Origin of the sequence: Paenibacillus glucanolyticus (assembly GCF_037333485.1) — a bacterium.
In the GTDB taxonomy this organism is placed as follows: Bacteria; Bacillota; Bacilli; order Paenibacillales; family Paenibacillaceae; genus Paenibacillus_AQ; species Paenibacillus_AQ glucanolyticus.
In genome coordinates, this window is record NZ_CP147845.1 from 687,501 (window position 1) to 745,171 (window position 57,671).

The following is a 57,671-nucleotide window of genomic DNA, read 5'->3' on the forward strand; positions in this document are numbered from 1 at the left end:
GACCCGAAACCGTGTGATCTACCCCTGTCCAGGGTGAAGGTGCGGTAACACGCACTGGAGGCCCGAACCCACGTATGTTGAAAAATGCGGGGATGAGGTGGGGGTAGCGGAGAAATTCCAATCGAACTCGGAGATAGCTGGTTCTCCCCGAAATAGCTTTAGGGCTAGCCTCGGAATTAAGAGTCGTGGAGGTAGAGCACTGATTGGGTGCGGGGCCCGCAAGGGTTACCAAGCTCAGTCAAACTCCGAATGCCATAGACTTATATCCGGGAGTCAGACAGTGAGTGCTAAGATCCATTGTCAAAAGGGAAACAGCCCAGACCATCAGCTAAGGTCCCCAAGTGTGTGTTAAGTGGGAAAGGATGTGGAGTTGCACAGACAACCAGGATGTTGGCTTAGAAGCAGCCACCATTTAAAGAGTGCGTAATAGCTCACTGGTCGAGTGACTCTGCGCCGAAAATGTAACGGGGCTAAACACACCACCGAAGCTATGGCTTGAATCGACTTCACTGCTTCTTTGAGGTAGTGAATACTGAGATGAACATTTTTGTCAGGCTTGAGATGAAATCAAGGATGACCAAATGCACTCAGGGGATAAACACACTTCGAAGGCGGAGTGAAGTCGATTCAGGGGTAGGGGAGCGTTGTATGTAGGTTGAAGGTGTACCGTAAGGAGCGCTGGACAGCATACAAGTGAGAATGCCGGTATGAGTAACGAAAAGATCAGTGAGAATCTGATCCGCCGAAAGCCCAAGGTTTCCTGAGGAAGGCTCGTCCGCTCAGGGTAAGTCGGGACCTAAGGTGAGGCCGAAAGGCGTAATCGAAGGACAACAGGTTGAAATTCCTGTACCACCGTAAACCGTTATGAACGATGGGGTGACGCAGGAGGGTAGTGACGCGGACTGATGGATGTCCGTCCAAGCAGTGAGGCTGATGTGTAGGCAAATCCGCACATCGATAAGGCTGGGCTGTGATGGGGAGTGAAAATTACAGTAGCGAAGGTCATGATCTCACACTGCCAAGAAAAGCCTCTAGTCAGGTGAAGGTGCCCGTACCGCAAACCGACACAGGTAGGCGAGAAGAGAATTCTAAGGCGCGCGGAAGAACTCTCGTTAAGGAACTCGGCAAAATGACCCCGTAACTTCGGGAGAAGGGGTGCCTCGGTAGGGTGAATAGCCCGAGGGGGCCGCAGTGAAAAGGCCCAAGCGACTGTTTAGCAAAAACACAGGTCTGTGCGAAGCCGTAAGGCGAAGTATACGGGCTGACGCCTGCCCGGTGCTGGAAGGTTAAGGGGAGCGGTTAGGAGCAATCCGAAGCTGTGAACCGAAGCCCCAGTAAACGGCGGCCGTAACTATAACGGTCCTAAGGTAGCGAAATTCCTTGTCAGGTAAATTCTGACCCGCACGAATGGCGTAACGACTTGGGCGCTGTCTCAACGAGAGATCCGGTGAAATTTTAATACCTGTGAAGATGCAGGTTACCCGCGACAAGACGGAAAGACCCCATGGAGCTTTACTGCAGCTTGATATTGGATTTGGGTACGATCTGTACAGGATAGGTGGGAGCCTTTGAAGCATGAGCGCCAGCTTGTGTGGAGGCGACGTTGGGATACCACCCTGATCGTATCTAGGTTCTAACTTGGCACCGTGATCCGGTGCGAGGACAGTGTCAGGCGGGCAGTTTGACTGGGGCGGTCGCCTCCTAAAGAGTAACGGAGGCGCCCCAAGGTTCCCTCAGAATGGTTGGAAATCATTCGAAGAGTGCAAAGGCATAAGGGAGCTTGACTGCGAGACCTACAAGTCGAGCAGGGACGAAAGTCGGGCTTAGTGATCCGGTGGTACCGCATGGAAGGGCCATCGCTCAACGGATAAAAGCTACCCTGGGGATAACAGGCTTATCTCCCCCAAGAGTCCACATCGACGGGGAGGTTTGGCACCTCGATGTCGGCTCATCGCATCCTGGGGCTGAAGTAGGTCCCAAGGGTTGGGCTGTTCGCCCATTAAAGCGGTACGCGAGCTGGGTTCAGAACGTCGTGAGACAGTTCGGTCCCTATCTGTCGTGGGCGTAGGAAATTTGAGAGGAGCTGTCCTTAGTACGAGAGGACCGGGATGGACGTACCGCTGGTGCACCAGTTGTTCCGCCAGGAGCATGGCTGGGTAGCTACGTACGGAAGGGATAAGCGCTGAAAGCATCTAAGCGTGAAGCCCCCCTCAAGATGAGATTTCCCAACTAGTAAGACCCCTTGAAGACGACGAGGTAGATAGGTTGGAGGTGGAAGTGCAGCAATGCATGGAGCTGACCAATACTAATCGGTCGAGGGCTTATCCAAAGATATTTCAATGTGTTGCAAATTCGTTTCGTATCTAGTTTTCAGGTGATTAAGCATCTGAAGCCGTTTGGTGGCGATGGCGGAAGGGTTCCACACGTACCCATACCGAACACGACCGTTAAGCCTTCCAGCGCCGATGGTACTTGGACCGCAGGGTCCCGGGAGAGTAGGACGTCGCCAAGCGAACAACCATAAAGACCGTTATCGAGTTATCGATAACGGTCTTTTCCTGTTTGTAGATATTCTTTAAAGCTAACCTGTATGCAGTCAAATTGGTAGACATCAGGATCCTTAACTACATGTAGAGTATCCTTAAGCTTCTTTACAAGTAGTCAGAATAATTTGCGTATGTCGTCATTAGGGTTCTATATGTCTAGTCATAAGGTAGGGTAGTCGGAAGCACTGAAACAGCACCAGAACAGGGAACTAATCCGCTCATCCACCAAAGACGCTCCTTCATAATTGAAGACGTCCTAGAAAAGACGCCTTCATTATCACCATTATATCTACGTAATGTCCCATCTCTGATCGTTCCCATCGGGGATCGTGTCTGAGGGATGACTACGTTTATGCTTGGGTAACATTCCTCTGCCCATATGGCAGAACCGTAAGAGTAACACTTAAGGGTTCACCACCTCTAACGAATCCGATCTCAACCTTCTCACCAGGCTCCATGGATGTGACTTTATCCTCCAGCTCATCATAGCTGCGGATGACCTGCCCGTCCGCGCCTGTGATGATATCGCCTGCCTCTAAGCTCCCGTCCGCAGACGTACCGGGTAACACCTCAACGACCTTGACGCCCTCTAAGCTGTCACCGCGGTAAGTATAATGATTCATGCCTATCCAGCTTGACCAGAAGGTGGATCGCATGTCCGCCTCATCTTCCAGGACACTCTTCATATTACGCATAAAACGATATGTACCAAATGCCATGTTATCCATCATCATATACTCTTGCTCATTAGACCATAGCCCAGTGTACTCAATGCCAACCAGTGTCCCATCGAGATGAGGTTCCATTGTCCAAATGGTAAGCTCGTTGTCTTCACCTCTGAGCGTAAGTCTACGGTTAGGGATAAGCTCTTCAATCGTGCCGATATAGGATACGCCCCAGCCGTAATCAAGAGCGACTTGACCGCCGACCTTCAGGTCGATCTCACAATGACGGGTTTCCCAGCGGTTTCGTTCCTGCGGTTCGGTCAATGCCTTCCATGCCCGTTCCGGTGTTGTGCGGATTACAATTTCTCTCTTCACGTTCTTAAAAATAGCTGTCATTCATAAGTCCTCCTCTAGGTATTGTTTGAGCTTAGTCAGTTTGTTCTCCAGAATATGGCCAAGCTCATGCTGAAGCTGCTCATACCCGTTCTGAAAGATTGGGACGTTCAGTCGGTAGAAGCAGTACTTGCCTTCTCTGCGCTCAAGCAGCAGTTCTTCTTCGAGCAAAATAGCCAGATGTTTTTTAATGGCTGGCTGCGAAATATGAAATGCTCTCACGATCTCTAGCTGAGGGAGCTCTTGATGGGCTACCATGTTTAATATTTTCCTTCGGATGGGATCTGAAATCGCACGGTACATATCGCTCATGATTGAAATCCCTCCACACCTCATTCAGATAACCTTTTGGTTATATGTATTCATTCAGTATAGGTTCCCATCAATTGGATGTCAATATAAATGGTTGAATTGAAAATTAGGCTTTACAGAACCAAAACACTAGTGTACTATTTAACTATAACACCAATACAAAAAAGGAGTGGAACACATACATGAACGGAAACGGTTCAAAAGAACTCACAGCAGACAACACAGCCATGGGGAGCAGTGCTTCCCAAGCTGTTAACGCTATAAGCAAATCCGGCACAACGAATGCACATCCCCATCTCCATTCATCCAATAAATCGAACGCATCAGATGATCTAGGGGATGGAATGCATTCATCAGTGATACCCTCGACAAATGCTCAGAATAGTCCAGTCGTTCTTACAGTCCAGCAGGTCACCAAAACCATTGGAAAGAAGAACATCGTGGACGGACTTTCTTTTGACATTTATCGTGGTGAAATTGTGGGATTGCTTGGACCGAACGGTGCAGGCAAAACGACAACCATCCGCATGATAGTCGGACTGATCGAGATGACTCAAGGGGATGTGCATGTTAAGGGGCACAGCATCAAGAGAGATTTCGTTCAAGCCATCCGCCATATCGGGGGCATTATTGAAAATCCTGAGTTCTACCCTTACATGAGCGGCTATGACAACTTGAGACAATACCAGCGGATGTCCGAGGGCGTGACCATCACCAGAATTATGGAGGTTGTGAAGCTTGTTGGGCTGCAGGATGCCATACACAAGAAGGTTCGTGCTTATTCACTGGGTATGCGCCAACGGTTAGGGATTGCCCAGGCTTTGCTGCATAATCCATCCATCCTCATCCTTGATGAGCCGACGAATGGACTCGATCCAGCCGGTATCCGAGAGATGCGGGACTACTTGAAACAAATCGCCAAGGATGAGGGGATTGCCATACTCGTATCCAGCCACCTGCTGTCGGAGATGGAATTGATGTGCAGCCGTGTGGTTGTTATCCAGGAAGGTAAACTCGTAACCGAGCGTTCTATCGGAGGCCCAGTCGTTGATGAAGAGTTGACCACGGTAACCTTCCGCGTAAACGATGCGGCCATGGCGGAACAGACCATTAGGCATATGAAAGACATCACGCTTCTTGCCACCCAGATCGAGGAGGGCATCGTTACGGTTCAACTGACGGAAGAAGACATACCTGCATTGATCCAGTCGCTGTGCGATGCGCGGGTACGAATCTATCGGGTGGAAGAGATTAAATCTTCACTGGAAGAAGAATTTTTGAAATGGACAGGAGGCAATCGCATTGCATAGCTTTGGAAATCTCGTCTGGAACGAGTGGCTCAAAATGTTTAAAAAACGGAGTTTTTTCCTGCCGTACGTGCTGTTGGCTGGAATGGTGCTATTCATGGCGTTTATGCTCTATAAATTCAGCGGTGGCAGCAGCACTGGTTATGAGTTCGCTCAATTGGCTGTAACCACCAAGGGGATGGGACAAATGCTGACCCTGCTTGCGATCGTAGTTACGGCGGGAGCGGTAGCAAAGGAACACAGTATGGGCACCGTCAAACTGCTGCTTATACGAGCGCAGAGCCGTACCAAGATTTTGGCTTCGAAATATGTTGCCATTCTGATTTACATCCTGACCCTTGTAGCTTTCATGTTTGTTGTCTCCGTGCTGACGGGTCAGATCACGTTCGGCATGGAATCCGGCACGGTTGCAATCGGTGATGTGTTGAGGGAAGCAATCAATAATCTGGTGTATACAATCGTCTATGTAACGTTAACCTTTATGGTAGGCATATTGACGAAATCCACCGGTCCTGCCATCGGCATCGGGATGTTCATGGTTATTATGGAAAGCATGGCTGTACAGCTGCTTGCACGTTATTCCTGGTCCAAATACCTGCTGTTCACGAACGTGGATCTTTCCATGTACAGCGGGGGAGGCAGTTCCCTGATACCGGGAATGAGCCTGACATTTTCAATTATTGTGCTCGCTGTATATCTTCTCTTGTTTCTTACGGCAGGCTTTGTTACGTTTAAAAAACGGGATGTCGCATAAGGAACCTCGAGAGAGGTAGAGCGGCGGAAAGGAGCAACCCGACAGTGAGTATAGAATTCGACAATAATCTGCCGATCTATTTACAGATCATGACGTATTTAAAGAAAGAAATTATAATCGGTAAACTTCAGCCCGGTGATAAAATCCCATCGGTCCGAGAATTAGCAAGTGAGCTTCAAATAAATCCAAACACGGTGCAGCGAACATTTCAAGAATTGGAGCGTGAGGGTATTGTGGAGACACGGCGGGGATTGGGCCGATATGTGACAAGCGAGGAATCGAAGATTATGGCGATAAAAAAAGAAATGGCCGGCGATCTGCTGGAGCGGTTTATTCGCGGAATGCAGGAGCTGGGCTTTAAAGATCAGGATATCATATCGATCGTGGAAGATGCAGTGAAGCAGTCATGATCAATAGCGGAGGTGAAACCATGGTGGAGAACTTGTTGCAGGTCCGCAGCGTAAACAAGACCTACGCCGGCGGCCGGAGAGCATTACATGACATAAACCTGAATATTCATGGTGGAAAAATCATTGGTTTGCTGGGTACCAACGGAAGCGGAAAGAGTACGCTTATGAAGATTGCGGCAGGCTTGATCCAGCCTTCGACCGGCGGTGTTGAAGTGAACGGCAAGCCGGTCGGACTGGAGACCAAAGCTATCGTATCCTTCATGCCCGACCGTCCTGTGACGGAGCCCTGGATGAAGGTATCGGATGCGGTGGCATACTTCAAGGATTTTTATGAGGACTTTAATGTTGAGAAAGCCCACAATATGCTGGAATTCATGAATTTGAAGGCGAATGATCGCATCAGTTCCTTGTCCAAAGGAATGAACGAGCGCCTGCAGTTAACACTGGCTTTGTCCCGTGAAGCCCAGCTGTATATGCTGGATGAACCCATTGGTGGAGTGGATCCGGTAGCAAGGGGCAAGATTTTGGATGCGATTGTTGAATTCTACAACGAGGACAGCAGCATTATCATTTCGACCCATCTGGTCCGGGATATTGAGCGGATATTTGATGAAGTGATTTTTATTCGCAACGGCGAAGTTGTCATGCATGACGAAGTAGAGAACATCCGCCTTAAGCACGGAAAAAGCGTGGATGAGATGTTTAAAGAGGTGTATGCGGAATGATGAAACTGTTGAAATACGACTGGAAGAGAAACTCGACAACGCTGCTTGGCGCATTCGCGATACTTCTGATCGTACAGATTGCGATCACGGTGGCGGGCTCCATCAGAGACTGGGAGCTTGGAATCATGCTTGGGTTAAGCATGCTGGCCTACGGCTCTGTAAGTGTCCTACTGGTGGTTGTCGCTAGCAAGACATTCGACTTTAATATCAAGGCGTACCACCGTCGCCTGCTTCCTGTTCGTTCGGTTTGGAGCGTAGCTTCCTCGCTTATAATGGCATGTGTGAGTCTGCTTGTGCTTGGCATACTGGCGGCTTTGCATATGTGGTATTATTGGAACTCGGCCGGCATACCGCTGCAAGACATCCATTTATCTGAATTTCCTATTACGTATGCAATTGGGCTGGCGCTGATGATGGCTTGGAAGTTGATCTACTTGATGATCACAATATTTTTCTCCATTACGGTTGCCAGAAGCATTACGAAAAAGGGGAGCGTTTGGATCGGCATTCTGGTATTCTTCGCACTGCAAAATATTCTTGGCTGGCTCAGCCATGTAATCTTTGGTGAAAAGGTGGCGTGGGTCGGGCCGATGGCTACCATCTCTTTTGGGAATGAGACAGACTTTGCCGTATCTGCCGGAGAGTATACGCTGGCATGGGGAGCCCTTGCGTTTGAAGTCGTGCTTGCAGCCTTGATCCTATACGCAACGGTCTATCTGATTGATCGGAAAGTGGAAGTTTAGTTTAACCATAGAGATAACACTGTCATGGAGATGAAGAAGGCAAGAATATATAGTAAGAGACGAAGAAGCTGCCCGGAACAGGGCAGTTTCTTTTTGGTATGGAAGGAGATTACCCTTGCCAAGCCGAACCTATCAGTATACTTCATGATCGAAATAACTCATCATATGAAGTTATAGCAAGGAGATAATATGTAGGAATATGCTAAACATTATAACGTTATATTCACGTATCGATTGTTCTATGCTATGCTATAAGCACGATACACAGATTACACACCATATAAATCGGCGAAATAACGAGGATAACGGCTGGATCGGCAAGGCTAAAGGGGTGGGATTATGAAGATTTTGGAACAGCGCTTTGTGTTGCGCAATGTACAGACGGTGTTTGATGATCAACCTTTTGACATGGTTATGGAGAACGGATTTATTACCGAAATAACGGCTGCGAATACGGCCACCGGTGCTGATCAGTTTGATTGCACGGGCCTCTATGTCTCCAGCGGCTGGATTGATATGCATGTCCATGCGGTTGCCAAGCTTGAGCCCTACGGGGATGTCATTGATGAGATTGGCGTTAAGCAAGGGGTTGCCACTATTATCGACGCAGGCAGCTGCGGTGCGGACGGGATTGGGGAGCTGGCAGACGAGGTAGCCCGGTCCAAGACCAATGTGTTTGCTTTTTTGAATATATCCCATATTGGTCTGCAACGAATCGATGAGCTTTCCAGTCTGGATTGGGTTGACGCCGACAAGGCAATAAAAGCGATACGCACCTATCCGGATCTGATCATTGGACTTAAGGCAAGAATCAGCAAAAGCGTCGTGAAGGATAATGGGGTAGAGCCGCTTCGTCTCGCAAGGAAACTGTCCGAGAAAACATCGCTTCCGCTGATGGTACATATCGGATCGGGACCCCCGCCTATTGAAGAGGTATTGGAGCTGCTTTCGAAGGACGACATTATTACCCATTATTTAAACGGAAAAGCCAACAATTTATTTGATTCGGACGGTAAGCCGATCCCGGCACTGGTAGAGGCGATAGCCCGCGGCGTCCATCTGGATGTGGGTCATGGAACAGCAAGCTTTTCGTTCCTGGTAGCGGAATATGCAAAGAACCAGGGGATTAAGCCCAATACAATCAGCACGGATATTTATCGCGGTAATCGTATGAACGGTCCGGTGTACAGTCTGGCCAGCGTGATGACCAAGTTCCTTTATTTGGGCTACAGCTTGCAGGAGGTGGTCTCAGCCGTAACGGACCATGCCGCTGCTTGGCTTCGACGGCCGGAGCTGGGGAGAATCCAAGTGGGTGATGCAGCACACCTGACGCTGTTTACGGTGCAGCAGGGGCCGCTGAGTTTAACGGATTCCGAAGGGGAGACAAGAATCGCCGACCGATATATCGAAGCCAAGGGAGTGGTAGTCAATGGATCATTCATTACATGCTAAGTATGGATTGAAACGAGTGGTTAATGCCAGTGGCCGCATGAGCATTCTCGGAGTATCTGCACCAACGGATACCGTGATGGAAGCGATGCGGATCGGTGGCCAGAGTTACGTGGAGATCGCAGATCTGGTAGACAAAGCCGGCGATTACATGGCGCGCATACTCGGTTCGGAGGCAGCGGTAGTTGTCAATTCCGCTTCCAGCGGCATCGCATTATCCGTAGCAGCCATTGTAACCGAGGGCAATCGCAGACGCAGTGATCGGCTGCATCAGGAGCCGATTGCCAAGAACGAAATCATTATGTTCAAGGGACACAATGTGCAGTATGGAGCTCCCGTTGAAACGATGGTTTACCTCGGAGGAGGTAAGGTTGTTGAGGTGGGTTATGCCAACGAAGGGCGCAAGGAACATATCGCCGAAGCGATTCATGAGCGCACCGCTGCTATCTTGTATGTGAAATCACATCACTGCGTGCAGAAAAATATGATTTCGGTGGAAGAGGCAGCTGAAGTCGCCAAGGCTCACGGGCTTCCGCTGATCGTGGATGCGGCGGCTGAAGAGGATATCCAGAAGTATGTGAAATACGGTGATCTGGCTATATACAGCGGCTCCAAAGCCATTGAGGGTCCAACCTCCGGCATCGTAGGCGGCAAGCGGCAATACGTGGAGTGGGTGAAGGCGCAGCTGCAAGGCATTGGGCGAAGCATGAAGGTAGGCAAGGAAACCACATTTGGATTGCTCCAGGCGCTGGATGAGTACATGGTGAAGGAAGACAAGAGTGAACAGGAGAAGGCTGCACTCGAGGAAATGAAGTCCTTATCGGATTTGCCGGGCATTGAGGTTACCATCGTGCAGGATGAGGCAGGCCGCTCCATCTTCCGGGGACGTGTGAAAGTAGGCGAAGAAGCTGCGGGAGTCAGCGCCAAATCGATGAACGATCAGCTTCGCGAGGGCGATATCGCCATATACACAAGGGATTACGGTGTGCGGCAGGGGTATTTTGACATCGATCCACGCTCGCTTTCCGGCGATGATTTGCAAGTCATTTTAACAAGAATACAGCAGATTGCAGGGGGAAACTAAAATGGCCAATATGGAGAAACGTCTTTACAGAAACCGCGCAGCACTGAATGTGCTTGCAGGCAGCATCCAGAATGCAAAGGAAATATTCGAAGCAGCGGAAGGACATGTGGTGGTCGGTGTGTTGTCGAAGAACTATCCGAACGTGCAAGAGGCCATTATCGCGATGAAGGAGTACGGTGCTGTTATTGAAGATGCCGTGTCTATCGGACTTGGAGCAGGGGATAACCGGCAAGCGGCAGTCGTAGCAGAGATCGTGAAGGGCTATCCAGGCACGCATATCAATCAGGTATTCCCTGCCGTTGGCGCTACCCGTGCTAACTTGGGGGGAGAGGAAAGCTGGATAAACAGCCTTGTGTCCCCTTCGGGTCAGGTGGGCTACGTGAACATATCTACCGGCCCGGTGAGCGCTGCCGGAACGGATGCGGCCATCATTCCTATTAAAGCCGCTATTGCGCTTGTGCGCGATATGGGAGGCAATGCACTGAAATATTTCCCGATGCAGGGGCTGAAGCTAGAGGATGAATACCGCGCGGTAGCGAAGGCATGTGCAGAGGAAGGTTTTGCGCTCGAGCCGACTGGTGGCATCGATAAAGAGAATTTTGAAGCGATTGTACGTATTGCATTGGAAGCGAGAGTACAGCAGGTTATTCCTCACGTATATTCCTCCATCATCGATTCAACCAGCGGCGATACCATCATCAGTGATGTTCGGGAACTGCATCAAAAGTTAAAAGCGCTGGTTGACCAATATGCCTAAGAGAATCGCTGCCTATGGCGAAGTGATGATGCGGCTGCAAGTACCAGGGTATGCATCTTTGGCTCAGGAGAGCCATTTGAATTACTCCTTCTCGGGCACCGGTGTCAATATCGCATCGGCCATCGCCAGATTCGGTCATACCGGATATCTGGTCAGCACGCTGCCGGATAACCCGCTTGGTGAAGCGGCGATCTCATACCTGCGCAAGCTTGGTATTGGCACATCGCTGATTAGCCGGGGAGGCAAATACGTGGGCATGTATTTCCTGGAGAACGGCTTCGGTGTGCGGCCCGGACGTGTCACGTACACGGATCGGCTGGGCAGCAGTTTTAATACGGCAGCGGATGAGATGTACGATTTCGGGGCGATTGCCGAAAGCGTGGATATGATACACTTTTGCGGCATTACCCTCTCGATGAACGACACGGTGCGGGGGCAGATGAAGACGTTGGCCAGGGAAGTTAAGGCAAGAGGCGGTACGGTTGTGTTCGATTGCAACTATCGTCCCTCTTTATGGGGTGCGGACCGCTACGACTTTGCCAAGCCGCACTATGAGGAAATGCTGTCATTGGCGGACATTGTTTTTATGAACGAGAAAGACGCTCTCTATATTCTCGGCATGGAGACGACGCGTGAAGACCGGAACGAGCAGCTGCAGGAGTTGATTCCGCAGGTAGCCGCGAAGTATAATATTACGGTTGCGTCGGGGACCCACCGCAAGATCAACGGGGATAATACCCATTCCCTGCGAGGATATCTATACACGGACGGAGTCTTTTATTTTTCCCAAACATTGACGTTCTCCGTTCATGACCGTATCGGAGCAGGCGACGCCTATGCCAGTGGTGTGCTTCACGGAATTTCAGAGGGATATGAACCGGGACGGACGGTTGATTTTGCCGCCGCTGCCGCGATGCTTGCCCATACCGTAACGGGAGATACGCCGACGGCGAATGAACGCGAAGTCCTTCAGGCGATGAGTCAGCATATGTCTGATGTGGAAAGGTAGGAGGAAGTATGTCGATCACGCGGAAGAACGGTCCATTATATCTGCAAATCAAGAAGATCATTAAAGATCGGATTCTGCATGGGGTTTACCCACTTGGTGCCCATATTCCTTCCGAGCCGCAGCTGGAGCAGGAATTCAATGTCAGCAAAATGACAGTTCGTAATGCCATCCAGGAGCTGTATCAGGAGGGATATGTAGAGAAACGGAGCGGAGTGGGAACGATTGTGACCCGGAACACCTCCTTTTCCAAACTTTCCAAGGGCAAGCTGTTTACGGAGATTTTGGTTGAAGAAGGACACCAGATTCGGAAGCGCCACCTGAAGACGGAATGGGTGCATAACGAGCCGGATAGTGAATTATACTTGAAATTCGGCGAACGGTGCCTGCTTATTGAACGGTTGTATTTGCTCGACGGGAACCCTTATATTTACTATACACATTATGTGTCAGCTCAAGTGGATATGGGGGAGGAGTTCGATTCCAACGAACTGCTATCCCTGTATGACCGTATCGAGGAGAGTCAAATTACGTTGGAGAATTTCCGGGATCGCTTTCTGGCGACCGTAGCCGATGATGAGATTGCACCACTGCTTGAAGTAAGTGCAGGCGCACCGCTGCTCAAGCGGTTGAGATCCTCGTACGACGGAGCGGGCAGCATGATTGAATACAGTATCGGTTATTATAATACGGAATTACAGCATTATTTGATCAGTTATGATGTTTGATGGCGTGAATTTATAGATGGTGATGAAGAAGTGGCCCTTAAACCGGTGTTTATCGGAAATGGAGGCTGCTTCTTTTTTTTTGCCGCCATATTGAATGGATCTTCAGAAAAAGGCTATAAGGGTTCGAATTAGTGGGTACAATAAGAATAAATGGACTGCAGGATGAATTCGCTAAGATCCTCTTGGCAAAATGAAAAAATGTGCTATAATGAGATTAAAGTCAAAGAAAGTCAAAGTCAACGAGAGGGTTCGCTGATTTTGATTATGGTTAAACCAAGTATAAGCAAGGCTCTGTGCGGACGTGTAAGATCACTATCCGTCTTAACGTTTCAAACAGTGGAGGATGAACAGACCATGCGTAATATCTCTGATATTATCGAACAATACCTGAAGAGCATACTGCAGGAAAGTCCGGAAGGCACCGTTGAAATTCAGCGTAACGATCTGGCAGAGCAATTTTCTTGCGTTCCTTCCCAGATTAATTACGTCATCAGTACACGGTTTACCTTGGAGAAGGGCTTTCTCGTGGAAAGCAAGCGCGGCGGGGGCGGTTACATACGCATCCAGCGTATTGAGCTTCCTCAGCATACTGCACTCCAGCAGCATCTTCATCATACAATCGGCAGCATGATTGATCAGACGGTAGCGGAAGGGCTGATCTATCAGCTGGAGGAATCCCGGTTTTTGACGAGGCGGGAGGCCAGTCTGATGCGGGCCGCCATTTCAAGGGAATGCCTGAATGTGAAGCTTCCTTATCGGGATGAGCTGCGTGCAAGGATTATGAAGGCGATGCTTATTTCTTTATTAGGTAAGTGAGTCTGTGTAAGGAGGCATTGGATATGGTATGCCAAGAATGCGGTAAACGGCCAGCGACACTTCATTTCACCAAAATTGTGAACGGGGAAAAAACAGAGTTTCATTTTTGCGAAACTTGTGCCCGCGAAAAAGGGGAATTGATCCCCGGTACGTCGAATGGTTTTTCTATACACAGTTTGCTGTCGGGTCTCCTGGATCTGGATCCTTCAGGCAAGGGCCAGACTCCCGGTGCCAAAATGGCTCAGACGCTGCAATGTGAAGAATGCGGTATGACGTATTCGCAGTTCAGCAAGCTTGGCCGATTCGGCTGCAGCTCGTGTTATAAATATTTCTCGGATCGATTGGATCCGTTGTTCAAGCGAGTCCATGGCGGTACATCCCATGTTGGCAAGGTGCCGAAGCGCACAGGGGGTCGTATTCAGATCAAACGCCAAATCGACGAGCTTAAGAAAGAACTTCAATTCCGGATTGTGCAGGAGGAATTCGAAACCGCCGCCGAGATCCGGGACCAGATCCGTGAGCTGGAGAAGAATATCGCTCAGGGATAAGATCTAATGAGTATGCACTTTAGTAGGAGGAATGCGTGATGTCTAATCTCCGGTTTACCGATACGGCGCTCAGCGAGTGGATGCGCGGAACCGGTCAGGATTCCGACATTGTCATCAGCACCCGTGTCAGGGTGGCGCGCAATCTGCAGCATCTTCCTTTCCCGCTGCTGGCAACGGATCAGCAGTCAGGAGAAGTGCTAGAGCGCCTGACCCGTGTGTTAAATGATAAGGAAGATTTGCAGGATTTTGGGGATTTGCATGTAATTAAATTAAGTGAGATTGATGAGCTGGATAAGAAGGTTCTCGTTGAGAAGCATCTGATCAGTCCCAATCTGGCGAATGAATCCCGTAATGGTGCAGTCATCCTTACCGAAGATGAGTCCGTCAGCATTATGATCAATGAAGAGGATCATCTACGCATACAGTGCTTATATCCCGGATTTCAGGTTCGGGAGGCATGGGAACGTGCCACTGCGCTGGATGATGTTTTTGAATCCGAAATCGATTATGCGTTTGATGACAAACGAGGTTATCTCACAAGCTGTCCGACGAATGTCGGTACCGGTCTTCGGGCCTCTGTCATGATGCATCTGCCGGCTCTCGTTATGACGCAGCAGATCAATCGAATTCTTTCGGCTGTATCGCAGGTGGGTCTGACCGTAAGAGGAATTTATGGTGAAGGCAGCGAAGCATTAGGCAACCTGTTTCAAATCTCGAATCAGATAACGCTCGGTCAAACCGAGGCGGAGATCATCGAGAATCTTCACAGCGTCGCCCTGCAGATCATCGAGCATGAGAAGAATGCCAGAGCGCGGCTCTTGGGTGACTCCAAGCTCCGTATTACGGACCGGGTGATGCGTTCTTACGGCATACTGTCCTACGCGGCAGTAATGGATTCGAAGGAAGCAGCCCAACGCTTGTCCGACGTTCGACTTGGGGTGGATCTCGGCCTCCTGGAAGGTCCGGAAATTCCGGTAATGAATGAGCTGAATGTGAAGACACAGCCGGGTTTTCTGCAAAAAACCTTTGGAGAGGGCATGCATCCTTCCGAACGAGATATGTACAGGGCTAAACTCATCAGAGAAACATTAGGTAACCATTAAGGATTGATTCTCGTTTTACTAATGGATGAACGGAAACGTCGCAATAACTGGCGATACACCGAAATCCGCGAGGTTAAATATATTAATTGAAACGTGGAGGTGCAATACTATGATGTTTGGCAGATTTACGGAACGTGCACAAAAGGTGCTTGCATTGGCTCAGGAAGAAGCGGTACGTCTGGGTCACAACAATATCGGCACAGAACATATCCTGCTTGGACTTATTCGTGAAGGAGACGGCATTGCAGCCAAAGCGCTGATCGGACTTGGACTGGGTCTGGAGAAAATCCAGGACGAAGTGGAGACTTTAATCGGACGCGGACAGGAGCAGCCAACTAACATTGCTTATACGCCTAGAGCGAAAAAAGTAATTGAGCTCTCCATGGACGAAGCCCGAAAGCTCGGTCACACGTATGTGGGTACGGAGCACATTTTACTGGGACTGATTCGTGAGGGTGAAGGGGTTGCAGCACGCGTGCTAAACAACCTGGGCATCAGCCTGAACAAAGCCCGTCAGCAGGTTCTGCAGCTTCTTGGCAGCAGCGAGGCGGTATCCAGCCATCACGGTACGCCGCAGAACGTGAGCACGCCTACGCTGGACAGTCTTGCTCGTGACCTGACCGCCATTGCCAAAGAAGGCAACCTCGATCCGGTCATTGGCCGCAGCAAGGAAATTGAGCGCGTCATCCAGGTGCTGAGCCGTCGTACGAAGAACAACCCCGTATTGATTGGTGAGCCTGGAGTAGGTAAAACAGCCATTGCCGAAGGTTTAGCACAGCGCATCATTAACAATGAGATTCCGGAGACGCTGCGCGATAAGCGCGTTATGACGCTCGATATGGGTTCTGTTGTAGCGGGTACGAAATACCGCGGCGAGTTTGAGGATCGTCTGAAGAAAATCATGGATGAGATTCGCCAAGCCGGCAACATCGTTCTGTTCATTGATGAGCTGCATACCCTGATTGGTGCGGGCGGAGCAGAAGGAGCGATTGACGCTTCCAACATCCTTAAGCCTTCATTGGCACGCGGTGAGCTTCAGTGCATCGGGGCAACCACGCTGGACGAATACCGTAAATACATTGAAAAAGATGCTGCCCTTGAGCGCCGGTTCCAGCCGATTACGGTTGATCAACCATCGCCTGAGGAAGCCATTCAGATTCTGTATGGACTGCGTGACCGTTACGAAGCGCATCACCGTGTGAAGATTACGGATGAAGCGATAGAGCAGGCTGTGAAATTGTCCGACCGCTATATCACCGACCGTTTCCTGCCGGATAAAGCAATTGATCTGATCGATGAGGCCGGTTCGAAAGTTCGCCTTCATACGTATACTATACCGCCAAATCTGAAGGATCAGGAAGCACATCTGGAGGATATCCGCAAAGAGAAGGACGCAGCAGTCCAAAGCCAGGAATTCGAGAAAGCAGCCGCGCTGCGCGATACGGAGCAAAAGCTGCGTGAAGAACTCGAAATCACGAAGAACCAATGGAAAGAGAAGCAAGGCCGTACCGATTCCGAAGTGACTCCAGAGGATATCGCCGATGTGGTGGCCAACTGGACCGGTATTCCTGTGAATAAACTGAAGGAAGAAGAGACCGAGCGTCTTCTGAATCTGGAAGAAATCCTGCACAGCCGTGTCATCGGCCAAGAGGAAGCTGTAAAAGCAGTCAGCCGTGCGGTTCGCCGGGCACGTGCAGGACTGAAAGATCCGAAGCGCCCAATGGGCTCCTTCATCTTCCTCGGTCCTACCGGGGTAGGTAAAACCGAGCTGGCACGCGCGCTTGCAGAAGCGATGTTCGGTGATGAGAATGCGGTCGTGCGGATCGATATGTCCGAGTATATGGAGAAACACTCCACGTCACGTCTCGTCGGGGCGCCTCCGGGATATGTCGGCTATGAAGAGGGCGGCCAGTTGACCGAGAAGGTTCGCCGCAAGCCGTATTCCGTTGTTCTTCTCGACGAAATTGAGAAGGCGCATCCTGAGGTATTTAACATTCTGCTTCAGGTACTGGAAGATGGTCGTCTGACTGATTCGAAAGGCCGTGTGGTGGACTTCCGGAACACGCTGATCATCCTGACGTCCAACGTGGGTGCAGAAGCGATTAAGAAGAACTCGACGCTGGGCTTTACCGCTGTGAGTGATTCAGGCCGCGATTATAACAACATGAAGGGCAAAGTGATGGATGAGCTCAAGAAGAGCTTCCGTCCAGAATTCCTGAACCGGATCGATGAGATCATTGTGTTCCACTCTCTGGAAGAGAAACACATTGCCGAAATCGTGACATTGATGTCCGATGAGCTGCGCAAGCGTCTGCTTGAGTTCGAGGTTCAATTCGAGCTTACAGACAAAGCGAAGACCTTCATTGCGAAGGAAGGCTACGATCCTGCCTTCGGTGCCCGTCCATTACGCCGGGCTATCCAGAAGCATATCGAGGATCGTCTCTCCGAAGAGCTGCTGAGAGGCAACATTACCAAAGGTGATTCGCTCATCATTGATGAGGCGAACGGCGAACTGGTTGTGAACAAGAACGAGAGCGTTACGGCCGCATCGGCTGAAACGGAATAAGTTGGAACAACAACACCCCGCTGGAGTTAAAATCCAGCGGGGATTTTGTTTTTAATGTTGGGGTTGTTTTATATCGGCGGCAATAAGACATATCGCGAAGGAAGCTGGCCTCGTGTATCAACCCAGCGTAGAGAACGGAATCGTTCTGTAGAAGCGACAGCGATCGTAAGAACGATCCGGCAGCGAAGAGGACATGTATGGTTTACATGTACTTATGTTTGTTATTAAATTGCAGCAAAAAATAACGCTGATTCTCCTTCAACCCTTCAAATTTGAAACAAATCCATCTCAAGCCGCGTAAAGTTTCTGATTAGCCTTTACGTTGAATTATAAGAAATGGTAAACTTTGAGTAATGCCTGATTTTGCAGGGTTTTACGGAATCCGACAAAAGATGTGCGACATAAAGGAGACTCACATGGCAAAAACTAAGACGAAATTTTTCTGTACCGAATGCGGCTATGAAGCGCCCAAATGGTTCGGAAAATGTCCGGGCTGCCAATCATGGAATTCCATGGTAGAAGAGACCGAGACGGTAATCAAGACGCAGGGGATGAATTCCCCTCTTTTTCATAGTAAAGAAAAACCCCTTTCGATCATAAATATAGAAAGCGGCAAAGAACCCAGAATCCAGACGGGCATTGCAGAATTGAACCGTGTGCTGGGCGGCGGGCTTGTCCCAGGCTCGCTCGTGTTGGTTGGCGGCGATCCCGGCATCGGCAAATCCACGCTGCTTCTGCAAGCCTCCAACCGATTGGCTCAGAACGGCGTCCGCGTTCTGTATATTTCCGGTGAAGAATCGGTACGTCAGACGAAGCTGCGCGCTGACCGGCTCGGTGCATTGTCTCCAGAGCTGTTTGTCCTCTGCGAAACCAATCTGGAATCGATTGAGGAGGCCATTGAGAGCGTACAGCCCGGTTTTGTTGTCATCGATTCCATTCAAACCGTGTATTTGCCGGAGGTAACAAGCGCGCCGGGTAGCGTCTCCCAAGTTCGAGAGTGCACCGCCCGCTTTATGCGGCTGGCTAAGGTGAAGGGCATCGCTACGGTTCTTGTTGGTCATGTGACCAAGGAAGGAGCCATTGCAGGTCCTAGGATGCTGGAGCACATGGTGGACTGTGTGCTTTATTTTGAAGGAGAGCGTCACCATACTTACCGTTTGCTTCGTGCGGTGAAAAATCGTTTCGGTTCGACGAATGAAATTGGCATATTTGAGATGGGTGAGGATGGGCTGCGCGAAGTCGGCAATCCATCGGAACTATTTTTATCTGAACGACCATTAGGCGTAGCCGGTTCGACAGTTGTTGCAAGCATGGAGGGAACCCGGCCGGTTCTTGTCGAACTGCAGGCACTCATTTCTACGACCCATTTTCCATCACCACGTCGAATGGGCACCGGTGTGGATCATCACCGAATGAATTTAATCATTGCTGTGCTTGAAAAAAGGATGGGCATGTTCCTGCAAACACAGGATGCCTACCTGAATGTCGCCGGTGGCGTTAAGCTCGATGAACCTGCGGTGGACTTGGCAATAGCGGTCAGCATTGCATCCAGCTTCCGTGATATTCCGACCAAGCCGTATGATGTCATTTTTGGCGAGGTTGGCCTGACCGGCGAAGTTCGTGCCGTTTCAAGAGCGGAACAAAGGGTAAGAGAAGCGGAGAAGCTGGGTTTCAAGCGCGTACTCATGCCTGAGAAAAGTTTGAAGGGATGGAAGCATCCCAAAGGAATACAAATCATAGGAGTAAACACTGTTGCAGATGCATTAGCGGTTGCGTTAGATTAGGGGGCATACGAAGGTGAAAGAAACGAGCCAACTGGACAAAATGAATGATTTGCTGAAGCTGGTAGCACCGGGAACGCCGTTTCGCGACGGGCTGGAGAACGTGCTTCGGGCAAAGACGGGCGCCCTGATCGTTGTGGGTTACAGCCCGGAAGTAATGGAAGTTGTCGACGGCGGCTTCTCCATAAACTGCGATTTTTCGCCAAACTATTTATACGAGCTGGCCAAGATGGATGGCGCCATCATCTTAAGCGAAGACCTGAAACGGATTTTGTATGCCAATACCCAGCTTATCCCTGATTCCTCGATCTCTTCCATCGAGACAGGGATACGGCACAGAACGGCAGAGCGGGTAGCGAAACAGACGGGTAAGCTGGTGGTGTCCATTTCCCAGCGCCGTAACATTATTACGCTGTACCAAGGATCTTTGAGGTATGCGCTGAAGGAAATCGGCGTAATATTAACCAAAGCCAATCAAGCGATACAGACATTGGAGCGATACAGAGTGGTGCTTAATCAATCGCTCACGAACCTCTCTGCCTCCGAATTTGAAGAGCTGGTGACCATTCCGGAAGTTGTTAATGTCATCCAGCGCGTGGAGATGGTGCTTCGCATCAAGAAGGAAATCAAGCGTTATATTAACGAGCTCGGCAACGAAGGGCGTTTGATTAGCATGCAGATGGATGAGCTTGTGAGCAATATGGAGGAAGAGGCTTGGCTGCTATATGCAGACTACGCCCGGGAGTACAGCGAGGAGAAAATCCGCGAGATCATACTGGCGCTCAAGCGTTCGACGGATGAGGAGCTGCTGGACATTCACCATATTGTGAGGCTTCTGGGATACCCGGCTTCTGCCGCTGCTTCCGAAGAAGAGATCCTGCCGCGCGGTTACCGCATTTTGAACAAAATCCCACGCCTTCCGAACGTGATCATTCGCAATTTGGTGGATCAGTTCCATGACTTATCCAGCATTATGTCGGCATCGATTCACGAGCTTGATGAAGTGGACGGGATTGGTGAAGTACGTGCACGCACCATAAAAGAGGGCTTGAAAAGATTGCAGGAACAAGTATTCATTGACAGACAAATCTAAAAGCCCTACAATCGATGTTCGAACGTACAATTAACGAGGTGAATATAAAAATGACGAAATCAATTCCGAACATGTTTACTTTAGGTAATCTGTTTCTCGGAATGATTGGTATCATCTTGGCGACAGAAGGTCGAACGAGTATGGCCGCCATTATGATTATCATTGCCATGCTCCTTGACGGACTGGACGGTCGGGTAGCTCGAGCATTGAATGCCCAGAGTGAATTCGGTAAAGAACTTGACTCATTATCAGATGTAATTTCCTTTGGCGTAGCTCCAGCACTTATCATGTATACCGTAGCGTTTACGGATATTAATACAGCTCTGGCTTGGACAGTAACCGCGATATTTCCGATGTGCGGCGCATTACGGCTTGCACGGTTCAACGTTCGTCCAGGAATACCGGGATATTTTATCGGCCTGCCAATCCCCGCAGCGGGAGGCGTGCTTGCAACACTGGCTTTATTCCATGAAGAGATTACAGCTCCTTATATGATATTTGCCATTTTACTTCTTTCCTATCTCATGGTTAGCGCAGTCAAGTACCCGAACTTCAAGAAGATTGGCATTCCGAAAACAGCAATTAAATTTACACCCTTTGTTATCGTAGGTGCAGTCATGGTTGCCGTGTTCTTTCCGGAACAAACCTCCATGCTCATATTCGTACCCTTGGTACTATATGCAGGGTATGGTTTGCAGCAGAATTTCCGCAGATTGACTCGCAAAAACCGACGACGCAAGAAGGATGACCACAAATCGGATGAGGCTTATCAGTCCTCTGACCGATAAGTAGCATAACTCATTGGCTGACATAAACTCAAAATAAAAAGCATTTATTTCCCTGCTTAGGCAGCGAGATAAATGCTTTTTTTTGTATCCATGTATGACCTTGCCGCCATAACCGTTTGGAATGCCAACGGCTTTACGACAGGTTAAACAGACCCAATGTGGAACATTTCTGAGACTCCTTAACAACAACCTCATCCAGCTGGATGTCCAGAAGATTCGCAAGGGCAGACATATAAAATATGTTGCGGCCAAGCTCGGAGCTCACCGCTTCACGGCAGTTCTCGCACAGATGACCTTCGACGTGGGTGCCTGCCAATTCCCGGGCCGATTCGAGATCAGAGCCGATATCGAAGCTTTGCTTCGTGGCATGAAGCTCGATGCATCCGCACTCTGTGATGGCTTTGGTGACGGCACGGTTGACAGAAGCATTGCTTTGACCATTTTTAGACAGAACATCCAAGAGACTGCGGTGACGGAGCAACAATTCGGAAACTTGATCCTGAAAAGCCTGTAGACTGGGAGCACTCATTTATACATCCACCTCGATATTATGAATTGAGTTCATTATATTCCACTACTTCAGCCGATTTCAACCAATTTCAGGTGCCCGAAGGCAGTCAATTCCAATTGTGAGGTTGGTGTTAGCATACATCAAAGCCTGACGGGGGTAGGCTGGACCGTACAACAGGTGAGGTGAAAACTCCATCAATAAAAATATTAAACGAGGCACTTTCAGGGAAGTTAGATCGCATACAGCGGAAGTTTTTCTTAAAAAAAGATGACCTGGCACGATTACGACTTTATAAATTGGACCATACTGGAAAATAGAAGCAACGATATTCAGGTATAAAAAGGAGGTGTGCGGAAGCTCATGTTAAAAAAAGCTATTTTAGCATTTACGGTATTATGCGGTGCGTGGGGCGGGTATACGTTATATCATACAATGGAACGGTCTTTTCCAGGGCTCTCGCCTATTTTTGGACAAGGAATACTGGCAGCGGGAAGCGGAGCCTTCGCGGTGCTTGGTGGATTATTGTTTGGCATGATCGGTGTTCTTTCGGCTGATCGGGTATCGAGATGGCTGCACAGCCTGATCTCCTCGTTCTCCCGGATTCCGATGAATGAACTGGCCGCTGGAACGGCTGGATTGCTGGGCGGCTTACTGTTGTCCCTATTGCTCTCACCCGGGTTGTCCCTGCTAGGAGAAGCTGGGCAGCTGCTGCAGGTCGGGATTACACTGCTCGGCGGGTACATCGGACTGCGGATTGGACTGGAGAAGAAGGATGAACTGGCTTCCTTATGGATGTCGGGCAAGTGGAGCCAAGCCCCTGAGCCGGAAGGAAGACGCGTTGAGGAGCACAAGATATTGGATACAAGTGTCATCATCGACGGGAGAATCGCAGATATATGCAAAACCGGATTTATCGAAGGGACCATTGTGATTCCTGAGTTTGTTCTGGAGGAGCTTCAGCATATTGCGGATTCCTCGGACCTTCTTAAACGCAACCGCGGCCGGCGTGGACTTGATATTTTGAACAAAATCCAGAAAGAGCTGGATGTAAAGGTGCTCATTTATGAAGGCGACTTTGAGGAGATATCCGAAGTCGACAGCAAGCTGGTTAAGCTCGCCAAGGTGCTTCAGGGCAAAGTAGTCACGAATGATTTCAACTTGAATAAGGTTTGTGAGCTGCAGGGCGTGTCGGTGCTGAACATAAATGATTTGGCCAATGCAGTCAAGCCGGTGGTTCTGCCCGGGGAGGAAATTCTGGTCCAGATTATCAAGGACGGCAAGGAGCATGGTCAAGGCGTTGCTTATTTGGATGATGGCACGATGATCGTTGTGGAAGGCGGACGTGAGTATATCGGCACAATGATGGAAGTGCTTGTCACTAGTGTACTGCAAACCTCAGCGGGCCGGATGATCTTCGCTAAACCGAAACTGTTGGAAAAAGCCCAGTAAACGGGGTATGATGGGGATATACATATCCGTTCTCCGTCAGTCTGACGTGAAGGGTGAAGACAGGAGTTTTGTGCATGTTGAACGACTTCGGCGCCGTTATTGTGGCGGCGGGTAAGGGAACGAGAATGGGAACCCGGGAGAGCAAGCAATACCTGGCACTGGGTGGAAAGCCCATCATCGTTCATACACTGGAAGTATTCAGCCGGATACCCTGGCTGCAGGAGATCGTGCTTGTTACGGGACCGGAGGATGTTTCGCGCTGCCAATCCTGGGTTCATGAGTACGGACTGGACAAGGTGTCCGCTGTAATTCCTGGCGGTAGCGAGAGGCAGCAATCGGTATACCAAGGTATCAAGCAAATCTCGTCAGAGTGGGTAATGATACATGACGGCGTCAGGCCGTTTGTAACACTAGAGGAAATTGAATCCTGCCGCGATGCGGCAATCCGTGAAGGCGCCTCGGTACTTGGGGTGCCTGTGAAGGATACGATTAAGCAGGTGAACGGTCAGGGGCTGATAACAGGTACCCCGGACCGTCAAAGTCTGTGGGCCGTCCAGACCCCACAGGCTTTTCGTCTTTCCGACCTGCTGTCAGCCCATGAGGCTGCAGCCAAGGAAGAGTTTACAGGGACCGACGACGCCATGCTGATGGAGCGTGCAGGACATTCGGTCATCGTGGTAGAGGGGAAATACAGCAATATCAAGATCACCACACCGGAGGATCTGGAGTATGCGGCTTTTTTACAGAAACGCAAGGGAGAGGACAAGGAATGATTCGAGTAGGACAGGGGTTTGACGTGCATCAACTGGTGGAAGGAAGACCGTGTATTATCGGGGGGGTCACCATTCCTTATGAGAAAGGGCTGCTGGGACACTCCGACGCAGACGTACTGCTGCATGCGGTGACGGACGCGATTTTGGGAGCGCTTGGGCTTGGCGACATTGGGCGCCATTTTCCCGATAATGATCCGGCTTTTAAAGACGCGGACAGCCTGAAGCTTTTGGAGCAGGTATGGGCCATGGCCAAAGAGCGCGGTTATACGCTGGGAAATATCGATTCCACGATTATTGCCCAGAAGCCGAAGATGGCACCTTACATCCCACAAATGGCGGAAGTGATCGCCAAAGCGCTGGATGCTGAGGTGGATCAGGTAAATGTGAAGGCCACCACAACCGAGCAGCTCGGGTTTACCGGCAGGGGTGAGGGAATCGCGGCACAATCGGTTGTCTGCCTTGTGAAAGGTATGCTATCCTCTTAAAGGACGCGTTCAAATCAGAGCAGATATGGAACGAATGCCTGAAGGAAATCTTTGAAGAAATAGGGAAGCGGAGGGGTTACAATGACCGGAGAAGTCCGCGTGCGTTATGCACCGAGTCCAACGGGACATTTACATATCGGCAATGCCAGAACGGCATTATTCAATTATTTATTCGCCCGCAAGAATAACGGGAAATTTATTATTCGCATCGAGGATACAGACGTAAAGCGCAACGTAGAAGGCGGAGAGCAAAGCCAGTTGAAATATTTGAAGTGGCTGGGCATGGATTGGGATGAAAGCGTGGATGTCGGAGGCGAGTATGGGCCGTATCGCCAAACCGAACGTCTTGATATTTATAAGGAATATTGGCAGGACCTTTTGGATCGTGGGCTAGCTTACCGCTGCTACTGCACAGAGGAAGAACTTGAGCAGGAGCGGGAAGAGCAGATGGCTCGTGGGGAGACGCCTCGTTACTCTGGGAAACACCGGGATTTGACGGAAGAGCAGCGTCAGGCGCTTGAGGCTGCAGGGCGTGTAGCAAGCATTCGTTTTCGCGTTCCAGAGGAACGTATCTACACCTTCGATGATATGGTGAAGGGTACGATTTCTTTTAACAGCAAAGAGACGGGCGACTTCGTCATTGTCAAAAAGGATGGTATTCCTACCTACAATTTCGCGGTAGCACTCGATGATCACCTGATGAAGATCAGTCACGTGCTCCGCGGAGAGGATCATATCTCCAACACGCCGCGTCAGTTGATGATCTATGAAGCCTTCGGCTGGGAGCCGCCGCAATTCGGGCATATGACCCTGATTGTGGGCGACGATCACAAGAAGCTGAGCAAGCGTAACGAATCGATCATTCAATTCATTGAGCAGTATGATCAGCTCGGTTATTTACCTGAAGCACTGTTTAACTTCATCTCGCTGCTCGGCTGGTCTCCGGAAGGGGAAGAGGAAGTATACTCGCAAGAGCAGTTGATCTCGATCTTTGATGAGCATCGGTTGTCCAAGAGCCCTGCGGTATTCGACACCAACAAGCTGGCTCATATGAACAACACCTACATCAAGAATGCGGATCCTGATCGGATTGCTGATTTGGCCATTCCGCATCTGCAGAAAGCGAGCCGCTTGCCGTTCGAGCTTAACTCCGAGCAGGAGGAATGGGCACGCGCGCTCGTGGCGCTGTATCAGGAGCAGATGAACGCGGCCTCAGACATCGTGGATCTGTCGGAAGTGTTCTTCCGGACGCATCTGGAGCTCGATGCAGAGGGCATCGAAGTGATGGGCGGCGAGCAGGTGCCTGCCGTATTGTCCGCATTCCTTGCGAAGATCGAGCAATCCGATGAGTTTAACGCTGCGAAGATTGCTGCTCTGATTAAGGAAGTACAGAAGAAGACGGGATTTAAGGGCAAGCAGCTCTTCATGCCGATCCGCGTTGCTCTGACTGGACAAACCCATGGCCGCGATCTGAACCAGACGATCTGGCTTCTTGGCAAGGATCGTGTGCTTGACCGGCTGCGCTCCCAAATCAAGGGCGCATAACCCAGGGTACGGCATTCTTGATAAACGTTCCTTGTCAGCCTGTATCTCATCAGTTATAATTACACCAAACTATAAGTGAAATATTCTTTGATCTAGGGTTTTATTAAATGGGGCATTTACTCATACAGGGAAGTAGCGGAGAGGACGGAATCGTGTTGTAGAAGCGAAGCGTTCGCCTTTGTTTTCGGATTACAACTATGTAGATTTACGTTCAGGAAATCTGAAAACAACAGCGATCGGAAGCACGATCCGTCAGCGCAGCGTCACTAGTGAGCAACGCGGTCATTTATGAAGCATTGATCAACAAAGATAAACGTATAAAAGCTACGATCAGGAGAAGTACGCGTAAAACAGGCACGTTCCAGAGAGGACAATCGGCAGAAGACAAGGACCACTTGAATCTGCCGGCTGAGAGTTGTCCCGTTGCCTGCAGCGGAAATGCACCTGTGAGCTGCATGGTTGAAGCGAACACAATCGTTAGATCATGCCGGTCGTCTGCCGTTAATGACATGAAGTGAATCGGTAGAATCCGTCCCTTACGAAGGGAGGATGCTTGTGCCGGTTCTAAGCAGAGTGGAACCGCGGTCTAGCGCCTCTGCAGCGATAAGCTGCAGGGGCGTTTTTTATTTTCAGGAATAACGATGGAGAGCAAGTAGCATGCGCGATTGGAAGAGGGGAAAGAGGGAGCGTTCATGTTTAAACAGATGAAATCGGATATTCGGACAGTGTTCGAGAATGACCCGGCTGCCCGGGGACTTTTTGAAGTGGTATTCACCTACTCGGGACTTCACGCCTTGTGGTCTCATCGGGTAGCTCATGCATTATTCAAGCGGCGATGGTATACGCTGGCCCGGATCATATCTCAGATCAGCCGGTTCATGACAGGGATCGAGATTCACCCGGGAGCCCGCATCGGGAATAGACTGTTTATAGACCATGGCATGGGGGTTGTCATTGGAGAGACCTGCGAGATCGGGGATGACGTGGTGATCTATCAAGGGGTTACCCTTGGCGGCACCGGGAAGGAAAAGGGCAAGCGTCATCCGACCATCGGCAACAATGTGGTCATCGGATCAGGAGCGAAAGTGCTAGGTTCCTTTACGATTGGAGATAACTGTAATATTGGTTCCAATGCAGTCGTATTACGACCGGTTCCGCCGAACAGCACCGTTGTGGGCAATCCGGGTAAAGTCGTGAAGCAGAATGGTGAGCGTGTGCGTGACCGGCTCGATCACACCAATCTTCCGGATCCGATTGTGGATACACTGCGTTCGATGCAGATGGAGATCGATCAGCTTCGGGCGGAATTGAATGAGGGCAAACAGAATAACAACAAAACCAGGGTCTCCGAGGCCGTAATCTCGTCGGTCAAAGAGGAATGAGTTTTTTTGGAATAAGCAGCAATGTACGTGAAGGAACAATAAGTGATGGAATGAAAGGACTGGGATGATACAATATGGCACTGCAAATCTATAACACGCTAACCCGTATGAAAGAAACGTTTGTCGCTCAGGAATCTGGGAAGGTCAAGATCTATGTGTGTGGTCCTACCGTGTACGATTATATCCATATTGGGAATGCGCGCCCGATGATTTTTTTCGACGTGGTTCGCGCTTACTTCGAGAATCAGGGCAATGACGTGAGTTATGTGGTGAACTTTACGGACGTAGATGACAAAATGATCCGCAAAGCCGAACAGACCGGCACCACCGTTCCGGAGGTAGCGGATAAGTTTATCCAGGCGTATTACGAGGATTTGGACGGTCTTGGCATACCGAGAGCCACGTTAAATCCGCGGGTAACGGACAATATGGAGAATATAATCGAATTTATCCAGGAGCTTGTGGATCGCGATTTTGCGTATGAGAACGGGGGAGACGTATTCTATCGCACTCGCAAGTTTGATGATTACGGCAAGTTGTCCCAGCAAAATCTGGATGAGCTGCAGTTCGGTATTCGGATTGAGGTCGATAAGCGGAAAGAAAACCCCGAGGATTTTGTTCTATGGAAAGCAGCCAAGCCGGGAGAAATCTACTGGAGCAGCCCATGGGGAGACGGTCGTCCAGGCTGGCATATTGAGTGCTCGGCGATGGCACGCCGTTATCTTGGGGATACGCTGGATATTCATGGCGGTGGGCAGGATTTGCAGTTCCCGCATCATGAATGCGAAGTTGCGCAGTCCGAGGCATTGACGGGTAAACCGCTCGCGAACTATTGGATGCATAATGGATATATCCGTATCAATAACGAAAAAATGTCGAAGTCGCTGGGTAATGGCGTATTGGTTAAGGAGCTTCGCGAACAATATACGAAGGAAGCTGTGCGTTATTTCATGCTGTCTACCCATTACCGAAACCCGCTGAATTATAGCGATGAAGTGATGGACCAGGCACAGAACAGCGTAGAGCGTCTGGCTAATGCGGCAGCTAATATTGAACATCGCTTGAGCACGGCCATCGGTTCCAAAGACGACGAAGTGAGCCAGGAGGTTGCGGGTAAAATATCTGCGGTTCTTGGCGAATTTCATCAAAAAATGCAAGATGATTTCAATACGCCGGATGCAATCACAGCGATGTTCCAGTGGGCTAGCGAGGCGAATCAGCTGCTGAAGGAAGCTTCGATTCCTGCAGCCGACCTACATGAAGTGCTGCGTGCTTTCAACGAAATGAACGGCGTTCTTCGCATTGTCAATACCGGTACGGGCGATTTGCTGGACGAGGAGATTGAAGCCTTGATTGCTGAACGTATTGAAGCCCGGAAGAATAAAAACTGGGCGAGAGCCGATGAAATTCGCGACAAGCTGGCGGACGAAGGCATCGTGCTAGAAGATACGGCGCAAGGCATGCGCTGGCGGCGTAAATGAGCGGGGCCGAGTTTCATGACTCCGCAGCCGGTTGGTTTGACTTTCCGCCGTCGAAGCCGGCACGTCTGATTCCGCCGATCGTGCTTGCCTACATCGGAGATGCCATTTACGAGGTGGCTGTGCGGCAGTTCTTGATATCGAAGGCGAATCTTCGGCCTCATCACCTGCACCGCACAGCGACAGGATTCGTGTCGGCGAAAGCTCAGAGCCGGATATTGGCATTTCTTGATCCGGAGCTGACGGAGGAGGAGCGCGATGTGGTCCGGCAGGGACGCAATGCCAAATCGGGCAGCATACCGAAAAATGCCGATGTGCTGGAATATCGGCATGCAACGGCATTTGAGACGCTTGTTGGGTATTTATATTATACGGGAGAGCAAGACCGTCTGCGTGAGCTCATTGGAAAGAGCATAGAGTTTATCGAGGGGTCTGCTAAATAGATCGAAAGACATCAAATACCAGCAATGAAACGATACAGCCGGTATTTCCCGAAATTGGGCAGCTGGCTGATATGCAGGAGGAGACATATATGTTGCAAGAAGAGGAAGTAGTGGCTGGTAAGCATTCCGTAACGGAAGCGCTCAAATCAGGACGTACGATCAATAAAATATGGATTGCCGAGAATGCGCAGAAGCATTTGACGCTGCCCATTATTGCGGAAGCCAAAAAACTGGGCATTGTCATTCAGCACGTAGACAAGCGCAAGCTGGATCAGATGGTTCCGGGGGTTCAGCATCAGGGCGTGGTTGCCCAAGCGGCTCCTTATGCTTATGTGGAAGTGGAGGATCTGCTCAAGGTTGCGGAGGAAAAAGGGGAACCGCCTTTCCTGCTGCTTCTCGATGAAATCGAGGATCCTCATAACCTGGGCTCGATTTTGAGAACGGCCGACTGCACGGGGGCTCACGGTGTTGTACTGCCTAAGCGCCGATCCGCTCAGGTGACGGCCACCGTATCCAAAACATCGGCTGGTGCGGTAGAATACGTACCTGTAGCCAGGGTGACCAATCTGGGTCAGACGATTGACCAGCTGAAAGAAATGGGTGTCTGGGTGGTTGGCACCGTGGTTGATGCTGTTCAGGAATTGTACGATACTGAAGTATTTGACGGACCGGTCGCAATCGTAATCGGGAATGAAAGTAAAGGAATGGGGCGTCTGATCCGCGAAAAATGCGATGTGCTTGTGAAGCTGCCGATGGCTGGAAAGATCAATTCGCTTAACGCTTCGGTTGCCGCAGGTGTCGTTATGTACGAAGTTCTTCGCCGTCGCCGCCTTCAGGGTTAGCAATGATGGCCGATTGGCGGGATGTGCTGCTGGTCGATGGCTACAACATGATCGGCGGCTGGCCTTTTCTTGCGAAACTCGCCAATAGCAGCATGCAGGAAGCCCGGGATGTGCTGCTTGAGAAATTAGCGGAATATCAAGCGTATTCAGGCCTCAGAATCGTGGCGATTTTTGATGCTTACCGGGTTCCGGGCCTTGGGAAATCATATATCCAGGGCAAGGTACAGGTGTTTTTTACGAAAGAGAAGGAAACGGCCGATGAGTGCATTGAACGGCTTGTTGGAGAGTTTAGCCACCGCCGGCGTAAAATTTATGTGGCGACCAGTGATCTGATTGAGCAGCATGTCATTTTTGCCCGGGGAGCGCTTCGGTTATCTGCCCGTGAGCTGCTGAATGAAGTGGAGCAGAGTGAGCGCGAAGTGAAGCAGAAAATTACGAAGGAGCAGACCAAGAGCAGGAATACACTTGACGGGAAGCTGCCGCCGGATGTGAGACAGATGTTTGAGCGCTGGCGAAGGGAATAGGACTGTTTTACACAATGGGGACGAAAATGCAGGCTCGTCTGAAGAATGGAAGAGTATATGAATCTACGAAATAGTTTACATTAAATGTTATTATCGGCCTATATTGGCTAGAACGTGGTTGACGGTCTAGTAGACATCATATATACTTGTCATATATTTCAAGCGAGTGACGGGCTACCGTGCGTTCCGGGCCGGAGGGATTCTATTGAGTGTGGACCTCAAGGAAGTCATGTTGTCAGGGTATGATGTGATAAGCGATGAAGACATTGTCGAGGCGGTCCGTGAGGGTGACAGCGGGGCGCTGGAGTATTTGATCAATAAATACCGGAATTTTGTACGTGCTAAAGCCCGTTCTTATTTTCTGATTGGTGCTGACCGGGAAGATATTGTCCAGGAAGGCATGATCGGGCTGTACAAGGCAATTCGTGATTTTAAAGGGGATAAGCTGTCCTCGTTCAAGGCCTTTGCCGAGCTCTGCATTACCAGACAGATTATTACGGCTATTAAGACCGCTACGAGACAGAAGCATATTCCGCTCAATTCGTATGTCTCATTGGACAAGCCTATTTACGATGAGGACTCCGACCGTACGCTGCTGGATGTCATTTGCGGCACAGCGGTAAGCGATCCGGAGGAACTAATCATCAATCAAGAGGAGTTTGTCGGCCTGGAAGACAAGATGTCAGAGATCTTAAGCGATCTGGAACGGAAAGTCCTGATGCTTTATCTGGACGGTCGATCCTATCAAGAGATTGCGGTGGATTTAAGGCGTCATGTGAAATCGATTGACAATGCCCTCCAGCGGGTAAAGCGAAAGCTTGAACGCTATTTGGAGGTCAGGGATAACTGAAACAACGTCGGATAAGAAGCAGAAGGCTCAAGTAGAGCCTTTTTTTAATTGTATTACAGTATTCATGATGGCCAGCTGGGAATCTTCGTATACTCTGCAGCCATTAGTCTTATGACGGGTGATATCATGTTATGATAATGTCAAAGATCTTCATTCTGCAAAATGTGTAATATTTGGTGTTTCATCTGTTAGAAGATTGAACATACTGGATATAGAATAAATGCTGTGCAGAATGGACAAAGACTGTGAAACGCCACAGTTTTTTACAGTGAGATGTTTACAATAAACCGGGGACCTATTCCCTGGCTTAGCTGGCAATGGCATTAATTGCAGCCCGCAATCAGAGAGAAAAAGGCTTGAAATGGCGCTACCCTTGTGATAAAGTGTTTTAGGTAGGCCTAAATTCGCGTGTTTTATGAATGGATCGTTGTTACAGTTTTTGGAACAACGGTTTTATTCATCTCGCAGAAATAACCGAGTTTCGATGAGAACAAGGTTGTTTCTACTAGGATCAATATCGATTCTTCTGAAAAGAAGGACGTCTTCGGGAGGTGCACATCATGCGGGTAATTATCACTTTGGCTTGTACAAGCTGCAAACAAAGAAACTACACAACCACCAAAAACAAGCGAAATCACCCCGACCGCATGGAGATGAAGAAATTTTGCAAGTTCTGTAACGAGCAAACTCCTCATCGCGAAACCAGATAGTTTTCTTTTGGAGGTGTAGTCGGCGTGAAACGTGGTTTCAAGTCTCTGTTTTCCTTTTTCTCTGAAAGCTGGGCGGAACTTAAAAAAGTTCGCTGGCCCAATCGTAAAGAACTGACGAACTATACTTTAATTGTTCTCGGCACCATTGTGTTTGTCACGATTTATTTTTGGGTTGTAGACATCGGTATTTCCGCTGTGATCGAAGCGATAATTTAGAAGGGTCCCAGGTGGCTTGATATGGAAAAAAGATGGTACGTAGTTCATACCTATTCTGGGTATGAGAATAAAGTCAAAGCCAATTTGGAAAAACGTGTCGAGTCTATGGGCATGGAGGACAAAATATTCCGCGTTCTTGTTCCGATGGAAGAAGAAATTGTAAACAAAGACGGCAAGAAAAAAACCGTCATGCGTAAAGTTTACCCGGGATATGTCTTGGTCGAAATGATTCAGACCGATGATTCTTGGTATGTTGTCCGCAATACACCAGGAGTGACCGGTTTTGTTGGTTCGACAGGGTCCGGTTCTAAACCGACGCCTTTGCTTCCAGAAGAAGTTGAACAGATTCTGAAGCATATGGGCATGGAAGAGCCGAAACCGAAGATCGAATTCGACATTAAGGAATCCGTTCGTATCAAGGTTGGTCCTTTTGCGAATTTCGTGGGCTCCGTGGAAGAGATTTTGGCTGAAAAGAGCAAGTTGAAAGTTCACGTCAACATGTTTGGACGGGAAACCCCGCTGGAGTTGGATTATACTCAAGTGGAGAAGATTTAATTCTTCAGGTTTCTTGTGGGAGGGCGTATTATGGCGTCCGCTACCACTATTGATGCAAGGAGGTGTCAACCATGGCTAAGAAAGTTATCAAGATTGTGAAACTGCAAATTCCTGCAGGTAAAGCGAATCCGGCTCCTCCAGTAGGTCCAGCATTGGGTCAAGCGGGTGTCAACATCATGGCATTCTGTAAAGAATTCAACGCTCGTACTGCTGATCAAGCTGGTCTGATCATTCCGGTTGAAATTTCGGTGTTTGAGGATCGTTCCTTTACGTTCATCACGAAAACTCCACCGGCTGCTGTACTGCTTCGCGTAGCTGCTAAGATCGAAAAAGGATCTGGCGAGCCTAACAAGAAGAAAGTTGCAACGGTTAAGCGTGACGCTGTGCGTCAAATCGCTGAGCAAAAAATGCCTGACCTGAACGCTGCATCTGTTGAAGCTGCAATGAAGATGGTAGAGGGTACTGCCCGTAGTATGGGTATCACAATCGAAGACTAATGGTCTCTCGATTGAAACCGGACTAGGTTCGGATTATGTGGGAGGAATTTCCGCTAACACCACAAAGGAGGAAAACAAACATGGCTAAACACGGTAAGAAATACGTTGAAGCTGCGAAGCTGATTGACAGCGAAGCAACTTACGAGCCTTTGGAAGCTGTAGAGCTTGTGAAGAAGGCTGCAACTGCCAAATTCGACGAAACTGTTGAAGCGGCTGTACGTTTGGGTGTAGACCCACGTAAACAAGACCAGGCTGTTCGTGGTGTTGTTGTCTTGCCTCACGGCACAGGTAAAACACAACGCGTTCTGGTATTTGCGAAAGGTGACAAAGCGAAAGAAGCGGAAGCGGCTGGCGCTGATTTTGTTGGCGATCAAGACATGATCAACAAAATTCAACAAGGCTGGTTCGAGTTCGATGTCTGCGTAGCGACACCTGATATGATGAGTGAAGTCGGTAAACTTGGCCGTCTGCTCGGTGGTAAAGGCCTGATGCCTAACCCTAAAGCTGGTACGGTTACGTTCGATGTTGCTAAGGCTGTTCAAGAAATCAAAGCCGGTAAAATCGAGTACCGTCTGGACAAAGCAGGTCAAATCCACGCTCCAATTGGCAAAGTGTCTTTCGATGCAGCTCAATTGAATGAGAACCTCAAAGCTCTCATCGATGCATTGAATCGTGCGAAACCAGCTGCTGCTAAAGGTGTATACCTGAAAGGTATTGCTGTTTCCTCGACTATGGGACCTAGCGCTCGCGTGAACACAACGACTTACAAATAATATTACCATTGACTTCGGTTAGTGATATTTGATATTATGTAACAGTTGTGAGTCTTCGAGACTGACCTTTAAAGTTGAATATGCTTACCGTAGACAGTAGGTGCCCTAAGCAGGCTTAATTTCCTACCGAGGTGTTATGATAGAACGTCAACAATTTGTCCGGTTATCCGGCCAAATGATGATTCATCAGGCCTTCGTAATTCTACGGAGGCTTTTTTAGTGCCCGTAGGAAGAGCGGAGAGCCTGGTGCTCTTACGCTACTAATACAACCAGGAGGTGTAATCATTGGCAAACGCAAAAGTGATTCAAGCGAAACAAGAAGCGGTTGATGTAGTTGCTGCTAAGCTGCGCGAAAGCGTATCGACAGTAGTTGCTGACTATCGTGGATTGAACGTTGCACAAGTAACTGAACTTCGTAAACAGCTTCGTGAAGCTGGCGTCGAGTTCCAAGTACTGAAAAACACGCTGCTTCGCCGTGCGACTGCAGCTGCAGATTTGACTGAGCTGGACGAAGTCCTGACTGGTCCTACAGCTGTTGCATTTGGCACCAATGACGCTGTCGCTCCAGCAAAAGTTCTTAACGATTTTGCTAAGAAAAACGACGCGTTGAAATTGAAAGGCGCAGTAGTAGAAGGTCGTGTAATCGGAGAAAGCGAAATCAAAGCTCTGGCAGAACTTCCGTCCCGCGAAGGTCTCCTCTCCATGCTCCTCAGCGTGCTTCAAGCTCCAGTGCGCAACTTCGCGCTTGCAGTTAAAGCAGTTGCAGAGAAGGAAGAACAAGGCGCATAAGTTTTGTTTTTTCCGAGCTGTGTAACAACAACTATAAAATCTTAATAATAAATGGAGGTTCAACTTAAATGAGCAAAGAGCAAATCTTGGAAGCAATCAAAGGCATGTCCGTTCTGGAACTGAACGATCTTGTAAAAGCAATCGAAGAAGAATTTGGTGTAACTGCTGCAGCTCCAGTAGCTGTTGTTGGTGGCGCTGGTGCAGCTGAAGCTGCTGAGCAATCCGAATTTGACGTAATCCTGACTAGCGCAGGCGCGTCCAAAATCAACGTAATCAAAGTGGTTCGTGAAATCACAGGTCTTGGCTTGAAAGAAGCAAAAGAACTGGTTGACAACGCACCAAAAGCTTTGAAAGAAAAAGTAGCTAAAGAAGAAGCTGAAGCTGTTAAAGCTAAATTGGAAGAAGCAGGCGCATCCGTAGAAGTTAAGTAATAACTTCTCCAGATTATCGTCAGCAAGAAACAAACCCCTTGAATATTTGTTCAAGGGGTTTGTTATTGTGGCGGGGAATCTTGCGCGTACTGATTTCAGTGAGAACGGTTATACTGGGATAATGGAGCCCCTATGGACCATAAGTCCAGGCGGGTAAACTTTGGTTCAATACGGAGGAAATGATGCCGAATCAACATTATTACTCGAATCAGCCAGACATTGCTCATGACCGCAAAGAGTTAAAGACAGAGCTGAGAGGACAGACGTTCAATTTCATTAGTGATGCGGGTGTATTCTCAAAGAGCGGCGTGGATTATGGCAGCAAAGTTTTGATAGATGCAATGGAATTTCAACAGAATGCCTCCGTTCTGGATGTGGGTTGCGGTTATGGTCCGATCGGTCTAACGGCGGCAAAGATGGTCGTGGATGGTCATGTGACAATGATTGACATTAATAGCCGAGCTGTCGAATTGGCTAAAGAGAACGCGAAGCGTAACGGAATCTCGAATGTAACGATCCTGGAGAGCGACTTATTTGCCGTGGTTAAGGATCAGCAGTTCGATGTGATTCTGACCAATCCGCCTATACGTGCCGGGAAAGAAACAGTGCATGCTATATTTGAAGAGTCGTTGAGTCATTTGCGTGAGGGTGGGCAGCTGTGGGTTGTAATTCAGAAGAAGCAAGGTGCACCTTCGGCAAAAGCTAAACTGGAGAGTTTGTTTCACCAGGTAGAAGAAGTAACGAAGGATAAAGGGTACCGGATATTTAAAGCGACCAAATCTTCTTGAAATAGTTTAACTAGGCTGTTGACTTGGGTATGCTGGTATGGTATTATTATAAAATGTCAGTATTAGGATGGTCTCTTTGTCTTTAGTTTGCTGAAATGTCAAGACTTAATGTGTGGAAAGATGCATAAAGTCCGTCATATTGACGTATAATATGTACGTTTTGGGCAAATCTACAGGATATGAGATGATTATCATAACCATGGATAAGCTGCTCTTTTTTCGAAAAGGTATTCGATAAGGGCTTTTCTCTATTTATGGATTGTCCTCTGTATGTACCATTATAGTGTTACAAACAGAGGTTCGCAATGAAATATTTTTAAAGTGAGTAGACATGAGGGGTGAGTTTAAGTTGGCAGGACATCTTGTTCAATATGGTCGACGCACTCGGCGAAGTTATGCTCGTATTAACGAGGTACTCGAAGTTCCGAACCTGATTGAAATCCAACAAAAATCTTATGAATGGTTTTTGGAGGAAGGACTCCGCGAAATGTTCCAGGACATCTCGCCGATTCAGGATTTCACAGGTAATTTGGTACTAGAGTTCATTGACTACAGCCTTGGAGAACCGAAATACACCGTCGATGACGCGAAAGAACGCGACGTTACTTATGCGGCGCCGCTCCGCGTGAAAGTCCGGCTCATTAACAAGGAGACCGGAGAGGTCAAGGAGCAGGAAGTGTTCATGGGAGACTTCCCGTTAATGACGGAAACCGGAACATTCATTATCAATGGTGCCGAACGGGTTATTGTCAGCCAGTTGGTTCGCTCTCCCAGCGTCTATTTCAGCACAAAAGTGGATAAAAACGGTAAGACGACGTACACTGCAACAGTTATCCCTAACCGCGGCGCTTGGCTGGAACTGGAGATGGACGCGAAGGACATTATTTATGTCCGGATCGACCGCACCCGTAAAATCCCTGTAACGGTGCTTTTACGTGCACTTGGTTTTGGTACAGATGCCGAGATTCTGGATCTTCTGGGCAATGATGAATATATTCAAAACACGCTGGATAAAGACAACACGGACTCTACGGAAAAAGCGCTCATCGAAATTTATGAACGCCTTCGTCCGGGCGAGCCGCCAACACTGGAGAACGCGAAGAGTCTTCTCGTTGCTCGTTTCTTTGATCCAAAGCGTTATGATCTGGCTAACGTTGGCCGCTACAAGATCAACAAGAAACTTCATATTAAGAACCGTCTCTTTAATCAACGTTTGGCAGAGAGTTTGATAGACACGGATACAGGTGAGATCGTTGCTGAAGCTGGTCAAACCGTAGACCGTCGTCTTTTGGACGAGATTATGCCTTACTTGGAGAAGAGTGTTGGCTTTAAGAATTATCATGTTGCTGGCGGTGTGATGGACAGCGAGGATATCCCGCTGCAAACAATCGATGTGTTCTCTCCTACTGAGGATGCAAAAGTTGTGAAAGTCATCGCGAACGCAAACATTGATAAATCCGTGAAGCATATTACTCAGGCTGATATCATTTCTTCCATCAGTTATTTCATCAACTTGCTGCATGGAATCGGTAATACAGATGATATTGACCACCTGGGTAACCGTCGTCTGCGTTCCGTAGGCGAATTGCTTCAGAACCAGTTCCGTATCGGTTTGTCCCGGATGGAACGTGTTGTTCGTGAGAGAATGTCGATTCAGGACGCAAATGTCATTACGCCACAAGCGTTAATCAACATTCGTCCGGTTATCGCATCAATTAAAGAGTTCTTCGGTAGCTCCCAGTTGTCCCAGTTCATGGATCAGACAAACCCGCTTGCGGAATTGACGCATAAACGTCGTTTGTCTGCACTCGGACCAGGCGGTCTGACGCGTGAGCGCGCAGGCTTTGAAGTACGGGACGTTCACCACAGTCACTATGGCCGTATGTGTCCGATTGAGACACCGGAGGGACCAAACATCGGTTTGATCAACTCCTTGTCCACATTCGCACGCATCAACGAATATGGCTTCATTGAAGCTCCGTATCGTTGGGTTGATCCGAAGACCGGCAAAGTAACGGAACAAATCGATTATCTGACTGCAGACGAAGAGGATAACTACATCGTTGCCCAGGCGAATGCCGAGCTTAACGAAGATGGTACCTTTACTGATGAAATGGTAATCGTTCGTTATAACAAGCAATCCGATAATATCCTTCCTATGCCAAGCGATCGTGTAGACTACATGGACGTTTCGCCTAAGCAGGTTGTATCGGTAGCAACGGCGCTCATTCCGTTCCTTGAGAACGATGACTCCAACCGCGCGCTGATGGGATCCAACATGCAGCGGCAGGCTGTACCACTCCTTATTCCGAAGGCGCCGCTTGTCGGAACTGGAATGGAGCACAAGTCTGCTAAAGACTCCGGTGTATGTATTGTATCCAAATATGACGGGATTATTGAACGTTCATCTGCTAATGAGATCTGGCTCCGCCGCGTAGAGAATGTGGACGGACAAGAAGTCAAAGGCGATATCGTTAAACATAAATTACACAAATTTATGCGTTCGAACCAAGGAACATGCATTAACCAGCGTCCAATCGTGAAACGTGGGGAAGTTATCAAAAAAGGTGACATCCTCGCAGACGGTCCATCCACGGAGATGGGTGAATTGGCACTGGGCCGCAACGTGGTCGTTGCGTTCATGACTTGGGAAGGTTACAACTACGAGGATGCGATTCTTCTCTCCGAGAAGCTTGTCAAAGAGGATGTGTACACTTCGATCCATATCGAGGAGTATGAATCCGAAGCTCGTGATACGAAGCTTGGACCAGAGGAAATCACGCGTGATATTCCGAACGTTGGGGAAGAAGCACTGAAGAACCTCGATGAGCGCGGTATTATCCGCATCGGTGCCGAAATCAGCGCCGGAGACATTCTCGTTGGTAAAGTAACGCCTAAGGGCGTAACTGAACTGACGGCAGAAGAGCGTCTCCTGCATGCGATCTTCGGTGAGAAGGCTCGCGAAGTGCGTGATACCTCGCTGCGTGTTCCTCACGGTAGTGACGGTATCATCGTAGATGTGAAGGTATTTACACGTGAGAACGGCGACGAATTGCCGCCGGGCGTGAACCAATTGGTTCGTGTCTACATCGCGCAGAAGCGTAAAATCTCGGAAGGTGACAAAATGGCCGGACGTCACGGTAACAAAGGTGTCGTTGCCCGTATTTTGCCTGAGGAAGATATGCCGTTCCTGCCGGATGGCACGCCGGTTCAAGTCGTACTGAACCCACTGGGGGTACCATCACGGATGAATATCGGTCAGGTGCTCGAGGTTCACTTGGGTATGGCTGCACTCCAGCTCGGCATTCACGTGGCTTCACCGGTATTTGACGGTGCAAGCGAGTACGACGTGTTTGATACGATGGAAGAAGCAGGTATGCAGCGTAACGGTAAGACCATATTGTACGATGGACGGACGGGTGAGCGTTTTGAACGTGAAGTTACCGTCGGCGTCATGCATATGATCAAACTTGCGCACATGGTTGACGATAAAATTCACGCCCGTTCTACGGGACCATACTCACTCGTTACGCAGCAGCCGCTGGGTGGTAAAGCTCAGTTTGGTGGACAGCGCTTTGGTGAGATGGAAGTGTGGGCACTTGAAGCTTACGGTGCCGCTTATACACTGCAAGAAATTCTTACCGTTAAGTCCGATGACGTGGTTGGCCGGGTGAAAACCTACGAATCCATCGTCAAGGGCGAGAACGTTCCGGAGCCGGGTGTTCCTGAGTCGTTCAAGGTATTAATAAAAGAGCTTCAGTCTCTCGGTATGGATGTCAAAATCCTGAGCGAGAATGAAGAGGAAATCGAGATGAAAGAACTCGATGACGAAGACGATGCTCAAGGTGATAAACTGAGCCTTAACTTGGAAGGCACTGAAGTCGGAGTGGAATAACGGTCAATCATTCACCCCCGTCGGCTTTATAAGTCGGCGGTGGTGTTATGGTCGTATAGCACATAAATAGGACTAGGTTGAGGAGGGTTGCTCCTTGTTGGACGTTAACAATTTTGAGTACATGAAAATCGGTCTTGCTTCACCGGAAAAAATTCGCTCTTGGTCTCGCGGAGAGGTGAAGAAGCCGGAAACGATTAACTACCGTACATTGAAGCCGGAGAAAGAAGGCCTGTTCTGTGAGCGGATTTTTGGCCCGCAGAAGGACTGGGAATGTCATTGCGGTAAGTATAAGCGTGTCCGTTATAAAGGAGTAGTCTGTGATCGCTGTGGCGTTGAAGTTACGCGCGCCAAAGTCCGTCGTGAACGGATGGGCCATATCGAGCTTGCGGCTCCTGTATCGCACATTTGGTATTTCAAAGGGATTCCTAGCCGCATGGGTCTGGCTTTGGATATGTCCCCAAGATCTCTTGAGGAGATCATTTATTTCGCATCTTATGTTGTAACAGATCCAGGAGATACGCCGCTGGAGAAGAAACAACTGCTGTCCGAGAAGGAATATCGCAGCTATCGTGAGAAGTATGGCTACGGGTTCCAGGCAGGCATGGGTGCGGAAGCTGTCAAGAAGCTTCTTCAAGACATCGACGTTGATAAAGAGTTGGAGTTCCTGAAGGAAGAATTGCGTACAGCACAAGGTCAGCGCCGCAACCGGGCGATCAAACGCCTGGAAGTTATTGAGGCGTTCCGTAACTCCGGCAACAATCCGGAGTGGATGATCATGGATGTGCTGCCGGTCATTCCACCGGAGCTTCGTCCGATGGTTCAACTGGATGGTGGACGCTTTGCGACCTCCGACTTGAACGATCTGTACCGTCGCGTTATTAACCGGAACAACCGTCTGAAAAGACTGCTGGATCTCGGTGCGCCGGATATTATCGTACAGAACGAGAAGCGCATGCTGCAGGAAGCTGTCGATGCTCTGATCGATAACGGTCGTCGCGGCCGTCCAGTAACAGGTCCTGGTAACCGTCCGCTTAAATCTCTCAGCCACATGCTGAAAGGTAAACAAGGACGTTTCCGTCAGAACTTGCTCGGTAAACGGGTTGACTACTCTGGTCGTTCCGTTATCGTTGTAGGTCCTTACCTGAAAATGTACCAGTGCGGTCTGCCTAAGAAAATGGCACTTGAGCTCTTCAAGCCGTTCGTTATGAAGGAATTGGTCAACAAAGGCCTTGCACATAATATCAAGAGCGCTAAACGCAAAGTAGAACGCGTAAGTCCAGAAGTATGGGATGTGCTCGAAGAAGTCATTAAAGAGCATCCGGTTCTTCTGAACCGTGCACCGACGCTTCACAGACTCGGTATTCAAGCATTTGAACCGATCCTTGTTGAAGGTCATGCCATCCGTCTTCACCCACTCGTATGTACAGCTTATAACGCTGACTTTGACGGTGACCAAATGGCGGTTCACGTTCCTTTGTCTGCTGAAGCTCAAGCTGAAGCACGGCTCTTGATGCTGGCATCGGGTAACATTCTGAACCCGAAAGACGGCAAACCGGTTGTTACGCCATCTCAGGATATGGTACTCGGTTCCTTCTATCTCACGATGGATAACAAGGAAGAGAAAGGTACCGGTATGATTCTGGGCAGCGTGAACGAAGCGGTATCCGCATATCAGCGTGAAGCAGCAGGACTGCATGCACGCGTAGCGATTCCGGTTAAAGCGCTTGGCAAAACCAACTTTACCGAAGAACAGCAGAATGCTATTTTGGTTACGACGATTGGCCGGATTATCTTTAACGAGATTTTCCCTGCCAGCTTCCCATACATTAATGAAGCGACTCGTACGAACCTGCTGCATGGTACGCCTGAGAAGTATTTCGTATACGAGAAGGGTGCAGATATTCAAAAAGTAATTCAGGAATTGCCGATCAGCGGAGCTGTAGGCAAGGAATATCTGGGTTCCATCATTGCACGCTGTTTCGAAACGTACCATACAACCGAAACCTCTGTGATTTTGGATAAAATCAAGCAGATCGGTTTCACCTACTCTACTCGTGCAGGCGTAACCGTTGCGGTTTCTGACGTTATTGTACCTGACGAGAAGAATGAAATTCTGAAAGAGTCCGATGAGAAGGTTAAAGTAGTAACAAACCAATATCGTCGCGGCTTGATTACGAATGAAGAACGCTATGACCGTGTTATCGACATATGGTCCAAGACCAAGGATGACATTACGGAAGTACTCATGAAATCAATGGATCGCTTTAACTCCATTATGCTCATGGTGGACTCCAAGGCACGGGGTAACAAATCGCAGATCACCCAGCTTGGTGGTATGCGGGGTCTGATGGCGAACCCGTCCGGTCGTATCATCGAACTCCCAATCAAATCGAACTTCCGTGAAGGTCTGACGGTACTCGAGTACTTCCTGTCCACTCACGGTGCACGTAAAGGTCTTGCCGATACAGCGCTTCGTACCGCTGACTCCGGTTACTTGACTCGTCGACTTGTTGACGTGGCCCAGGATGTTATCGTTCGCGAAGATGAGTGCAGCACGGACAAAGGCTTCACCGTTAGCCGTATCCAGGACGGCAAGGAAGTTATTGAGGATCTCTATGACCGTATTGAAGGACGTTACGCATTTGAAACCGTTCGTCATCCGGAAACCAAAGAGATTATCGTAAATCGCAACGAATTGATTGATTCCGACAAAGCTGAAGAGATCGTGGCAGCTGGTGTTGAAAAACTTCAAATTCGTTCCATCTTGAGCTGCCGTGCACGTTATGGCGTCTGCAAAAAATGTTATGGTCGTAACCTGGCTACTGGTAAGCATGTTGAGATTGGTGAAGCGGTTGGTATCATCGCAGCTCAATCCATCGGTGAGCCGGGAACACAGCTTACGATGCGTACATTCCACACAGGCGGTGTTGCCGGAGACGATATCACGCAAGGTCTTCCGCGTATCCAAGAGCTCTTTGAAGCCCGTAATCCTAAAGGTCAAGCGACCATTAGTGAGATCGACGGTGTGGTTAAAGAGATCCGCGAAACGAAAGACCGTCGTGAAATTGAAATTCAAGGTGAAGCCGAAACGAAAGTTTACGCGGTTACCTATGGCTCCCGTCTGCGCGTAAGCGAAGGCAAGCACATCGAAGCCGGGGATGAACTGACGGATGGTTCCATTGATCCGAAGGAAATGCTTCGCATCAAAGGTATCCGTGGTGTGCAGAACTACATCCTTCAGGAAGTACAACGCGTATACCGTAACCAAGGTGTAGAAATTAACGATAAACACGTTGAAGTAATGATCAGACAGATGCTGCGTAAATTCCGTATCGTTGATGCGGGCGATACCAATCTGCTGCCAGGCTCCTTCGTGGATATGCATGAATACGAGACAGCCAATAAAGACGCTATTCTGTCTGGAAAAGAACCAGCAGTTGCTAAACCGGTTCTTCTCGGGATTACGAAAGCTTCCCTTGAAACAGATTCGTTCTTGTCAGCGGCCTCCTTCCAGGAGACGACTCGCGTGTTGACTGATGCTGCCATTAAAGGTAAAGTCGATCAACTCCTTGGCCTGAAAGAGAATGTTATCATTGGTAAGCTGATCCCTGCGGGAACGGGCATGAACCGTTATCGCAGCGTGAAATTTGCGGGACAGAACGACGTGAATGACGAAAGTCAGGAGCTCGAAACGGCTTCTATAGATTAAGAAGAAAGTCGGGTGACGGGAGGAAACGGCATGTTGAATGCTGAACTCTCTCCCGTCCCTAAGTTTCTTTTTTTCTGATTTAATAGCTTGACATCGCTTAGGGCAGATGCTAATATAGCAAAGGTGCGTGAATAGTTTCTTTGTTCCCTGTTCTTTTGGAGGAATGACTGTGTCTAATGATAAAGGATTACAGGATGCACACATCAAGATTGGCACCAAACAAACGATGAAGGCCGTTGAATCCGGTCTGGCTGCAGAGGTTTATGTAGCTGAAGATTGCGACCAGCGTTTGATTTCAAAAGTCGTATCCGAGTGTGATAAGAATGGAGTACATATCAATTATGTGCCCACGATGATAGAGCTTGGAGAAGCATGCGGTATTGAAGTCGGTGCAGCTATGGTAGCTGTCTTGAAATCATGATTTGAGAAATCGTTTTTGTTGGAGAAGGCGTTACTTCTCTCGGCAAAAACTTTTCATTTGTTCTTTTATGAACCGCCTGGGTCTGTGGACTTAAACGGGTTTGTAATAGGATGATAAATACGGGAAGGGGGTGGCTAGCATGCCAACAATTAACCAACTGGTTCGCAAGGGCCGTCAAGCCAAAGTTTACAAATCGAAATCTCCAGCTCTTCAAAAAGGTTTTAACGCTTTGAAACGTGAGGAGACCGACTTGAGCGCTCCGCAAAAACGCGGTGTATGCACTCGTGTAGGCACAATGACGCCGAAAAAACCGAACTCCGCACTTCGTAAATATGCTCGTGTTCGGTTGACGAACCGCATTGAGGTGACAGCTTACATTCCGGGTATCGGACATAACTTGCAAGAGCACAGTGTTGTATTGGTTCGCGGTGGACGGGTAAAAGACCTTCCGGGTGTACGTTACCATATCGTTCGCGGCGCACTTGATACCGCTGGTGTAAACAACCGGATGCAAGCTCGTTCCAAATACGGCACGAAGCGTCCTAAAGCAAAAAGCTAATTGATGTTCATGTTTTCTAACATGACTCACGACTGAAGAAAGGGGGATATCCATGCCACGCAAAGGTCCAGTAACCAAAAGAGACGTGCTTCCAGATCCAGTGTACAACAGCAAGCTGGTAACTCGTCTGATCAACCGCATCATGTTGGATGGTAAAAGAGGTGTTGCTCAAAGCATCCTTTACAATTCATTCAACATCATCAAGGAACGTACTGGTAATGATCCGATGGAAGTGTTTGAAGCAGCTATCAAAAATATCATGCCAGTATTGGAAGTTAAAGCTCGTCGTGTCGGCGGTGCTAACTACCAGGTTCCTATCGAAGTTAAACCAGAGAGACGTACATCCCTTGGATTACGTTGGCTCGTAAACTACTCCCGCAACCGCGGTGAGAAAACAATGGAAGAGCGTTTGGCGGCAGAGATCATCGATGCTTCCAACAACACAGGCGCTTCTGTTAAGAAACGCGAAGATACACACAAAATGGCTGAAGCGAACAAAGCGTTTGCTCACTACCGCTGGTAGGATTCGGCAACTATTTTATACTTCAAATTTTGAAGGGAGACTATTCGCATGGCGACAAGAGAGTTCTCCTTGAAAAATACACGTAATATCGGGATCATGGCGCATATTGACGCTGGTAAAACGACCACTACAGAGCGGATTTTGTTCTATACAGGCCGTACGCACAAAATCGGGGAAGTTCACGAAGGTGCTGCTACAATGGACTGGATGGAGCAGGAACAGGAGCGCGGGATCACGATTACATCCGCTGCGACTACCGCTTCTTGGAAGGGTCATCGCGTTAATATTATCGACACCCCGGGGCACGTTGACTTCACAGTAGAAGTTGAACGTTCCCTTCGTGTATTGGATGGGGCAGTAGGTGTATTCAGTGCGAAAGAGGGCGTTGAACCTCAGTCGGAGACTGTTTGGAGACAAGCAGACCGTTATGGAGTTCCGCGGATCGCATACGTAAACAAAATGGATATTATCGGTGCCGACTACTTGAACGTAGTTAAAGATATGAGAGAGCGTCTGCAAGCGAACGCGGTAGCGATTCAGCTTCCGATCGGTGCAGAGAACGATTTCATTGGCATCATCGATATTGTCGAGGAAAAAGCTTTCATGTATAAAGATGACCTTGGTCAAAATATCGAAGAAACCGAAATTCCAGCAGAGTTCAAGGATCAAGTGGAAGAGCTTCGCAACGAGTTAGTTGAGAAGGTAGCAGAACTTGACGAAGACTTGACAATGAAATACCTTGAAGGTGAAGAAATCACCATTGCTGAGTTGAAAGCCGCTCTGCGTAAAGGTGTTGTCGAAGTTAAGATCTTCCCTGTTATCTGTGGATCTTCTTACCGTAACAAAGGCGTTCAGTTGATGCTTGATGCCGTAATCGATTATTTGCCGGCTCCAACTGACGTTCCAGATATCAAGGGTTCCCTTGAAGACGGAACTGAAGCAATTCGGCATTCTTCTGATGAAGAGCCGTTCTCGGCTTTGGCATTCAAAATCGCTACGGACCCTTATGTTGGTAAGCTGACATTCTTCCGCGTATATTCCGGTGTTCTGCAATCCGGCTCTTACGTACTGAATGCAACTAAAGGCAAGCGTGAGCGCATTGGTCGTATCCTTCAAATGCATGCGAACAGCCGCCAAGAAATTTCCGAAGTATTTGCCGGAGATATCGCAGCTGCTGTAGGTTTGAAAGATACGGGCACAGGTGATACACTATGTGATGAGAAAAACCCGGTTATCCTGGAGTCCATGAACTTCCCTGATCCGGTTATCGAAATCGCAGTTGAGCCTAAAACAAAAGCTGACCAAGATAAAATGGGTGTTGCTCTCGGTAAGTTGACTGAAGAGGATCCAACTCTTCGTGCGCATACTGATGAAGAAACAGGCCAAACGATCTTGGCTGGTATGGGTGAGCTTCATTTGGACATTATCATCGACCGTATGCGTCGTGAGTTCAAAGTAGAAACCAATGTGGGTAAACCACAGGTAGCTTACCGTGAAACCTTCCGTGCACCTGCACGTGTTGAAGGTAAATTCGTTCGTCAGTCCGGTGGTCGTGGTCAATACGGTCACGTTTGGGTTGAGTTCGAACCATTGGAAGCAGGTAGCGGTAACCAGTTCGAGAGCAAGGTTGTCGGTGGTTCCGTACCAAGAGAATATATTGGTCCTGCACAACAAGGTATTGAAGAGCAAATGAAGAACGGTGTACTTGCCGGCTTCCCGCTTGTTGACGTTAAAGCAACCATCGTTGACGGTTCATACCATGATGTTGACTCCAATGAAATGGCGTTTAAAATCGCCGGCTCCATGGCTCTGAAAGCAGCAAAAGAAAAGTGTAAGCCTGTCCTGCTTGAGCCAATCATGAAAGTAGAAGTTACCGTGCCTGAGGAATACATGGGCGACGTAATGGGTATGCTGAACTCCCGCCGTGGACGTATCGAAGGTATGGACTCCCGTGGTGGTACTCAAATTATCCGTGCGAAAGTACCTCTTTCCGAAATGTTCGGTTACTCCACTACCCTTCGCTCCGGTACACAAGGACGCGGTGTGTTCTCCATGGAACTCTCCCATTACGAAGAAGTTCCTAAGAGTATCTCCGATGAAATTGTGTCCAAGATCAAAGGCGGAGAGTAATAACGTTTTACCTGCTGGATAGGAGGCGGGACGTATATCCCGTTAACTCCGCTTCCGGCCCAACATATATATCCCCTTAAGGAGGAATTGTTCAAATGGCAAAGGCTAAATACGAACGTACGAAACCCCATGTTAACATCGGTACTATCGGTCACGTTGACCATGGTAAAACTACTCTGACTGCTGCAATCACAAGTGTATTGTCCAAAACTTATGGTGGCGCAGCAATGTCTTTCGATCAAATCGACAAAGCTCCAGAAGAGCGCGAACGCGGTATCACAATCTCTACTTCCCACGTAGAGTACGAAACTGACGCTCGTCACTATGCACACGTTGACTGCCCAGGTCACGCTGACTATGTTAAAAACATGATCACTGGCGCAGCTCAAATGGACGGAGCGATCCTGGTTGTATCCGCAGCTGACGGCCCAATGCCGCAAACTCGCGAGCACATCCTGTTGTCCCGCCAAGTAGGCGTACCTTACATCGTTGTATTCTTGAACAAATGCGACATGGTTGATGACGAAGAGCTCTTGGAATTGGTTGAAATGGAAGTTCGCGACCTTCTGAGCGAGTATGACTTCCCAGGCGACGACACTCCGATTACTCGTGGTTCCGCTCGTGAAGCTCTGCAAAACCCAGATGGCGAATGGGCACAAAAAATCGTTGAAATGTTCAAAACAATCGACGAGTACATCCCATTGCCAGAGCGCGACACTGACAAGCCTTTCTTGATGCCTGTCGAGGACGTATTCTCCATCACTGGTCGTGGTACCGTTGCTACAGGTCGTGTAGAGCGTGGTACGATCAAAGTTGGTGAAGAAATCGAAATCGTTGGTATCGCTGAAGAAACTAAGAAATCCGTTGTTACGGGCGTTGAAATGTTCCGTAAATTGCTGGATTCTGCTCAAGCTGGTGACAACATCGGCGCATTGCTTCGTGGTGTAGACCGTACTCAAATCGAGCGTGGTCAAGTACTTGCTAAGCCTGCTTCCGTTAAACCACACACAGAGTTCACTGCTCAAGTATACGTACTGAGCAAAGAAGAAGGCGGACGTCATAAGCCTTTCTTCACTGGCTACCGTCCACAGTTCTACTTCCGTACTACGGATGTAACTGGTGTGATCAACCTGCCAGAAGGTTCTGAAATGGTTATGCCTGGTGATAACATCACCGTTACGGTTAACCTGATCAACCCAATCGCGATTGAAGAAGGAACTAAGTTCTCCATTCGTGAAGGCGGCCGTACCGTAGGTGCTGGTTCCGTTGCTACCATCATTAAATAATTAAGGCCTACAAACAGCCTTGCATATAGCAACAGTGTATTGTAACAAGCAACAATGTGATGTCCTGATAAAAGAGTCCGATCCCTTGGGATTGGGCTCTTTTTCTGTTGTACAAAAACCGGAGAAGCGTAAAACAAGGGAACTGCCCATATTTCGAATATTTGTAGAAAAAAAGTCAAGCTCACTACACAGAATATGCCATATATTGAAGGATTCATTCTATATATTTGCGCCTAACATGATTACAATCTCTGTTTGAAGTCTGCTTCACAGATAAGAAACTACCTAAATATATAGAATGGAGAGCACAGCTCATTATGGAATGCCCGTTTGCTTTTATGAAGAAGAGTATGGCCCATGTCGTTCAGTCTGCAGAAGTACACCGTGATCCCCTCGAAGAAAGTTACATATACCAGGAGAAGTTGGGTGAACTGAATGAACAGATGAGAATGATCGGTCTGACAGAGGGAGATTTGCGTCTGCTAAAGCAGTTACGCCCGCAGATGGAGTTGAGGATGGAAGCGATCACCGATGCTTTTTACCAATCCGTTGTGGATGTGGATAAGTTGAGGGATATCATAGTGCAGCATAGTACAATTGAAAGACTGAAACAGACCTTAAAGGATCATCTTCTTGAAATATTTAATGGCGAGATCAATGAAGCTTACGTGGAGAAAAGATTGCGTATAGCCGAAGTCCACAAACGGGTAGGACTGGAGACTAAATGGTACTTATCGGCTTTTCAGAATCTGCAGAATGAATTCTTCAAGATTATATATAAAGAAGTGAAAGAAGAGGAACAGCAAATTCGGGTCGTGTCGACGATCACCAAGCTGCTCGGCTTGGAGCAACAGCTTCTACTGGAAGCTTACGAGAAGGAGAACATGAATGAGAAGCAGCAGCAATATGAATGGGTACGCAAAGAACTAAAGCAGAGCATTGCTGCTTTTGTCGGTGAATTATCCGATCTGACACTGAACATTAATGAAGCTGTAGAACGCTTGATGTCAAGCAGCGGTGAGGTGACTACTGCGTTTCAGACGACTTCGGCGACTATGCAAGGGTCTATTTCTTATGCTCAGGCTGGAGAGGCAAAGATAGCGGATTTGGCAGTACAGATAAATGCAATAGATGAGAGTACCTCGGATATGCAGAATGCTGTACAAGAACTTCATGATTCCTCCAGACAGATTGCCCTGATAGCGGTAAGCGTTCATGAAATAGCGGCACAGATCAAACTGCTCTCTACTATAGAAGCGGCGCGTGCTGGGGAACACGGAAAAGGTTTTGCAGTTGTGGCTCAGGAGGTCAGTCGTCTCTCCGAGGATACACGAACGACAGTGAGCCGTATAACTGATATCGTAACGAAATCCAGATCCATCACATCCGAAGTGGTAGAATCTATTAACCATGTACAGCTGCTTGCGGGGAAAGGGAAGAACCAATCAGAGGAGACAAGCCAATTGTTCACCGATATTCTTACATCTGTACAATCCAGTGCGATCAGATGATCACAGCAGAAAAGCAAATGAAATTGCTGTCCATGACAATTGGCAGCATACGGGGAAGCTACATCAGAAGCAGCGATTTTAGCTGAAAATTTCAAGAAAAGCACGGTGCAAATATAAACTGACATGAATTATGAATTAGTGCTTGCAATGCGCCTATCTTTTATATATAATAGTGAATGTTGTTCTGCGACGTTGCGATGATGTGAGAGGTTACCGACACACCCGGCCCCTTTGCCATGAGGCAGGTGGTTGGAAAATTTTCACGGAGTATGTCCGATACCAAATTGGGCGATAGAAGGAGGGAATAAAATGGCAAAGCAAAAAATTCGTATTCGCTTGAAAGCATACGACCACAGAGTTCTTGATCAATCCGCTGAGAAAATTGTTGAGACAGCAAAACGTTCGGGTGCTGGTGTATCCGGTCCGATTCCGCTTCCAACTGAGAAACAAATAATTACCATTCTCCGTGCGGTGCACAAGTATAAGGATTCTCGGGAACAGTTCGAAATGCGTACTCATAAACGCTTGATCGACATCGTGAACCCGACTCCACAAACTGTGGATGCCTTGATGCGCTTGGACCTGCCGTCCGGTGTAGATATCGAAATCAAACTGTAAGACCAGCATAACGAATTAGAGAAGAGAAAAGAGGTGTCAACATGAAAGGTATCTTAGGTAGAAAGCTCGGAATGACTCAAGTATTTACCCCTGAAGGTATTGTAATTCCTGTAACGGTTATCGAAGCAGGTCCTTGTGTTGTTCTTCAAAAGAAAGATCTGGAAAACGACGGATACGAAGCGATTCAAGTCGGTTTCTCTGACAAGAAAGAGAACAGATCTAACAAACCAGAAGCAGGCCATGCGAAAAAAGCAAACACTGCGCCTAAGCGCTACGTTCGCGAAATTCGCGGTGTTGACCTCGCGAGTGTCGAGGTTGGACAAGAGCTGAAGGCTGATGTCTTCGCAGAAGGCGAATTTGTTGACGTAACGGGTATTTCCAAGGGTAAAGGTTTCCAAGGTGTAATCAAACGTTGGGGACAAAGCCGCGGACCAATGTCTCACGGTTCCCGTTATCACCGTAGACCAGGTTCCATGGGTTCGATCCAGGCAAACCGTGTTCCTAAAGGAAAACGTCTGCCAGGTCACATGGGCAATGAAACAGTTACGATCCAAAAACTCGAAGTTGTTAGAGTCGATGCAGAGCGTAACGTAATCCTTGTTAAAGGATCCATTCCAGGACCTAAAAAAGGTTTCGTTCAAATTAAAGAAACGGTGAAGAAATAATCGCCTAAAGAAAGGAGGAACAAACAATGCCTAAAGTAGCACTTTATAATGTCAGCGGTAGCCAAGTTGGCGAAGTAGAATTGAATGAAGCTGTGTTCGGCATCGAGCCGAATACGCACGTACTGCACAGCGCAGTATTGTTGCAGCGCGCTTCCCTTCGTCGTGGTACCCACAAAGTAAAAGGACGTTCTGAAGTACGCGGCGGCGGACGTAAGCCTTGGAAACAAAAAGGTACTGGCCGCGCTCGTCAAGGATCGATCCGTTCACCACAATGGAAAGGCGGCGGTGTGGTATTTGGACCAACTCCGCGCAGCTACACATTTAAACTTCCTAAGAAAGTCCGTCGTTTGGCTATTAAATCTGCATTGTCTTCCAAAGTGATTGACAACGCAATTATCGTATTGGATCAACTGACGCTGAATACGCCGAAAACAAAAGAGTTTGCTAACATTCTTAGCAACCTGAAAGTAGGCCGTAAAGCTCTCATCGTTGCTCCAAGCTATGATGATAATGTAGCCCTTTCCGCACGTAATATTCCTGGTGTGAAATTCGTAGCGGCTGACGGCATTAATGTTCTTGACGTACTGTCGTACGATCAACTGATCATTACGAAGGAAGCAGTTCAGAAGGTAGAGGAGGTGCTCGCGTAATGAAAGACCCACGCGATATAATCAAGCGCCCGGTGATCACGGAACGTACGGCTGACTACATGGCAGAGCTGAAATACGCTTTTGAAGTGGATATCCGTGCTAACAAGACCGAGATCAAGCAAGCTGTCGAATCTATTTTTAAAGTTAAAGTATCGAACGTGAATACGATGCGTGTTCCTGCGAAACCAAAGCGTTACGGCCGTTATTCCGGTTACACAACCGAGTGGAAAAAGGCAATCGTAACTTTGGCTCCAGACAGCAAACCGCTCGAGTTCTTTGAATCGGTTGAATAAGAATTTCTTAAGTAAGGAGGGAAAACTCAGTGCCTATTAAAAAGTATAAACCGACATCCCCGGCTCGACGCAACATGTCCGTGTCGACTTTTGAAGAAATCACCACGAATCAGCCGGAAAAATCGTTGCTGGCTCCACTGAGCAAAACAGCTGGCCGCAACAACCAAGGTAAAATTACGGTTCGTCACCATGGCGGCGGACACAAGCGTAAATACCGTATTATCGACTTCAAACGGAACAAAGACGGCATTCCAGGTCGCGTTGCTACAATCGAATACGACCCGAACCGTACTTCCAACATCGCTCTGATTCACTATGTAGATGGTGAGAAGCGTTATATCATCGCTCCTAAAGGTCTGAAAGTTGGAGACCAAGTAGTATCTGGAGTAGGTGCTGACATCAAGATCGGTAACGCACTTCCACTGGAAAACATTCCAGTAGGTACAGTTATCCACAACATCGAATTGAAACCAGGCAAAGGCGGACAATTGGTTCGTGCTGCTGGTACAGAAGCTCAACTTCTCGGTAAAGAAGATAAGTACGTAACTGTTCGTCTTTCTTCCGGTGAAGTTCGCCGCATCCTGAAAGTTTGCCGTGCAACCATCGGTTCTGTGGGTAACCAAGACCATGAGTTGATCAAAATCGGTAAAGCTGGTCGTAGCCGTTGGCTTGGACAACGTCCTGAAGTACGTGGTGTGGTAATGAACCCTAACGATCACCCTCACGGTGGTGGTGAAGGCCGCGCTCCAATCGGACGTAAATCGCCGATGTCTCCATGGGGCAAACCAACCCTTGGTTACAAAACACGTAAAAAAGGAAAAGCTTCTGACAAATATATCGTTCGCCGCCGCACGAAGTAATGCGCGTTTAAGTGCATAACTTCGTGACAGGCTCGAAGGTAACGAGACAATTTGGTGAAGGGAGGATTTCAATATGAGCCGTAGTTTGAAAAAAGGACCTTTTATTGACGGATATCTGCTCAAAAAAGTGGAGGACATGAACGCAGCAAGCAAAAAAGCTGTAATCAAAACGTGGTCCCGCCGTTCCACTATTTTCCCGCAATTTATCGGTCACACGTTCGGTGTATATGATGGCCGTAAACATGTACCTGTATATGTAACAGAAGATATGGTAGGACATAAGTTGGGTGAGTTTGCTCCAACTCGTACTTACAAAGGTCATGAAGACGATAAGAAAACGAGAAGATAATTTAATGAAGCTCTTTGTTTGAGAGGAGGTTAAACATATGGAAGCAAAAGCACATGCAAGATCGATTCGTATTGCTCCTCGTAAAGCTCAACTCGTTGTTGACTTGATTCGCGGTAAGCAAGTCGGCGAAGCGATCGCAATTCTTCGTCACACTCCTAAAGCTGCATCTCCAGTTCTTGAGAAGCTTTTGAACTCGGCTATCGCAAACGCTGAGCATAACTACTCACTGGATGTAACTAAATTGGTTGTGACGCAAGCTTATGTCAACCAGGGACCGACTATGAAACGTTTCCGCCCGCGTGCAATGGGACGTGCAAGCCGGATCAATAAACGCACCAGCCACATTACTTTGGTGGTAGCTGAAAAATAAGGAGGGAAAACGTGTGGGCCAAAAGGTAAATCCAGTAGGACTCCGTATCGGTATTATCCGTGATTGGGAATCCAAATGGTATGCAGGCAAAGACTTCGGTGATCTTTTGCTGGAAGACGTGAAAATCCGTGAATACCTGAAAAATAAATTGAAAGACTCCGCTGTATCCCGTATTGAAATCGAGAGAGCGGCAAATCGTGTGAACGTGACGATCCACACTGCGAAACCAGGTATGGTTATCGGTAAAGGTGGTTCCGAAGTAGAAGTACTGCGCGGACAAGTGACTAAAATTGCCGGCGGTAAAAAAGTTCATATCAACATTTCTGAAATCAAAAACCCTGAACTGGACGCAATTCTTGTTGCTGAAAGCATTGCACAACAGCTGGAACGTCGTGTATCTTTCCGTCGTGCGCTGAAGCAAGCAATCCAAAGAACGATGCGCTCTGGAGCAAAAGGGATTAAAACATCAGTCAGCGGACGTCTTGGCGGAGCCGAGATTGCTCGTACGGAAGGCTACAGTGAAGGAACTGTTCCACTTCATACGCTTCGTGCAGACATCGACTACGGTACAGCAGAAGCGCATACGACTTACGGCCGTATCGGCGTGAAAGTATGGATCTATCGTGGAGAGGTTCTTCCTACGGCTAAGAAACAAGCTGCTCAGGAAGGAGGCAACTAATCATGTTGGTACCAAAACGTGTAAAACACCGCAAACAACAGCGCGGCCATATGAGAGGCCAAGCTAAAGGCGGTACGGAAGTAAGCTTCGGCGAATTTGGCTTGCAAGCTACTGAACCAGGTTGGATTACTAACCGTCAGATCGAAGCTGCGCGTATCGCGATGACTCGTTATATTCGCCGTGGCGGTAAAGTATGGATTAAGATTTTCCCAGATAAGCCGATTACTCAAAAGCCTCTCGAGGTGCGGATGGGTAGCGGTAAAGGTAACGTTGAGAAATGGGTTGCCGTTGTAAAACCAGGCAAAATCATGTTTGAACTTGGAGGCGTGTCTGAGGAGATCGCCCGCGAAGCGATGCGTCTCGCCGCTCACAAGCTGCCTGTTAAAACGAAGTTTGTGAAACGTGAAGAAGTGGGTGGTGAAGCAAATGAAAGCTAATGAACTGCGCAACTTAACCACTGCAGAAATCGAGCAAAAAATCTCCGGATTTAAAGAGGAACTCTTTAACCTCCGTTTTCAGTTGGCTACTGGCCAACTTGATAACCCAACTCGGATTCGTGATGTTCGCAAAGAAATAGCTCGTGCTAAAACCGTTATCCATGAAAGAGAACTTGGGATTAGTTAATGAAACAGAAACGATTGTTCTGTATTCAGGAAGGAGGCTAACAAATGAGCGAAGAACGTAATGCTCGTAAAGTGCAAATCGGTAAGGTTGTCAGCGATAAAATGGATAAAACCGTTGTTGTAGCTGTTGAAACTTATAAGAAGCATGACTTGTATCACAAGCGCATTAAATACACGAAGAAATTTAAAGCGCATGATGAAAACAATGAAGCTCAAATCGGAGATACCGTTAAAATCATGGAAACTCGCCCTCTATCCAAAGACAAACGTTGGAGACTGGTAGAAGTGGTTGAAAAAGCGGTTATCATCTAAGATATGATCAGTTTTCGATGGAAGGAGGAAATTTAAATGATTCAACCATTTACACGTTTAGCTGTTGCTGACAACTCCGGTGCGAAGGAACTGATGTGTATCCGCGTATTGGGTGGTACTGGTCGTCGTACAGCTCAAATCGGTGATTTGATCGTATGTTCCGTCAAACAAGCAACACCAGGCGGCGTTGTCAAAAAGGGTGATGTAGTAAGAGCGGTAGTCGTTCGTACGAAACGTTCTGTTCGTCGTAAAGACGGATCTTACATCTCATTTGACGAGAATGCAGCTGTTGTTGTTAAAGACGACAGAAGCCCACGCGGAACTCGTATTTTCGGACCAGTTGCTCGCGAACTTCGCGAAAGAGACTACATGAAAATCGTTTCCTTGGCTCCGGAAGTAATCTAATATAACACCCCAAAAAGTGACGTAACTTTTCGGGAACCCGATAAATAGTTGAACTGGCTAGTCATAGGAGGTGTAACGAATGCCTAAAGTGAAAAAAGTTCTGGAATCCCATAGCAACAAACTGCACGTGAAAAAAGATGATACAGTTATCGTCATCAGCGGTAAAGACAAAGGCAAAAAAGGCCGTGTCATCGCAGCGTACCCTCGTGAAAATCGCGTTTTGGTTGAAGGTGTGAACATGATCAAAAAACACCAAAAGCCAAACCAAATGAACCCACAAGGCGGTATCATCGAGAAGGAAGCTCCGATCCATGTATCGAACGTTATGCACGTTGATCCGAAGAGCGGAAAAGTAACCCGTATCGGTTACAAAGTACTGGACAACGGCAAAAAAGTTCGCGTAGCAAAAAGATCCGGAGAAGTTATTGATAAATAAGACGGTTGAGAAAGGAGGTCCTTGAATCATGGCAGCAAGAATGAAAGAACGTTTTTTGAACGAAGTAACTCCTGCTCTGATGCAGAAGTTTAGCTATAAGACAGTAATGCAAGTACCAAAAATCGAGAAAGTGGTTGTCAACATGGGTGTTGGTGACGCAGTATCCAACTCGAAAGTACTTGATTCCGCTGTAAACGACATGCAGCTGATTGCTGGTCAAAAACCGGTTATCACCCGTGCGAAGAAATCCATCGCGGGATTCAAACTCCGTGAGAACATGCCAATCGGTGTGAAAGTAACACTGCGCGGTGAGCGTATGTACTACTTCCTCGACAAGCTGTTCAACGTTACACTTCCACGTGTACGTGACTTTCAAGGCGTGTCCACCAAAGCATTTGACGGACGCGGTAACTATACGCTCGGTCTGAAAGAGCAACTCATTTTCCCTGAAATTGAGTATGACAAAGTGGATAAAGTTCGCGGTATGGATATCGTTATCGTAACGACTGCTAAAACCGACGAAGAATCCCGTGAACTGCTTGCTCAACTGGGCATGCCTTTCGCGAAATAAGACGGTTGTCCTTTTCTCCGAAACTATTTAGGAGGTGTCAGGCTAAGTGGCAAAAACTTCGATGAAAGTTAAACAACAACGTACACCGAAATTCAAAGTACGGGCATATACCCGTTGTGAACGTTGTGGTCGCCCACATTCGGTACTGCAGAAGTTTAAAGTTTGCAGAATTTGTTTCCGTGAATTAGCTT

61 protein-coding genes, 2 rRNA genes and 1 other annotated feature (2 of these 64 cut by a window edge) are annotated in these 57,671 nt (G+C 48.4%); of the genes, 60 read left to right on the forward strand and 3 right to left on the reverse strand.

The annotated features are described in order from the left end of the window. Positions 1 to 2,329: ribosomal RNA gene (locus tag WDY75_RS03165) — 23S ribosomal RNA — on the forward strand; it begins 717 nt to the left of the window's first position. 66 nt (positions 2,330 to 2,395) lie between these two features. Continuing rightward, positions 2,396 to 2,512: ribosomal RNA gene (gene rrf / locus WDY75_RS03170) — 5S ribosomal RNA — on the forward strand. Positions 2,513 to 2,896: 384 nt separating this feature from the next. Here rrf and WDY75_RS03175 read toward each other — a convergent pair. Then, positions 2,897 to 3,607: an SRPBCC domain-containing protein gene (locus WDY75_RS03175; protein WP_006212971.1), complete on the reverse strand. Its 711-nt coding sequence runs from the start codon at positions 3,605 to 3,607 to the stop codon at positions 2,897 to 2,899. Continuing rightward, the gene (locus tag WDY75_RS03180) at positions 3,608 to 3,916 is read right to left on the reverse strand and encodes a metalloregulator ArsR/SmtB family transcription factor (protein WP_006212970.1); all 309 of its coding nucleotides are present in this window, start codon (positions 3,914 to 3,916) and stop codon (positions 3,608 to 3,610) included. A 344-nt stretch (positions 3,917 to 4,260) separates the two neighbouring features. Between WDY75_RS03180 and WDY75_RS03185 the strand changes: the two genes are divergently transcribed. The 17 genes from WDY75_RS03185 to pssA all read left to right on the forward strand — a co-directional run bounded on the left by WDY75_RS03185 (position 4,261) and on the right by pssA (position 21,574). Then, on the forward strand, positions 4,261 to 5,226 hold the full coding sequence (locus WDY75_RS03185) for an ABC transporter ATP-binding protein (RefSeq protein ID WP_100086548.1): 966 nt from the start codon (positions 4,261 to 4,263) through the stop codon (positions 5,224 to 5,226). Further along, positions 5,219 to 5,977 (forward strand): ABC transporter permease, encoded by a 759-nt coding sequence (locus tag WDY75_RS03190; protein ID WP_063477869.1) that lies wholly within the window; start codon positions 5,219 to 5,221, stop codon positions 5,975 to 5,977. The genes WDY75_RS03185 and WDY75_RS03190 overlap by 8 nt, the downstream gene beginning before the upstream one ends. Positions 5,978 to 6,021: 44 nt before the next feature. Further along, a complete protein-coding gene (locus WDY75_RS03195) occupies positions 6,022 to 6,387 on the forward strand; it encodes a GntR family transcriptional regulator (protein ID WP_006212967.1) in 366 nt (121 codons plus the stop codon). Positions 6,388 to 6,407: 20 nt separating this feature from the next. Further along, positions 6,408 to 7,112 carry an ABC transporter ATP-binding protein gene (locus WDY75_RS03200; protein ID WP_063477868.1) on the forward strand — a complete coding sequence of 235 codons (705 nt, stop codon included), beginning with the start codon at positions 6,408 to 6,410 and terminating at the stop codon, positions 7,110 to 7,112. Then, on the forward strand, positions 7,109 to 7,855 hold the full coding sequence (locus WDY75_RS03205; RefSeq protein WP_006212965.1) for a hypothetical protein: 747 nt from the start codon (positions 7,109 to 7,111) through the stop codon (positions 7,853 to 7,855). Before WDY75_RS03200 ends, WDY75_RS03205 begins: the two co-directional genes overlap by 4 nt. A gap of 348 nt (positions 7,856 to 8,203) precedes the next feature. Next, positions 8,204 to 9,307, forward strand: a complete 1,104-nt coding sequence (locus tag WDY75_RS03210; protein ID WP_172964026.1) for an amidohydrolase/deacetylase family metallohydrolase — start codon at positions 8,204 to 8,206, stop codon at positions 9,305 to 9,307. Further along, a complete protein-coding gene (locus tag WDY75_RS03215) occupies positions 9,285 to 10,388 on the forward strand; it encodes a DgaE family pyridoxal phosphate-dependent ammonia lyase (RefSeq protein ID WP_063477867.1) in 1,104 nt (367 codons plus the stop codon). Before WDY75_RS03210 ends, WDY75_RS03215 begins: the two co-directional genes overlap by 23 nt. A 1-nt stretch (position 10,389) precedes the next feature. Continuing rightward, positions 10,390 to 11,145, forward strand: coding sequence for a 2-dehydro-3-deoxy-phosphogluconate aldolase (gene dagF, locus WDY75_RS03220; protein ID WP_036638400.1), 756 nt, complete (start codon positions 10,390 to 10,392; stop codon positions 11,143 to 11,145). Next, the gene (locus WDY75_RS03225) at positions 11,138 to 12,154 is read left to right on the forward strand and encodes a sugar kinase (protein WP_063477866.1); all 1,017 of its coding nucleotides are present in this window, start codon (positions 11,138 to 11,140) and stop codon (positions 12,152 to 12,154) included. The genes dagF and WDY75_RS03225 overlap by 8 nt, the downstream gene beginning before the upstream one ends. Positions 12,155 to 12,162: 8 nt before the next feature. Then, positions 12,163 to 12,879 (forward strand): GntR family transcriptional regulator, encoded by a 717-nt coding sequence (locus tag WDY75_RS03230; RefSeq protein WP_006212960.1) that lies wholly within the window; start codon positions 12,163 to 12,165, stop codon positions 12,877 to 12,879. A 354-nt stretch (positions 12,880 to 13,233) separates the two neighbouring features. After that, positions 13,234 to 13,695: a CtsR family transcriptional regulator gene (locus WDY75_RS03235; RefSeq protein WP_006212959.1), complete on the forward strand. Its 462-nt coding sequence runs from the start codon at positions 13,234 to 13,236 to the stop codon at positions 13,693 to 13,695. A gap of 23 nt (positions 13,696 to 13,718) precedes the next feature. Beyond that, complete coding sequence (locus WDY75_RS03240; protein ID WP_006212958.1) at positions 13,719 to 14,243, forward strand: UvrB/UvrC motif-containing protein; 525 nt, start codon at positions 13,719 to 13,721, stop codon at positions 14,241 to 14,243. Between the two features lie 38 nt (positions 14,244 to 14,281). Further along, on the forward strand, positions 14,282 to 15,346 hold the full coding sequence (locus tag WDY75_RS03245; protein ID WP_006212957.1) for a protein arginine kinase: 1,065 nt from the start codon (positions 14,282 to 14,284) through the stop codon (positions 15,344 to 15,346). 109 nt (positions 15,347 to 15,455) lie between these two features. Beyond that, positions 15,456 to 17,912 carry an ATP-dependent protease ATP-binding subunit ClpC gene (gene clpC, locus WDY75_RS03250; RefSeq protein ID WP_006212956.1) on the forward strand — a complete coding sequence of 819 codons (2,457 nt, stop codon included), beginning with the start codon at positions 15,456 to 15,458 and terminating at the stop codon, positions 17,910 to 17,912. A gap of 416 nt (positions 17,913 to 18,328) precedes the next feature. After that, positions 18,329 to 19,696 (forward strand): DNA repair protein RadA, encoded by a 1,368-nt coding sequence (gene radA, locus WDY75_RS03255; RefSeq protein WP_006212955.1) that lies wholly within the window; start codon positions 18,329 to 18,331, stop codon positions 19,694 to 19,696. Between the two features lie 13 nt (positions 19,697 to 19,709). Further along, complete coding sequence (gene disA / locus WDY75_RS03260; RefSeq protein ID WP_006212954.1) at positions 19,710 to 20,786, forward strand: DNA integrity scanning diadenylate cyclase DisA; 1,077 nt, start codon at positions 19,710 to 19,712, stop codon at positions 20,784 to 20,786. A gap of 50 nt (positions 20,787 to 20,836) precedes the next feature. Beyond that, positions 20,837 to 21,574 (forward strand): CDP-diacylglycerol--serine O-phosphatidyltransferase, encoded by a 738-nt coding sequence (gene pssA, locus WDY75_RS03265; protein WP_006212953.1) that lies wholly within the window; start codon positions 20,837 to 20,839, stop codon positions 21,572 to 21,574. Between the two features lie 133 nt (positions 21,575 to 21,707). Here pssA and WDY75_RS03270 read toward each other — a convergent pair whose 3' ends face one another. Next, a complete protein-coding gene (locus WDY75_RS03270) occupies positions 21,708 to 22,103 on the reverse strand; it encodes a hypothetical protein (RefSeq protein ID WP_036638413.1) in 396 nt (131 codons plus the stop codon). A gap of 342 nt (positions 22,104 to 22,445) precedes the next feature. Between WDY75_RS03270 and WDY75_RS03275 the strand changes: the two genes are divergently transcribed. The 41 genes from WDY75_RS03275 to WDY75_RS03475 all read left to right on the forward strand — a co-directional run. Beyond that, the gene (locus tag WDY75_RS03275; protein WP_006212951.1) at positions 22,446 to 23,534 is read left to right on the forward strand and encodes a PIN/TRAM domain-containing protein; all 1,089 of its coding nucleotides are present in this window, start codon (positions 22,446 to 22,448) and stop codon (positions 23,532 to 23,534) included. A gap of 74 nt (positions 23,535 to 23,608) precedes the next feature. Further along, positions 23,609 to 24,307: a 2-C-methyl-D-erythritol 4-phosphate cytidylyltransferase gene (gene ispD, locus WDY75_RS03280; RefSeq protein ID WP_036638416.1), complete on the forward strand. Its 699-nt coding sequence runs from the start codon at positions 23,609 to 23,611 to the stop codon at positions 24,305 to 24,307. Continuing rightward, positions 24,304 to 24,792 carry a 2-C-methyl-D-erythritol 2,4-cyclodiphosphate synthase gene (gene ispF, locus WDY75_RS03285; RefSeq protein WP_006212949.1) on the forward strand — a complete coding sequence of 163 codons (489 nt, stop codon included), beginning with the start codon at positions 24,304 to 24,306 and terminating at the stop codon, positions 24,790 to 24,792. The genes ispD and ispF overlap by 4 nt, the downstream gene beginning before the upstream one ends. Positions 24,793 to 24,873: 81 nt before the next feature. Beyond that, complete coding sequence (gene gltX / locus WDY75_RS03290; RefSeq protein ID WP_063477865.1) at positions 24,874 to 26,337, forward strand: glutamate--tRNA ligase; 1,464 nt, start codon at positions 24,874 to 24,876, stop codon at positions 26,335 to 26,337. 692 nt (positions 26,338 to 27,029) lie between these two features. Further along, on the forward strand, positions 27,030 to 27,719 hold the full coding sequence (gene cysE / locus WDY75_RS03295; protein WP_036638418.1) for a serine O-acetyltransferase: 690 nt from the start codon (positions 27,030 to 27,032) through the stop codon (positions 27,717 to 27,719). Between the two features lie 74 nt (positions 27,720 to 27,793). Continuing rightward, positions 27,794 to 29,200: a cysteine--tRNA ligase gene (gene cysS / locus WDY75_RS03300; RefSeq protein ID WP_006212946.1), complete on the forward strand. Its 1,407-nt coding sequence runs from the start codon at positions 27,794 to 27,796 to the stop codon at positions 29,198 to 29,200. Next, entirely contained in the window at positions 29,197 to 29,640 is a 444-nt protein-coding gene (locus tag WDY75_RS03305; RefSeq protein WP_063477864.1) for a Mini-ribonuclease 3, read from the forward strand. The genes cysS and WDY75_RS03305 overlap by 4 nt, the downstream gene beginning before the upstream one ends. A gap of 89 nt (positions 29,641 to 29,729) precedes the next feature. After that, entirely contained in the window at positions 29,730 to 30,482 is a 753-nt protein-coding gene (gene rlmB / locus WDY75_RS03310; protein WP_006212944.1) for a 23S rRNA (guanosine(2251)-2'-O)-methyltransferase RlmB, read from the forward strand. Positions 30,483 to 30,487: 5 nt separating this feature from the next. Further along, positions 30,488 to 31,006 (forward strand): NYN domain-containing protein, encoded by a 519-nt coding sequence (locus tag WDY75_RS03315; RefSeq protein WP_036638422.1) that lies wholly within the window; start codon positions 30,488 to 30,490, stop codon positions 31,004 to 31,006. Positions 31,007 to 31,211: 205 nt separating this feature from the next. After that, a complete protein-coding gene (gene sigH, locus WDY75_RS03320; protein ID WP_006212942.1) occupies positions 31,212 to 31,856 on the forward strand; it encodes an RNA polymerase sporulation sigma factor SigH in 645 nt (214 codons plus the stop codon). Between the two features lie 560 nt (positions 31,857 to 32,416). Continuing rightward, entirely contained in the window at positions 32,417 to 32,566 is a 150-nt protein-coding gene (gene rpmG / locus WDY75_RS03325; RefSeq protein ID WP_006212941.1) for a 50S ribosomal protein L33, read from the forward strand. Between the two features lie 24 nt (positions 32,567 to 32,590). Then, the gene (secE, locus tag WDY75_RS03330) at positions 32,591 to 32,782 is read left to right on the forward strand and encodes a preprotein translocase subunit SecE (RefSeq protein WP_006212940.1); all 192 of its coding nucleotides are present in this window, start codon (positions 32,591 to 32,593) and stop codon (positions 32,780 to 32,782) included. A 21-nt stretch (positions 32,783 to 32,803) separates the two neighbouring features. After that, complete coding sequence (gene nusG / locus WDY75_RS03335; RefSeq protein ID WP_006212939.1) at positions 32,804 to 33,337, forward strand: transcription termination/antitermination protein NusG; 534 nt, start codon at positions 32,804 to 32,806, stop codon at positions 33,335 to 33,337. A gap of 71 nt (positions 33,338 to 33,408) precedes the next feature. Next, complete coding sequence (gene rplK / locus WDY75_RS03340) at positions 33,409 to 33,834, forward strand: 50S ribosomal protein L11 (protein WP_006212938.1); 426 nt, start codon at positions 33,409 to 33,411, stop codon at positions 33,832 to 33,834. An 80-nt stretch (positions 33,835 to 33,914) separates the two neighbouring features. Beyond that, positions 33,915 to 34,607 (forward strand): 50S ribosomal protein L1, encoded by a 693-nt coding sequence (rplA, locus tag WDY75_RS03345; RefSeq protein ID WP_006212937.1) that lies wholly within the window; start codon positions 33,915 to 33,917, stop codon positions 34,605 to 34,607. Positions 34,608 to 34,676: 69 nt separating this feature from the next. Continuing rightward, positions 34,677 to 34,834 (forward strand) — a sequence feature (ribosomal protein L10 leader region). Between the two features lie 58 nt (positions 34,835 to 34,892). Beyond that, a complete protein-coding gene (rplJ, locus tag WDY75_RS03350; RefSeq protein WP_006212936.1) occupies positions 34,893 to 35,396 on the forward strand; it encodes a 50S ribosomal protein L10 in 504 nt (167 codons plus the stop codon). 68 nt (positions 35,397 to 35,464) lie between these two features. After that, on the forward strand, positions 35,465 to 35,827 hold the full coding sequence (rplL, locus tag WDY75_RS03355) for a 50S ribosomal protein L7/L12 (RefSeq protein WP_006212935.1): 363 nt from the start codon (positions 35,465 to 35,467) through the stop codon (positions 35,825 to 35,827). A 182-nt stretch (positions 35,828 to 36,009) separates the two neighbouring features. Further along, the gene (locus WDY75_RS03360; protein ID WP_063477863.1) at positions 36,010 to 36,615 is read left to right on the forward strand and encodes a class I SAM-dependent methyltransferase; all 606 of its coding nucleotides are present in this window, start codon (positions 36,010 to 36,012) and stop codon (positions 36,613 to 36,615) included. Positions 36,616 to 36,964: 349 nt separating this feature from the next. Next, entirely contained in the window at positions 36,965 to 40,510 is a 3,546-nt protein-coding gene (gene rpoB / locus WDY75_RS03365; RefSeq protein ID WP_063477862.1) for a DNA-directed RNA polymerase subunit beta, read from the forward strand. 94 nt (positions 40,511 to 40,604) lie between these two features. Continuing rightward, a complete protein-coding gene (gene rpoC, locus WDY75_RS03370; protein WP_006212932.1) occupies positions 40,605 to 44,219 on the forward strand; it encodes a DNA-directed RNA polymerase subunit beta' in 3,615 nt (1,204 codons plus the stop codon). A gap of 169 nt (positions 44,220 to 44,388) precedes the next feature. Next, positions 44,389 to 44,640, forward strand: coding sequence for a ribosomal L7Ae/L30e/S12e/Gadd45 family protein (locus tag WDY75_RS03375; protein WP_006212931.1), 252 nt, complete (start codon positions 44,389 to 44,391; stop codon positions 44,638 to 44,640). A gap of 139 nt (positions 44,641 to 44,779) precedes the next feature. Next, positions 44,780 to 45,199, forward strand: a complete 420-nt coding sequence (rpsL, locus tag WDY75_RS03380; protein ID WP_006212930.1) for a 30S ribosomal protein S12 — start codon at positions 44,780 to 44,782, stop codon at positions 45,197 to 45,199. Positions 45,200 to 45,251: 52 nt separating this feature from the next. After that, on the forward strand, positions 45,252 to 45,722 hold the full coding sequence (gene rpsG / locus WDY75_RS03385; RefSeq protein WP_006212929.1) for a 30S ribosomal protein S7: 471 nt from the start codon (positions 45,252 to 45,254) through the stop codon (positions 45,720 to 45,722). Positions 45,723 to 45,770: 48 nt separating this feature from the next. After that, positions 45,771 to 47,852: an elongation factor G gene (gene fusA, locus WDY75_RS03390; RefSeq protein ID WP_006212928.1), complete on the forward strand. Its 2,082-nt coding sequence runs from the start codon at positions 45,771 to 45,773 to the stop codon at positions 47,850 to 47,852. A gap of 95 nt (positions 47,853 to 47,947) precedes the next feature. Beyond that, positions 47,948 to 49,138, forward strand: a complete 1,191-nt coding sequence (gene tuf / locus WDY75_RS03395; RefSeq protein ID WP_006212927.1) for an elongation factor Tu — start codon at positions 47,948 to 47,950, stop codon at positions 49,136 to 49,138. 317 nt (positions 49,139 to 49,455) lie between these two features. Beyond that, the gene (locus tag WDY75_RS03400; protein ID WP_063477861.1) at positions 49,456 to 50,649 is read left to right on the forward strand and encodes a globin-coupled sensor protein; all 1,194 of its coding nucleotides are present in this window, start codon (positions 49,456 to 49,458) and stop codon (positions 50,647 to 50,649) included. A 309-nt stretch (positions 50,650 to 50,958) separates the two neighbouring features. Beyond that, entirely contained in the window at positions 50,959 to 51,267 is a 309-nt protein-coding gene (gene rpsJ, locus WDY75_RS03405; protein WP_006212922.1) for a 30S ribosomal protein S10, read from the forward strand. Positions 51,268 to 51,308: 41 nt separating this feature from the next. Further along, positions 51,309 to 51,932 (forward strand): 50S ribosomal protein L3, encoded by a 624-nt coding sequence (rplC, locus tag WDY75_RS03410; protein WP_006212921.1) that lies wholly within the window; start codon positions 51,309 to 51,311, stop codon positions 51,930 to 51,932. 26 nt (positions 51,933 to 51,958) lie between these two features. Further along, positions 51,959 to 52,582, forward strand: coding sequence for a 50S ribosomal protein L4 (gene rplD, locus WDY75_RS03415; protein ID WP_006212920.1), 624 nt, complete (start codon positions 51,959 to 51,961; stop codon positions 52,580 to 52,582). Beyond that, complete coding sequence (rplW, locus tag WDY75_RS03420) at positions 52,582 to 52,875, forward strand: 50S ribosomal protein L23 (protein WP_006212919.1); 294 nt, start codon at positions 52,582 to 52,584, stop codon at positions 52,873 to 52,875. The genes rplD and rplW overlap by 1 nt, the downstream gene beginning before the upstream one ends. A 29-nt stretch (positions 52,876 to 52,904) precedes the next feature. Then, entirely contained in the window at positions 52,905 to 53,735 is an 831-nt protein-coding gene (gene rplB / locus WDY75_RS03425; protein ID WP_006212918.1) for a 50S ribosomal protein L2, read from the forward strand. Between the two features lie 73 nt (positions 53,736 to 53,808). Continuing rightward, entirely contained in the window at positions 53,809 to 54,084 is a 276-nt protein-coding gene (gene rpsS, locus WDY75_RS03430) for a 30S ribosomal protein S19 (RefSeq protein ID WP_006212917.1), read from the forward strand. Positions 54,085 to 54,121: 37 nt separating this feature from the next. Next, a complete protein-coding gene (gene rplV / locus WDY75_RS03435; RefSeq protein ID WP_006212916.1) occupies positions 54,122 to 54,454 on the forward strand; it encodes a 50S ribosomal protein L22 in 333 nt (110 codons plus the stop codon). Between the two features lie 13 nt (positions 54,455 to 54,467). Continuing rightward, positions 54,468 to 55,133 carry a 30S ribosomal protein S3 gene (gene rpsC, locus WDY75_RS03440; protein WP_006212915.1) on the forward strand — a complete coding sequence of 222 codons (666 nt, stop codon included), beginning with the start codon at positions 54,468 to 54,470 and terminating at the stop codon, positions 55,131 to 55,133. 2 nt (positions 55,134 to 55,135) lie between these two features. Further along, positions 55,136 to 55,570 carry a 50S ribosomal protein L16 gene (rplP, locus tag WDY75_RS03445; RefSeq protein WP_006212914.1) on the forward strand — a complete coding sequence of 145 codons (435 nt, stop codon included), beginning with the start codon at positions 55,136 to 55,138 and terminating at the stop codon, positions 55,568 to 55,570. Further along, positions 55,560 to 55,757 carry a 50S ribosomal protein L29 gene (rpmC, locus tag WDY75_RS03450; RefSeq protein ID WP_006212913.1) on the forward strand — a complete coding sequence of 66 codons (198 nt, stop codon included), beginning with the start codon at positions 55,560 to 55,562 and terminating at the stop codon, positions 55,755 to 55,757. The genes rplP and rpmC overlap by 11 nt, the downstream gene beginning before the upstream one ends. 44 nt (positions 55,758 to 55,801) lie before the next feature. Next, complete coding sequence (gene rpsQ / locus WDY75_RS03455; protein WP_006212912.1) at positions 55,802 to 56,068, forward strand: 30S ribosomal protein S17; 267 nt, start codon at positions 55,802 to 55,804, stop codon at positions 56,066 to 56,068. A gap of 36 nt (positions 56,069 to 56,104) precedes the next feature. Then, the gene (gene rplN, locus WDY75_RS03460) at positions 56,105 to 56,473 is read left to right on the forward strand and encodes a 50S ribosomal protein L14 (protein WP_006212911.1); all 369 of its coding nucleotides are present in this window, start codon (positions 56,105 to 56,107) and stop codon (positions 56,471 to 56,473) included. A 79-nt stretch (positions 56,474 to 56,552) separates the two neighbouring features. Further along, a complete protein-coding gene (gene rplX / locus WDY75_RS03465) occupies positions 56,553 to 56,909 on the forward strand; it encodes a 50S ribosomal protein L24 (protein ID WP_006212910.1) in 357 nt (118 codons plus the stop codon). Between the two features lie 28 nt (positions 56,910 to 56,937). Continuing rightward, positions 56,938 to 57,480: a 50S ribosomal protein L5 gene (gene rplE / locus WDY75_RS03470; protein ID WP_006212909.1), complete on the forward strand. Its 543-nt coding sequence runs from the start codon at positions 56,938 to 56,940 to the stop codon at positions 57,478 to 57,480. A 46-nt stretch (positions 57,481 to 57,526) separates the two neighbouring features. Beyond that, positions 57,527 to 57,671 carry the 5' portion of a type Z 30S ribosomal protein S14 gene (locus WDY75_RS03475; protein ID WP_006037933.1) on the forward strand. Its footprint extends 41 nt past the window's final position, so 145 of the gene's 186 nt are visible here — the first part of the coding sequence; it begins with the start codon at positions 57,527 to 57,529; its stop codon lies beyond the right edge, outside the window.

Bases quoted from the DNA above. Each gene is read 5' to 3' on its own strand.
- WDY75_RS03175 (WP_006212971.1), bottom strand. From the start codon at position 3,607: ATGACAGCTATTTTTAAGAACGTGAAGAGAGAAATTGTAATCCGCACA.
- WDY75_RS03180 (WP_006212970.1), bottom strand. From the start codon at position 3,916: ATGAGCGATATGTACCGTGCGATTTCAGATCCCATCCGAAGGAAAATA.
- WDY75_RS03185 (WP_100086548.1), top strand. From the start codon at position 4,261: ATGCATTCATCAGTGATACCCTCGACAAATGCTCAGAATAGTCCAGTC.
- WDY75_RS03200 (WP_063477868.1), top strand. From the start codon at position 6,408: ATGGTGGAGAACTTGTTGCAGGTCCGCAGCGTAAACAAGACCTACGCC.
- WDY75_RS03205 (WP_006212965.1), top strand. From the start codon at position 7,109: ATGATGAAACTGTTGAAATACGACTGGAAGAGAAACTCGACAACGCTG.
- WDY75_RS03215 (WP_063477867.1), top strand. From the start codon at position 9,285: ATGGATCATTCATTACATGCTAAGTATGGATTGAAACGAGTGGTTAAT.
- dagF (WP_036638400.1), top strand. From the start codon at position 10,390: ATGGCCAATATGGAGAAACGTCTTTACAGAAACCGCGCAGCACTGAAT.
- WDY75_RS03225 (WP_063477866.1), top strand. From the start codon at position 11,138: ATGCCTAAGAGAATCGCTGCCTATGGCGAAGTGATGATGCGGCTGCAA.
- WDY75_RS03230 (WP_006212960.1), top strand. From the start codon at position 12,163: ATGTCGATCACGCGGAAGAACGGTCCATTATATCTGCAAATCAAGAAG.
- WDY75_RS03235 (WP_006212959.1), top strand. From the start codon at position 13,234: ATGCGTAATATCTCTGATATTATCGAACAATACCTGAAGAGCATACTG.
- WDY75_RS03240 (WP_006212958.1), top strand. From the start codon at position 13,719: ATGGTATGCCAAGAATGCGGTAAACGGCCAGCGACACTTCATTTCACC.
- WDY75_RS03245 (WP_006212957.1), top strand. From the start codon at position 14,282: ATGTCTAATCTCCGGTTTACCGATACGGCGCTCAGCGAGTGGATGCGC.
- clpC (WP_006212956.1), top strand. From the start codon at position 15,456: ATGATGTTTGGCAGATTTACGGAACGTGCACAAAAGGTGCTTGCATTG.
- radA (WP_006212955.1), top strand. From the start codon at position 18,329: ATGGCAAAAACTAAGACGAAATTTTTCTGTACCGAATGCGGCTATGAA.
- pssA (WP_006212953.1), top strand. From the start codon at position 20,837: ATGACGAAATCAATTCCGAACATGTTTACTTTAGGTAATCTGTTTCTC.
- WDY75_RS03270 (WP_036638413.1), bottom strand. From the start codon at position 22,103: ATGAGTGCTCCCAGTCTACAGGCTTTTCAGGATCAAGTTTCCGAATTG.
- WDY75_RS03275 (WP_006212951.1), top strand. From the start codon at position 22,446: ATGTTAAAAAAAGCTATTTTAGCATTTACGGTATTATGCGGTGCGTGG.
- ispD (WP_036638416.1), top strand. From the start codon at position 23,609: ATGTTGAACGACTTCGGCGCCGTTATTGTGGCGGCGGGTAAGGGAACG.
- ispF (WP_006212949.1), top strand. From the start codon at position 24,304: ATGATTCGAGTAGGACAGGGGTTTGACGTGCATCAACTGGTGGAAGGA.
- gltX (WP_063477865.1), top strand. From the start codon at position 24,874: ATGACCGGAGAAGTCCGCGTGCGTTATGCACCGAGTCCAACGGGACAT.
- cysE (WP_036638418.1), top strand. From the start codon at position 27,030: ATGTTTAAACAGATGAAATCGGATATTCGGACAGTGTTCGAGAATGAC.
- cysS (WP_006212946.1), top strand. From the start codon at position 27,794: ATGGCACTGCAAATCTATAACACGCTAACCCGTATGAAAGAAACGTTT.
- WDY75_RS03305 (WP_063477864.1), top strand. From the start codon at position 29,197: ATGAGCGGGGCCGAGTTTCATGACTCCGCAGCCGGTTGGTTTGACTTT.
- rlmB (WP_006212944.1), top strand. From the start codon at position 29,730: ATGTTGCAAGAAGAGGAAGTAGTGGCTGGTAAGCATTCCGTAACGGAA.
- WDY75_RS03315 (WP_036638422.1), top strand. From the start codon at position 30,488: ATGGCCGATTGGCGGGATGTGCTGCTGGTCGATGGCTACAACATGATC.
- rpmG (WP_006212941.1), top strand. From the start codon at position 32,417: ATGCGGGTAATTATCACTTTGGCTTGTACAAGCTGCAAACAAAGAAAC.
- nusG (WP_006212939.1), top strand. From the start codon at position 32,804: ATGGAAAAAAGATGGTACGTAGTTCATACCTATTCTGGGTATGAGAAT.
- rplK (WP_006212938.1), top strand. From the start codon at position 33,409: ATGGCTAAGAAAGTTATCAAGATTGTGAAACTGCAAATTCCTGCAGGT.
- rplA (WP_006212937.1), top strand. From the start codon at position 33,915: ATGGCTAAACACGGTAAGAAATACGTTGAAGCTGCGAAGCTGATTGAC.
- rplL (WP_006212935.1), top strand. From the start codon at position 35,465: ATGAGCAAAGAGCAAATCTTGGAAGCAATCAAAGGCATGTCCGTTCTG.
- WDY75_RS03360 (WP_063477863.1), top strand. From the start codon at position 36,010: ATGCCGAATCAACATTATTACTCGAATCAGCCAGACATTGCTCATGAC.
- rpsL (WP_006212930.1), top strand. From the start codon at position 44,780: ATGCCAACAATTAACCAACTGGTTCGCAAGGGCCGTCAAGCCAAAGTT.
- rpsG (WP_006212929.1), top strand. From the start codon at position 45,252: ATGCCACGCAAAGGTCCAGTAACCAAAAGAGACGTGCTTCCAGATCCA.
- fusA (WP_006212928.1), top strand. From the start codon at position 45,771: ATGGCGACAAGAGAGTTCTCCTTGAAAAATACACGTAATATCGGGATC.
- tuf (WP_006212927.1), top strand. From the start codon at position 47,948: ATGGCAAAGGCTAAATACGAACGTACGAAACCCCATGTTAACATCGGT.
- WDY75_RS03400 (WP_063477861.1), top strand. From the start codon at position 49,456: ATGGAATGCCCGTTTGCTTTTATGAAGAAGAGTATGGCCCATGTCGTT.
- rpsJ (WP_006212922.1), top strand. From the start codon at position 50,959: ATGGCAAAGCAAAAAATTCGTATTCGCTTGAAAGCATACGACCACAGA.
- rplC (WP_006212921.1), top strand. From the start codon at position 51,309: ATGAAAGGTATCTTAGGTAGAAAGCTCGGAATGACTCAAGTATTTACC.
- rplD (WP_006212920.1), top strand. From the start codon at position 51,959: ATGCCTAAAGTAGCACTTTATAATGTCAGCGGTAGCCAAGTTGGCGAA.
- rplW (WP_006212919.1), top strand. From the start codon at position 52,582: ATGAAAGACCCACGCGATATAATCAAGCGCCCGGTGATCACGGAACGT.
- rpsS (WP_006212917.1), top strand. From the start codon at position 53,809: ATGAGCCGTAGTTTGAAAAAAGGACCTTTTATTGACGGATATCTGCTC.
- rplV (WP_006212916.1), top strand. From the start codon at position 54,122: ATGGAAGCAAAAGCACATGCAAGATCGATTCGTATTGCTCCTCGTAAA.
- rplP (WP_006212914.1), top strand. From the start codon at position 55,136: ATGTTGGTACCAAAACGTGTAAAACACCGCAAACAACAGCGCGGCCAT.
- rpmC (WP_006212913.1), top strand. From the start codon at position 55,560: ATGAAAGCTAATGAACTGCGCAACTTAACCACTGCAGAAATCGAGCAA.
- rpsQ (WP_006212912.1), top strand. From the start codon at position 55,802: ATGAGCGAAGAACGTAATGCTCGTAAAGTGCAAATCGGTAAGGTTGTC.
- rplN (WP_006212911.1), top strand. From the start codon at position 56,105: ATGATTCAACCATTTACACGTTTAGCTGTTGCTGACAACTCCGGTGCG.
- rplX (WP_006212910.1), top strand. From the start codon at position 56,553: ATGCCTAAAGTGAAAAAAGTTCTGGAATCCCATAGCAACAAACTGCAC.
- rplE (WP_006212909.1), top strand. From the start codon at position 56,938: ATGGCAGCAAGAATGAAAGAACGTTTTTTGAACGAAGTAACTCCTGCT.